The organism is Microcoleus sp. bin48.metabat.b7b8b9.023, from assembly GCF_013299185.1.
Taxonomy (GTDB): domain Bacteria; phylum Cyanobacteriota; class Cyanobacteriia; order Cyanobacteriales; family Microcoleaceae; genus Microcoleus.
Genome location: NZ_JAAFKG010000023.1, coordinates 1 through 57,671, shown reverse-complemented (window position 1 = coordinate 57,671; position 57,671 = coordinate 1). Strand labels below are relative to the sequence as shown.

Sequence of the window (57,671 nt, the reverse complement as noted above, 5' to 3'; positions counted from 1 at the left end):
ACACAACTGACAACACACAACTGACTGAATTAATGATTAAGCATAAACAACTGTTGTTGCTATTACTGTGGACGGCGATCGCCCTAATGCTACGTTTTGCAAATTTGGACTCGAAACCGCTGTGGACGGACGAGTTTTCGACTCTGGTGTTTAGTTTGGGCAACAGTTTTCGCGGGGTGCCGATCGATCGGGCGATCGCACTTTCCACTCTACTACAACCGCTACAATTGGGCCCGGATGCTGGCATTGCAGATGTTCTCAAGCATTTGCTGGTGGAAAGCAACCATCCGCCAGTGTATTTTATGGTAGCCCACTGGTGGATGCGACTGTTTGCGCCGACTGAGGATAGTTTAGTGTGGATTGGGCGATCGCTTCCGGCATTATTAGGAGTGATTTCAGTTCCAGCTATCTACCTTTTAGGCAAATTTGCGTTCAATTCTCGTTTAGTCGGTCAATGTGCGGCTGCGATGATGGCAGTTTCTCCCTACGGCATTTATCTCGCCCAAGAAGCCCGCCATTATACCTTAGGAATCTTATTAGTTATTGCGTCTCTTTTTTGCTTGACATTAGCTGCAAAAAAGCTGCAACAGCGCGCTCCACTGCCTATCTGGACGGTGCTATTTTGGATAATTGTTAATTGTTTGGGAATTGCGGTTCACTACTTTTTTGCCTTGACTTTGTGTGCAGAAGCCATAGCATTAATTGCTGTAATCTGGCAGCAGTTTCATGGAAAATTGGCGCTTTCAGAGAGTCAGCAGCCGAATATTTGGCAATTTCAAATCCTCTGGCGGCTTTTTGCAGTAGCGCTGGGGACTGTAGCGGGCGGTTTAGTTTGGCTGCCGATATTTTTGTCGAATAAATACGGTAGCGAGCTCACGAATTGGATTGTCAGTGGCGATCGCACATTTGTAGATTGGATCGCACCGATTTTCCAAGCTTTGGCGGGATGGATCGCTGTGATATCGCTGCTTCCGGTGGAATCTTCAAATCTGGCAGTGGTGGTTGGATCTGCGATCGGCATGATAATATATTTCATCTGGGTGCTTCCCCTGCTGCAAAACGGTCTCAAAACTTCCTTAAAAACCACCGATACTCGTTTAGGTACTGTTATTTTTGGCGGGTTTGTGCTTGGGTCAATTTTCTTGTTTTTCAGCTTTGCATACATTTTAGGAATTGACCTAACTCGCGGCCCTCGATACAATTTCGTCTACTTTCCGGGAGTGATATTAATATTAGGAGTAACTTTAGCATTTATTTATGAGACACCTACAATAAAAACTCGATGGTTTAATTTACCTGCTGTAGAATTTACTGGCAAAAAAGCAGTGCTGCTAATTTTAGTAATGGGTTTTGTCAGCAGTGTAACAGTAAATTCCAATCTCGGCTATCGCAAATATTACAAACCAGATTTGTTAATTCCGATTATCCGCGAAGTCTCGAAAGTTCCAGTGTTAATTGCTACTACTCAAAAGACTCATGTAGAAATAGGAGAGTTGATGGGGATAGGATTGGAATGGAAAAAGAGTTCGGCAACGGATTTTGTAGCGGATGTAACGGATGTAACGGATGTAAAGGATAGAAGGAAGAAGGGTTCGGCAACGGATTCTGTAACGGATGTTAGGAATAGGAATAAGGAAGAAGTTAAAGCCTTTGATTCTCCACAGTTTCTTTTAGTTAAGCAGAGAAGGGAGGCGCCAGAAATTGTGGCGGGGATACTTGACAAGACACTCAGTCAATTGGAACGCCCGCTAGATTTGTGGTTGGTGAACTTTCGCGCGCCAGTAAATTTAGCAGCACAAAAGTGTCAGATTGAATCTCGCAATTTGTCACCTGTTGATGGTTATGAATATCAAGTTTATCACTGTTCTTAAATTACCATTTATTAGTTGAATATCCCCTCAATTCCTCTTAACAAGCAGGACGATTTTATTATTGTCAGACAAATAAGGTACGTAGTTGCGCTTCAGCGCTCTTAATAATCTCAGAAAAAAGTGCCCAACCCCAACCAGACAGCGCAGTTTTAAAATAAGGTACGTAGTTGCGCTTCAGCGCTCTTAATAATATCAGGAAAGAGCGCTGAAGCGCAACTACATACCTTAGATATTGCAGTACAATCAGGAATGTTCGATCGCACCCTAAGAGTCAGTGGCAAAATATTTAATTAAGACGCTCATCACTTCACCTCGATTTTGAGTTGGAACAAACGGACTCCAGTCAGTAGCGCAGGCAAAATTATCCCGGTGAAAAGAATGAATGACGCGGGAAACCACAGGGCGAGAACTGATAATGAACAGTTTCAGGAGTTCTCGGTTAACTGAAGTTGGCAAGTTTGGCTCAGCAGCAGGGGAGTCAATGAGTTCGGTGGTACGACTTTCGGCGCCAATCTCGAAAGCAAGTATTAAGTCGGTATTGGGTAGCAGTTGTCGGATGACTTTTAAGGAAGATTCTGCTTCGCTGCGGCTGCGAAATTGTCCGATGGGTAAGCGCTGAAAGTTGGGCAGCAGTCGGTAAATAATCCAGGAATTCGTAGTTTCTGGGGTGTTCATGGCTGTATTGTAAATTGGGTATGTTTGCCCATAGGAAAGTGACAGACTTGCACCTTTTATTTTTAGTGCAGTCTGTTTTGGCTATGGCTGTGCTTACTCCAATCAATCTAACCGCTCAAATTAGGCGCTTAAATCAAGCTTTTATAATGAAATGGTAAAAAAAAGGCAACGTCAACGGCAACCAGAAAATGAGTCGCCTTTTCGGAGACTGCGAGAGGACGCTAACTTGAGCCAAGAAGAGTTGGCTGTGCGGATGGGGGTATCGGCTTCGTCGGTGCGGCGGTGGGAAAAGGGAGACGAACCTACGATGACTGTTCGGCAAATGAGGGATTTTTGCCGTTTGGTACGGGTATCTTTTGATGACTTGCCGGATTATCTCAGTCGGCGAGTAGACGAGGAAAAGTTATCGGTGGATAGATTAGTCGATGGTAGCTTCGATGAAAATAATTAAAATAAGTGCAAGTGACAAATCGGTCACTATGCTCAACTTTCTGATTGAATTAAATCGTCGGCTGGAGGATGTCGTTTGATAGCTTTGTCAGCGGCGCGAATATTAATGACTCTCTCTCTATTTAAGAATAAGGCTGTAACTGTAGCTCGTCCAATAGGAGTCAAACCAACTATTGATAATCCATCAGCCGACCAAATAAAATGTTCGTTCCAACTATCTTGTCTGGGGTTAAACAAGGGTACTTCTACGTCTGACTGAACATCTATCGTTGTAGTTTTATCAGATTTCTTGCGGTTGCAGTGAAAGCAAGCTAGTGCCAAATTGTCAATATCGTTAGTCCCATTTTTAGTTAAGGGAATGATGTGTTCGATCGTAAATTCTACATACTGCCATTCTTCGGAAGCATGACAATATTCGCACAGACAGTTTGCTCTCTGACGAACTCGATCTTGGATATTGTCAGGGATTGGACGGCGAGCGGACATTTCTATACAGTAGACTGAATCTGGCTCAAGAAAAGATTGCGGACTGTCCGATTGACAAAACTAAGGTAATCGTCGATTTCTTCGTAAATATTTAGTTCTTGTTCTTCATCAGGATCGAGGGGTAAAGTTTGTTGTTTGTCCAGCAGTTCTGCTATGCGGTTTTTGACTGTGGTGGAGGCTCTAAACATGGGTATGCCTTCCACTAATTCAATGCGAACAGCTCCTTCTATGGGTAGAGTATCTCGCAGGTTTTCCAGTTTTGGCAGGATTAGCATAGTTGTGGATTTGATGGGTTTCCCTCTTGATTATATCAATAATTCTCAAGGGTAAATCAAGCGATCGCACTTTCGATCAAAATCAGTGCATTAGTGAAGCTGATTTAAGATGATGAAAGTGCAATTTTTGTCTGTTAAACGTGCGACATAAGCAATTAATCTATAAACTCGTCAAAGGGCGATCGCAATTGTGGAGAAATTACCAGCAGCTATGCTGGATGAAGCAGTTAAGTTTCTGGAATCTTTGTCTATCAAGGCTAATTTGCTTGAATAGCGATGTTTTTTTCAATCCTGTCTGACACTATCGGGCACACCAACCGCCGAAATACCGGATATTGCCCTTAAATTCTGACACCGAATCAATTCGTTAAAATCTAAATTGCGCTGTTCTATCTGCGCCACAGATTCGATCGCCCCCAGTAGATGTCCCGCCGCCTCAGATTCACTGTAACCGCGCCTTCCCGCCACTCTAATCGCCGTTTCGTCGGCATCTAACTCTACTTGCGAACTGCGGTTGTCGCGCCAAATTCGAGTCATCGCCAGCCCAGTCAACCCACCGGCGATCGCAATTCCGATCGCATCTCCCTGCAATAACTCTACAACAGTGCCGAGAATACCCGCCACAGCCGCACCTTGATAAATATCCGGCTTAAACCACTTGAAATTGCCCAGAAAGCTTACAGTACGCAATAGCAGTAAATCCCGCTGCGGCTTAGATAGCAGGCGCCACAAGTCAAAATTAATGTAAATCGGGCGAGATTGATGCCAAGGTAAAGGAAAATCGCAATCAATTACCGTAGATTGTTGAGGCTTATTAATAATTTTACAAGTCATGCGGCCGGAGGCGGGCATCACATCTAACAGGCGGCGGATTTCTGGTTCGGGATTCATAATTTAAGGAAGAAGGAAGAAGGAATTGGTGTGATAAATTGGGTGCATCTGGCGCAAGGCAAATATGTTTGTAGGGGCGAAGCATGACCGCAGTGAATATAAAATTATAACTAATAACTTATAGCCTTTCTCAAAAAGATGAGGTATGGCTGACAGCTTATAAACCACCCAGGCGTATAGGGCTGAAGCCCAACAACGTACCTTATCTTTCTGAGAACTGCTATATATGCGGTCATGCTTCTTCAGGCTTCAAAAACCAGATGCACCGGATAAATTTCGCTTATTACTTAGTCTAGATCTCCCTAAATCCCCGTTAAGAAGGGGGACTTTGAGAAGAATCTTGTCCCCCCCTTCTTAAGGGGGGCTAGGGGGGATCTAGCCTCGGCGGTAAACAGCAGTCTCTGACTACTTTTGACCTTGATTTGATTCTAATAGACATTGCCATGTCCTTAATTCATAGCTGATTTAAGGGCTTTTCTTGGACTCAGGAGAGGGAGATTTCTCATTAGCTTTCGGAACCACTTTTTCACCCTTCGGCGAAGGCTTCGGGCTGGCAATTGTTGGGGCAACTGACGGCTTCGGACTTGCGGCGGGGGATGCTTCCGACTTCGGCGAAGCAGGAGCGCTAATCGGGGCAGTCGGCGGTGTCTTAGTGCCTAAAATGCTGGAGTCTCCGGTGTCAAACAATCCGGCGATGCAGGCAATCATCATTGTAGCTAAAGTGCCGACAAATAAGGCTTTCCAACCGAGTTCGGAAATGTCTTTGCGCCGAGAAGGAATTAGGGCGATTGTACCGCCGACAAATATGCCGACGGAGGCTAAGTGGGCGAAACCGGAAAGGGCGTAACTGACAATTAATACTGTGCGATCGCTAATCAGTCCTTTGCCCGCCGCTTCTGCTAAAGTTTGGTAAGGTGGAATCGCCGTTTCCAACAGCCGCCGTCCGATGATGACTGAGGCTGTCCAAGAATCTTCAAAGGGAACTCCGGTTAACAAGGTTAGCGGATAAAATAATACTCCTTGAATGTTTTGCAGGGTGATAAAACTAAAGATTGTACCAATTGGAGCAGGTGCAACGGCCAGCCAGCCAAAGAATTGATTGATTAAGGAAACTAAACCCAAGATTAAAATCAAAACAGCGGCGATGGCGACTGCCATTTTTACACCGTCCAAAGCGCCAATAATTGCTGCATCCAAAGGGCTGACTCGTTCGATGGGTTCTCCGCCAACTGTCTCTTGTTTGCGGATCTCACCGTCATTTTCGCCAATTTCGTCGCCGATGAACTCGTGGCCTTGAGGTTTCGGTTGTTCCTTCGGAATGCCGCCCATTGTCACTGGTACGCCTGTTTCGGGTACTAAGATTTTGGAGAGGACAAAGCAAGCGGGAATGGCGATAATTGAGGCTGAAACTAAGTGTCCTAAAATATTTGGAAAAACAGGTTTGAGAAAACTGACGTAAATTGCTAATGTTGATGAAGCGGCAGTTCCAAAACAGCAGGAGAGGATTGCACAAAGTTCCGAGCGAGTCATTTGTGGCAAATAAGGCTTGACGACAATTGCTGCTTCGATTCCTACGAAAATATTAGCCGCGCCGCTGAGTGCTTCCGCGCCGCTCAACCGCATTGTCATGTAAAATATTTTGGCAAAAACTTCGGTGATAATTTGAATGACGCCGATGTTGTAAAGCAAGGCCATGAGGCCGGAAAAAAATACGACTGTTGGTAAAGCCCGAAAGGCGAAAATATATCCTAAATTAACTGGCGGGTCTTGACCGGGTATTGGTACAATGTTTCTACCGAATACAAATCTGGCACCGGCATCAGCAGCGGTGAATACTCCATCCAGCAAGCTGGTAAACCACTCTAGGGCGATGCGAGTTGGAGGGAACAGGAATACTAAAAATCCTAAGACTAATTGTAAGCCAATGCCCCAGATGATGACGCGCCAAGGTATATAGCGAACTTGGCGGTTTTCTGAGAAAATCCAGGCGATCGCACATAAGCCAAAGATGCCCAGAAATGAGATAAAGTTGTAGATAGACATGAGCCTAGTCCTTGAAATAGCTGAGAATGCCGATCGACGGCTGACACCACATCAGTTATACTATTCATCGGACGGCAAATGCCAAAAAAATAACTCGCAGATAAATTACGCACTCAACAGCGTACTTATGCCATTGCGAAATCTGCGGATGTTGAGGAATCCTTGATTTGCCGTATTAACAGCAGTTTAGATAGAAACACGCAACACATGGAAGCTTTTGCGACCCATCCTCCCGAATGGACTGCGGCGGCGGTTCACGCTACTGAGTTTTGCTGTCCCAAGTGCGCTGCTAGCTGCACGGATGCCCATGAGGTCTGGATTAATCGTCGATCGCCAGTATACACCGAGTCCAACCGCCGCAAGTGGCAAGAATTTTACCGCTGCCAGTGCGGCACCGTGTGGTGGGCTTGGAGTAATGACAGGCCTCCTTCGGAACTTGTACGCAGCGATGAGAGCTCCGATGAGGGCTCCGATGAGGGCTCCGATGATGATTTTTAGAAGCTTGAGTCGATTTTAGGTTCTGAGAAGGGATATACAGCGGTTCCCAGAAAGATTCGCGGACGTTGTTGGGCTTCAGCCCCCTTAGTTTCAGAGGTTATACAAGCTGTAAGGTATACCTCATATTTTTGAGAAAGGCTATATGTCTAGAAAAATTGGATTTGCTTTGCTTTGGATTGCATTCAGCACCTACGCCTTTGTATTTGCCCCACCCGACAACCCCGACACCATCACACTAATTACCAACCTTTCCACAGGCAAAATAGCAGGCATCAACCCTTTAATTGTAGCTTTGTTTAATATCATGGGAGTCTGGCCGCTGATTTACAGTTGTGTCTTATTTACCGATGGCAGAGGGCAGAAAATACGAGCATGGATTTTTGCAACTTTATCATTTGGCGTCGGTGCATTTGCCTTGCTCCCTTATTTAGCCCTGCGCGAACCGAATCCAGAATTTTCTGGCACTAAAAATATCTTCTTAAAAATATTAGACTCCCGTTTTACTGGGATTGTCCTAACCTTAGGTGCTGCTGCGTTGGTTGCTTTTGGCTTGACAAAAGGCGATTGGTCAGATTTTGTTGGGCAGTGGCAAACCAGCCGTTTTATCCACGTGATGAGTTTAGATTTTTGTCTGCTTAGCCTGCTATTTCCTGCTTTATTAACCGACGATATGGCGCGCCGAGGAATGCAAAATTCAATAGCATTTTGGGCAGTAACATTAGTGCCACTGTTCGGGCCATTGGCTTATCTGTGTACCCGCCCACCGCTGCCTGAAAATAATCCTAAAATTGTTACAAATTAGACAGCAGTGCAGGAAATGCTCAGTTTAATCTAAGAGTCAATCACAATTAATCATACAAGAAACAGGCAAGATGCCTGTTTCACAATCGCTGAATTTTCTGGTTGGAGTTTGCTCCCAGCACCGTCCCAGAAAAACTTATTGATAATACTAGGATATCCGACAAGAAATCTCAACCATTATCTCCACTTTCTAGGAAATGAAAAAACATCCCATCGTTGGCATCACAACTTACTGTCGCAGTCAAGCAGGCGAATATTGCCTCAACGGAGCATATATTGATGCAGTGCAGGCAGCAGGTGGTATTCCGATTTTACTGCCTCCCAATCAATTAGATCCGGCTAGTATTTTTGATGCCGTAGATGGTTTGATTTTTTCAGGCGGTGGAGATATCAATCCAGAACTTTATGGCGGTTTTGTCGATCGCACGGTTTACTCGGTTAACGCAGAACGCGACAACTTTGAGTTAAGCTTAGCTAAGCTAGCTTTAAGGGCTGACATACCCGTGTTGGGGATTTGTCGCGGAATGCAAGTCCTGAATGTAGCCAGCGGGGGCAATTTAGTGGTGCACGTACCGGATGCTTACGGAGATGAGGTGAATCACCGACAAGAAAACCCGATTTGTGCGATCGAGCATATCATTAAAATAGACCCCGACAGCCGATTAGCAAAAATCATGGGAACCACCTCAACAAACGTTGTTTCCTGGCACCATCAAGCCGTACAAACAATGATTCCCGGCTGGCAAATTGTAGCACGAGCACCCGACGGATTAATAGAAGCGATCGAATACAAATATCACCCTTGGATGCTAGCAGTTCAGTGGCATCCAGAAATGTCGCCAAAAAGTCTCCCAAACTGCGGAATTTTTCGGGCTTTCGTCGAAGCAGCAGCTTCCAAGTTCGTGAACTATACTATATCTGCATGAAAATTTTCAGCCATTGTTTGCATTTTTTTCGCACTCTCGCTTAGTGACTTCGTGGCGGTAGCGAAACATATCAGTTAACCGCATTTCTACCCACCAACCCAACAGCAAATCGACAATCGGGCCGCCCGGTATCGAAAATGCGATCGCATCCGTCAATCGGGTACAGTTATTTTCTGTAGTAAACTCGTGTCGGTGAGTCCAACCTGCCATCGGCCCCTCAGTTTGTTCGTCAACAAACAAGCGATATTGTTCGCATTCAGTGTGAGTCGCCACCCATTTTACTGGAATCGGCCCCAATAATAGCCGAAATTCTGACACAGCACCCACATCGAGTCCTCCTTCGCGGCGGATGATTTTCACCGGTTGCCAAGGCGGAGTCAGCATTTGTAGAATATCCGGCCTTTCGTAAAAGTTCCAGACTGTTTCAACGGTAGCGTTTATCAGGGACGAATATCTAAAATTTGGCATTATAAGAAGAAAGAAGAAGGTAACTAAATTATCACGAATAACTCACTACTAACTATTATAGCGGATCTAGCTCTCATATGAGGTACGTTGTTGGGAAGAGAGCCCTCTTTGTCTGGGAGGTTATGTAAGCTGTCGTCATACCTCATCTTTTTGAGAAAGGCTATATAGAACCCATTTGGCGTTGCTGAACCTTGGTATGATAAAATAGTCGTCGGAGCATCACAAATCACACACATTTAAGAGGAATATTATGCAATGCCCGGAATGTCAGTCAACTCATATCAATAAAAATGGTCACAAAAAAGGCAAGCAGAATTATATTTGCGTCAGATGTAAAAGACAATTTATAAACGATTATCAACTACAAAGAGGATATTCGGAAGAAGTGAAACACGAATGTCTAAAAATGTATGTTAACGGCATGGGTTTTCGAGCCATTGAAAGAGTCAAAAATGTACATCATACTACAATTATTAATTGGGTAAAACAAGCTGGAGAACTCTTGCCAAATTGTTACGATCCAGAAACGAATCCTTCGGTTGGAGAATTAGATAAATTACAAACATTTGTCGGTTCAAAAAAAATAAAACCTGGCTGTGGACGGCGGTAGACCATTTTAAGCCAGGTATTTTAGGATGGGCTTTGGGCGACCATAGCGCCAAAACTTTTGAGCCGTTATGGGAAATTGTTAGTAAATGGAACTGCTATTTTTATGTGACAGATGGCTGGAAAGTTTACCCAATGTTTATTCCGGAAGGGGATCAAATTATCAGCAAAACCTATTTGACTTGCGGTTGAAGGTGAAAATACAAGGCTCAGACATTACTTGGCACGGCTAAAAAGAAAAACTCTTTGTTATTCTAAGTCATCACAAATGCTAGGATATTCAATTAAATTACTAATTCATTATCTGAAATTTGGAGATGTTCCAATTCCCAATCAAAATAAGAGAAATCATTTTCGACCCCAATCTCATATTTTTTATTCTCTCATACCCTGATTCAGCAACGCCACACCCGCAGCAGAACCCCTCCCCGTTCAATCCACGGAAAGCAGCCTGACTCACTGACTTCAAGCACCCGATAAAGAAGCGACGGTCGGGTTTACCGTTGATTTGTCCGTCAAAGAGCTTTCGCGGGACGCGAACTTTCCGTTTGCGACGATCGCAGTCTGCTACTTACCGAGCCAACAAGTATAAATTAATACCTAAATTTTTTAAGAAAGATATGTGTAACAGGAAATAAAAATTAATAAAATTTTAAAGATCGAAAGTTTTTTTCAGCGCAAATTCAAGTAATCTATCTGTTGAGGCCGAAAACCAGCCAGACCTAACTATTTTTAGATTAAATGGCCGATTTAACCCAAATCCCAGGAATTCAAAGCCTTTGGGAAAAAACCTCTGGTGATTCTCAAATTTGTGTAGCGGTACTTGACGGCTTAGTAGACCGGACTCACCCTTGTTTTGCCGGATCTGACCTGAAACGGCTGCCGACATTAGTCCAGGAAGAAGTCTGCGTTACCGGTGCGATGTCTTTGCACGGTACTCACGTTGCCAGCACAATCTTCGGGCAGCACGGCTCGGAGATACCGGGAATTGCCCCTAGGTGTCAATGCTGGCGCTCACATTATTAACATCAGCGGCGGTCAACTGACGGAAATAGGCGAAGCCGAAGGCTGGCTGGAAAGTGCCGTGCAACTGTGCAGCGACAACAATGTGTTAATTGTTGCTGCGGCAGGGAACGACGGCTGCAATTGCTTGCACGTCCCCGCTTCGCTACCTGCCGTCTTGGCAGTGGGAGCAACGGACGATCTCGGTCGGCCTCTAAACTTCAGCAACTGGGGAGAAACCTACAGCAATCAGGGTATTCTCGCCCCAGGAGGAACTTAGATGTATTTTACGCTCTCTCTCTAATTTTTTGCGCTAAAATAATTTATTTGACTATTAATAAAATTAATAGTTGACTTTTTCGCGCCCGAGCTATATAATTTAATATTTTCATTCACACTTTTAGAATAGCTAAAATTCGATGATGAAACAGCCCCGCCCTCTGAAATATGATTTTTATAAATTTTACTTGACAGATTTCAAATGTTACTGTACTGTTGTAGAGGTATAGAAACACCAGTCAAACGGTAATATACATCTCAAAAACTTGATAGTCGGATCAAATAAACTTGTGACTAAGATTCTCAGAGTCCATATATTTGGTCGTAAAATCAGTGATACCGGGTACAAATAAATCTAAAATCCTTATCCTGCTTAGGCTTATCTATTTTAGACTTATCTGTTATTTAGGGAGATGTCTATTAAGTTTTACTCTTGGTAATCCTCAAATATCAGGGTTTTGATAATGATGGGTTAACCATTTTCTTCCCCAATTATCCGATGCCTTGCACAACTACCTGATTCTTTTAAGACAATAGTCCGGGCTGTTTTTAAATAGCAGAATGGCTTTTTTCCTAGAACTTTGAGCCATTATGAATAATTAAACTTATTTAATTTTTGTCCCTGACTTGTAATTGATTCAAAAATTTTATGCTCCTTGCCTTGTCAAACTTGCACGCTCGTTCCCCTAACTGTTCCGAGTCTTGTTAAATGCTAGATAGATTAAGCACCATATCCCAGGGAAATAATAGTATTTGTATTGCCGTTTTGGATGGTCCTGTCGATCGGAATCATCCTTGTTTCCAAGGTGCAGATTTAACTTATTTGCCCACCTTAGTTAAAGGGGAAGCTCAAACTAATGGCAATATGTCCATTCACGGAACTCACGTTGCCAGCATTATTTTTGGGCAACCGGGTAGTTCGGTGGAGGGAATAGCTCCCCGATGCAAGGGAATAATAGTGCCGATCTTTGCCGACGATCGCCTCAAAACTTCCCAGCTAGATTTAGCTCGGGGAATCGAGCAAGCGGTCAATGCAGGAGCACACGTTATTAACCTCAGTGGGGGTCAACTGACCGACTTTGGCGAAGCCGATGGGTGGCTGAAAAATGCCGTTCGTCTGTGCCGAGAGAACAACGTCTTGCTCGTGGCTGCGGCTGGCAACAATAGTTGCGATTGCTTGCACGTACCCGCTGCCTTGCCCTCTGTGCTAGCGGTCGGGGCGATGGATGCCCATGGCAAACCCCTGGGATTTAGCAATTGGGGCGAAGCCTACAAAGACCAAGGCATCCTTGCCCCAGGTGAGGATATTTTGGGGGCCAAACCCGGTGGTGGTACCGACCGTCTCAGCGGTACGAGCTTCGCTAGTCCGATTGTCTCAGGTGTAGCAGCCGTGCTGCTGAGTCTTCAGCGGGAGCGGGGAGAAACCCCCGATCCACACAAAGTTCGTCAAATACTGTTGCAGAGTGCTTTACCCTGTGACCCTGACTTGCCAGAAGAAACCCGTCGGTGTCTGGCGGGCAGACTGAACATCCCTGGAGCAATAACGTTACTAAAAGGAGGAAACATGGCTGAGGAATTTACATCAGTGAATGCATCAGAAATAGAAGCTGCCGGCTGCGGTTGTGATGGCAGCCTAAGCAATACGGGTGAAGCGATCGCCACCGCGCAAGGGCAATCGCCTCAAACCTCGGTTGCAACAGCAGCCACTGCGACCGCTGGGGCTGTCCCCAGCAACACCCCAAACTTGCAAGATTTGATTCAATCGTTTCCCACTGCTACAACCCAACAACCAATGATGCCAAACTTAACTGCTAATTCCGTCACCGCCAGCCAAGCTCCCAGCGAAGTCGCTGACATGGGTCAGCTTGTCTATGCCCTAGGAACCCTCGGCTACGACTTTGGAAGCGAAGCTCGTCGGGATTCGTTCAAACAACTGATGCCCCCTTTTAACTTTGGGACAACAATGGTTCCGGCGAATCCCTACGATGCCCGTCAGATGGTGGACTACCTGGACGCCAATATTTCTGAGTCGCGCTCGCTTATTTGGACGATTAATATTGAACTGACCCCGGTCTATGCGATCGATCCTATGGGTCCCTTCGCCGCCGAATCCTACCGCGCTCTCCACGAACTCCTCGCGGGTCAAATCCAACCCGAAAGCGATGCCGAATACGTCGAGCGCGTCAGCATACCGGGCATCTTGACCGGGCGTAAAGTCAAACTATTCTCCGGTCAAGTTATTCCGGTAATTGAACCCCAAAGCACTCGCGGTATCTACGGATGGAAAGTTAACAACTTAGTCGCTGCCGCGATGAACGCGGTACAAGCTGAAGACGGCACTGCTGACGAAGAAAGCATCCGCAAAACCTTAGATGGCTTCCTCAACCGCATCTACTACGACCTCCGCAACTTGGGAACAACCTCCCAAGACCGCGCCCTCAATTTCTCCGTTACCAACGCCTTCCAAGCCGCCCAAACCTTCAGCGAAGCGGTTGCCGTCGGCATGGAACTCGACAGTATTACTGTTGAAAAAAGTCCCTTCTGTCGCATGGATAGCGACTGCTGGGATGTGAAATTGAAATTCTTCGACCCTGAAAACAGCCGTCGTGCCAAGAAGATTTTCCGCTTCACCATTGATGTAAGCGATTTGATTCCTGTTACTTTGGGCGAAGTTCGTTCTTGGTCTTCACCGTACTAAAGGGCAATACAATTTGGGTGAGAGTGCAACAACAAAATGCACTCTCGCCACGACATCTAGATTTATTCACCCTATCCATACGGAGAATCTTAAACCATGCGACTTCCTCTATTGTCTCCCCCCGTCAAACGTCCCCATTTCATCCAGCCTGCACTGTGCGTAGATGTGGAAAATGGTAATCCCGATGATTTGGTGCATATTCGGATGGATCTGATGCATGGCGCCAACTATAACGATCCTTCGGCCTATGCCAACCGCAGTTTCAACCAAGTGATGCACTCTAGTGCCAGCCAGAGTTCAGCCAGCCAGGGCTGGGGTGGCTTTGGGGGCATGGGACGATACTATTAACGACCCACTAGCCGCTAATCACCATGCCTCAGCAAACTGAAATCCTATGGCAAATCGGTCAACCTGGTAAAGGAAGTCAGGAGTTTTCGCAGGTAGGTGGGTGGCACGCTGAATTTACCTATGTTGTTGGGTCAGATAAAGACCCCATTAACCAGCCCCAGATGCCATCGCTGCTAGTGGTTCCAGCTCGCAAAACCAAACCGCAGAGGAAGGGAAAGCACCTTTTTTCCACCGACAAACTGAATATCCAATTCACCCTTGGCAAAAACTACAGCACAGGCGAACTTACACTTTTTTACAACTTTTTTGGCTCTCAAGTTGACACCCTTTTGGTTGATGGTGAGCCAGTGACCGAACTCGTCGGGATCGGGTCAGGCAAGCCAACCAAAACCCAGATTCCCTTGCCAGCCCTCAGCGCCGGGAAACATACCCTGACCCTGACCACCGCTGTTGGTTTGGGAGATGGGGCACACCGGATCGACTACCTCAAGCTAGAGGGGATGGTGGCTTCCCAGCCACCGCAAACCCTCCAAACACCCCAAACATCTAAAGAAACTAAGGAAACTAAAGAAACTATGGCTAATGAGAAAAAGGAAACGGCTAAGGAGAAAACAGAAGTAACACCCTCTGAAGTCTCCTCCACGCCAGAACAGAAAAAGTCTTACGTGCCGACTTCCCACACTGGGCTGCAAGATTATGCCTACTGGTGCGACTACGCCAAGAAGCAAGCCAAGAAGTCAGAAAAACACCCTAAACCCTTCCGCCGGGGCCGCATCTGGACTTAATCCCTAGCCTGTCTTGTTATCACCGTCCACTTAATGACTGACTGTTCGCTCTATGCAATCCACCACACTGCTCCAAATTCAGCCCCACTTTCATGTCGAGGCGATCGAGCCAAAGCAAGTCTACCTCCTTGGCGAACAGAGCAACTACGCCCTCACCGGGCAACTCTACTGCCAAATCGTGCCTCTTTTGGACGGGCAACACACCCTAGCGCAGATTGTGGAAAAATTTGATGGAGAAGTCCCCCCGGAACACATCGAATACGTACTCGATCGCCTCGCAGAGAAGGGCTATCTCACCGAGGTAGCCCCGGAACTATCCTCGGAAGTGGCGGCATTTTGGAGCGAGTTAGGGATTGCACCCTCCGTGGCGCTACAAGCGCTACAGCAGCCAGTGAATTTGACAAAGGTGGGCGAGAACATCAGTGAAGCTACTGTTGCTGCCCTCGCCACAGCCCTGCAGGACATGGGCATTTCGGTGCAAGCCCCCACGGATGCGGATTCTCCAGCAGCGCTCAACATCGTTTTGACTGATGACTATTTGCAGCCAGAACTATCTGCCATCAACAAGCAGGCTTTGGAGAGCCAACAAAATTGGCTACTTGTCAAGCCGGTGGGCAGTGTCCTGTGGTTGGGGCCGGTGTTTGTTCCTGGAAAGACAGGGTGTTGGGCCTGTCTGGCTCATCGGCTGGGGGGCAACCGCGAAGTTGAGTCGTCGGTCTTGCGGCAAAAACAAGCCCAACAGCAGCGCAACGGTCAAAACGGGAGTCTATTAGGCTGTTTGCCCACAGCACGGGCGACGCTGCCTTCGACCCTGCAAACGGGGTTACAGTTTGCAGCCACTGAGATTGCCAAGTGGATTGTTAAGTACCACGCCAATGTCACTGCACCGGGAACGGCTCGCTTCCCGACATTGGATGGCAAGATTATCACCTTCAACCACATGATATTGGACGTGAAAAGTCATGTCTTTATCAAGCGGCCGCAATGTCCGACCTGTGGCGACACAGGTATCCTAAAACGCCGGGGGTTTGAACCGCTGAAGCTGGAATCGCGCCGCAAGCACTTTACCCGTGATGGCGGTCATCGCGCGGTAACACCAGAACAGACGGTGCAAAAATATCAGCACTTGATCGGTCCACTGACGGGGGTGGTGACTGAGCTAGTGCGGATTACAGATCCGGCTAATCCGTTGGTACATACCTACCGGGCGGGGCATAGCTTCGGCAGTGCCACCTCCTTACGGGGTCTACGCAATACCCTGAAACACAAGAGTTCGGGCAAGGGCAAGACCGATAGCCAATCGCGGGCGAGTGGCTTATGTGAAGCAGTGGAGCGCTATTCTGGCATCTTTCAAGGGGACGAACCTCGCAAACGAACAACCCTGGTAGCACTAAAAGACTTGGCGATTCATCCACAGCAAAGTTTGTGCTTTAGCGAGGCGCAGTATGCCAACCGGGAGAGCTTGAACGCGCAAGCAACGGCGGCTCACGATTGGATTCCCCAGCAGTTTGATGCGAGTCAAGCCATTGATTGGACTCCAGTGTGGTCGCTAACAGAGCAGACCCATAAGTATTTGCCTACGGCGATGTGCTACTACCACTATCCCTTGCCCCAAGCTCATCGCTTCTGCCGGGGAGATTCCAACGGTAATGCTGCCGGGAACACCCTGGAAGAAGCCATTCTGCAAGGGTTTATGGAACTGGTGGAGCGCGACGGTGTGGCGCTGTGGTGGTACAACCGCTTGAGGCGTCCGGCGGTGGACTTGACGAGCTTTGATGAGCCGTATTTTGTCCAGTTGCAGCAGTTTTACCAGGAAAATAACCGCGATTTGTGGGTGCTGGATTTAACGGCCGACTTGGGGATTCCAGCTTTTGTCGGGGTGTCGAATCGGAAAACGGGAAGCTCGGAACGACTGATTCTCGGCTTTGGGGCGCACCTCGACCCCACTATTGCCATCATCCGCACCCTCACAGAAGTTAACCAAATTGGCTTGGAACTGGACAGAGTGCCAGACGAGAACCTGAAAAACGACGCAACGGATTGGTTACTCACTGCGAAGCTGGCGGATCATCCCTATCTGGTTCCTGATGCCACGCAACCCCTCAAGACAGCCCGGGATTACCCCAAGCGTTGGAGTGATGACATTTACACCGATGTCCTCACCTGCGTAGACATTGCCCAAAAAGCCGGTCTGGAGACCTTGGTGGTGGATCAAACTCGACCGGACATTGGGCTGAATGTGGTTAAGGTGACAGTGCCAGGAATGCGCCATTTTTGGTCGCGGTTTGGGTCGGGGCGGCTCTATGATGTGCCGGTGAAGCTGGGGTGGCTAGACGAACCCCTTGCGGAGGCGCAAATGAACCCCACACCGATGCCATTTTAAGTTTTTTAAAGTTTGCGGGCGATAGGTAGTCGCTACGTACCGGATGTCGCCCGACTAAGCTTCTTCTCACGAAGAAGGGGACTGACCCACCCCAACGGGTCAATACGCCAAATAACATAATGAGGATTATTCTCATGAACAAGAAGAACATTCTGCCCCACCAAGGCAAACCCGTGCTCCGTGGTATCAGTGGCAAACTCCCCAGCCGTTTGGCTGAACTCTCCGAGGAAGCTCTCGGTGGTACTGGTGTGGATGCCTCTATCTCGTTTCCTTGCGTTCCTTCCTACGATGGTGTGGATGCCTCTGTCACGGTTCCTTTCATTCCTTCCTACGATGGTGTGGATGCGTCTTTCACGTTTCCTTGCGTTCCTTCCTACGATGGTGTGGATGCGTCTTTCACGTTTCCTTGCGTTCCTTCCTACGATGGTGTGGATGCGTCTTTCTCGGTTCCTTGCGTTCCTTCCTACGATGATGCGGAAGCATAGAGGCAGAGAGGCATCTGTAGCGCTCGTAGCTTGAGTCTAGCGATCTTTGCCTAGCAGTTAACTGTTTAAGCATTTAGGCTAGGAGCAGAGGCGGGGTGAAGGATGAGCGATCAACAATCAAGCTTTTTCTAAGTTCTATTGAGGTTCCCTCATTCACCTCGTCTTTTTTGGAAAATCACATTAGCGCGATCTAGCTCTTTGCCCGCCATTACAACTTATCTTTACCCGTTTAGGAGTAACTCTTTTTTGACTAAAAATACGCTGCCTTTGAATATTTGAATGGATTATTTGAGATGCAAGTATACCTTTGTGAGGAAATGAGATTGTGACTTTAATGCCTATGCTTCAAAATAGTGGTCTGCGAGAACAGCGTATCCAGTATATGCGTGCTCATCAAGATGCTTTCGATGTAGAAAATATCTTTCCTCTTCCTCTTCTGGAAAAGCTAACCCTTGAAATAGAAAGTCTTTGCTTTATTGAGCCTTCTTGTAAGGTGGAAGGAAACCAGTTGTTTGGAGGACGTTTCACTGTGGGTTGTGACCGATCTACCTCATGGCCTGGATTTTTGACACCAGCCTTAAAGTTCCTAGATGATGTAGAGAGTCAAGTTGGTGTTAAAATCGATCGGCATTTATTTCAGAGGTTTCTGGGATTGCATATTAATTCCCCTAAGATTATTGATAATGGTGTAGGAATTGACCTGCGTCCACAATTGGAGAAGTCTAGCTTAAAAATCCATTTTAACGTTGGTGAAAATCCTGAAGAGCTAGTGAGGACAGCACTCGCTCTTGATGGTAGCCAATATTCAGCCGAGTTGATACAGGCTCTGATGAAAGATGTCTCTTTGATTGGGTTTGACTTTTTCTTGGATGGTCGGAGTGAAGTTGAACTCTATGCCGCTGCTCCGGGAGGGAAAGCTCAATCCCAAGGCGATCGTGGACTATTGATTAAAGCTTACATACAGAAAAATTTTTCATCAAGAGTAAATTTTCTCATGGATGTCTCCGATATTTTGATGGTGGGCTTTTCTCAAGCAAATTCAGAGCCAGTCATATATTTTGGATTCACAGATATTCAGGATATTCCGAAGTATTTTTTGTTCGACAACTTGGGAAACAGAGTTTATGACTTTTGCAAAAGTCGAGAGCATCTCAAACTTATTTGTGTAGGTGTCACCGAGCAAGATCTAGAAAGCAACAGACTGGAGAACTTTCGCCTTTACTACAACAGAGAAGGGTTCGCTTGAATCTGAAGATTCAAATCCCTACCACTGGATGCACTCATTTCTTTGTGTCGTCAGCAAGTTAAAATTTAAAACTATTCTTCTTCCAATGCTTGCTGCTGAGCTGAAAATATATTAGACATCTCGAGAAAACATTGTATTAATCTGTAGTATTTTGTAGGGGCGAAGCATTTGGGCGACAATTTCACGGAAAAATCAGAAATCTGGATATCCCAAATGCTTCGCCCTTCCCCGATAGGTAAGCCATAATTTATTTTTAGGAGATGTCTATTGAATATTGCGACCCTCCACATAGTTGAGTAGAGCTACCCCGCCAACCAACTTTGCCAACCAATACATAATGAATCTCTCGTTGGGTCAATATATCGAATAGTGCTTCAATAGTCCGAACAAAATCATCACCTTCTGAGATTACCCCTCCCAGTTTTTAACATCGAATAAGATCCTATTGCTGGTAATTTCACCGATCGCTGCTGTCATTGACTCACAGGCCCAATCATCGTTTCCTATTATCCATCACCATGAGCCACCACCCCTTCGCTGTTTCCCTCAACCCCGATATCCAAGTCAAAAGCACTAAAGACCACTACACCCTGCACTCAGCAGAATCAGATGCGACTGCTTTGCTAACCCTGGCTACCACGCCCGGAATCGGTATTGCTCTCGATCGCCTCAAGGCAGGCAACACCACCACGGAGGCGCTGGTGCAAGGGTTAGCCGAACTCGACGGTCAGGCAGCCGGGGAACAGTTTGCACTGACGCTACAAAAACTTGATGAACAGGGCTGCCTCTATTACGCTGTGTTGCCGTTGGCAGTAGCAATTTCGCTGGTGGAAACCGCAGAGCTCAACCCCAGTGAATCCGACTGGGTACACAGCAGCGTGGGTCTTGTCCGTTCTGCTTCCCTGCGTCCCCTCGCAGGCGTGATGGTACTAGAGTCACCTGATTCGCAGTTCCAAGTAAAACTTCTGGACTGGCGAGCGAACGCCCTTCTGGCTCAACTCGCAGAACCCAAGCCCCTAGCCAAACTCACGCCACCACCCAATATGGGGCCGGAAACCGCCTATCAATTTCTCAACCTGCTGCAGGCAACTGGGTTTCTCACCACCGGACATGAGCCGTCCTCATTGGTAGCCTCTGGCTCAGATGAATCAATGGGAACGTTTGCTACAGATGCGTCTGGGGAAGCTGAGGAAGTAGGGACTCAGTTGAATAAAGTAGATGAAGCTCTGACTGCAACTCACTTAGTTGATACAGAAATACCCGGGAATGAAGCTGAAACTACATCTGTTGATGTAGACGCTTCAACACCAACCACTGAGACCTTAGCATTCCCTAGTAATACACCAGTACAAGCCGAGGAGGCGACGACTGAAAATCCTGAGTTAGAGGCTTCAGAAGATCGGCCGATAGAAGTTACGGAGACAGATGGTTCAGATGGTCAAAGGGAACTCGATGCTGAAACTGAACAGGTTGTACTTGCGGCCTCCACTCAACTCACCAATGACGTTGAGGTTGAGAGTTCAGCAGCAAAAATAGGGGTAGCACTCCATCCCCATGACCTAGACGATAGCCTCCCCGGACTGGCTGACCTCCGCAACCAAACCCTCGGCGACCCCTGCATCACGATCGTAATTCTAGACGGCAACCCTGACCATACATTGTCGTGCTTTGAGGGAGCAAAAGTTTCTAAAGTCTTTCCCTACTGGCAAGAGACTTTAGAGCCAATTCCACAAGAAGACTATGCGACCTATCGAGAGATTGATGCGCGCGACATTGACGGGCATGAAAAGGCTAAAGCTATGGAAGCCGCTATCCCTGAATCAAACCTGATTCGTATTCATGGCGATAACCATGCTTGCCATATTACAAGCATGATTGTCGGTCAAGAACATACCCCCGCTCCCGGTCTTGCTCCTGACTGTCGTGTGATTAATATACCGATTAATTCCGTCAACAGTATGGAGGAGCTTATCTCGCCACTTAACCTAGCCCGCGCCTTTGACTTGGCACTGGATTTGGGAGCAAACATTATTCACTGCGCTTTGTGTCGTCCTACTCAAACCGGTGAAGGCGAAGAACTGCTTACCCAGGCTGTAAAGAAGTGTCAGGACAATAACATCTTGATTGTTGCACCCGCAGGCAATGAGCAGGGGAAGTGCCTGTGTCTACCTGCTGCATTACCTGGAGCATTGGCTGTAGGAGCGATGAAAGCAGATAGTACACCTTACCACTTCAGTAATTGGGGAGGCAACTACACAAAAGAAGGGATAATGGCTCCCGGTGGTGATATCTTAGGGGCGCAACCTGGTACAGACGAACCCATACGTAAAAAAGGTACGAGCGTAGCCGCTCCGGTGATGACCGGAATCGCCGCCCTGCTGATGAGTTTGCAACTGCAAGAGGGCAAACCCATTGATGCCGAAGCCGTCCGAATAGCACTGCTCAATACCGCGATTCCCTGCGATCCAAACGTTGTCGCAGACCCGGAACGCTGTTTGCGCGGCTTTGTCAATATCCCCGGTGCAATGAGGGCGCTGTTTGGGCAACCCTCCGTCACCATTTCCTTTGCAGGCGACCAAGTGACCCGCACGGAACGGGCAGGCTATGCCATTTCTACCGCTACGGTAGCCCCAGCAAGCATCATCGGCGCTATGGCTACGGATACCAGCCCAGCCGTGCAACCCGCCACTCCTGCTACACCCACGGAAGCATCCGTCACTGCTGCTGACTCCGCCACAGTGGAAGCTAGCACCGCCTATTCTGGCAATGTTTATGCCCTAGGGACTCTTGGCTACGACTTCGGGGATGAAAGCCGCCGCGACACTTTCAAGCAACTGATGGCTCCCTCCGAAATCAACGGTATCATGGTGCCCGCAGACCCCTACGATGCTCGCCAGATGGTCGAGTACCTCGATCGCAATCCTAACGAAGCCCACTCCTTGATCTGGACATTGAGCCTCGATGGAGACACAATCTATGTCCTAGAGCCAACGGGAGCCTTTTCAGCCGAGATATACGAGATGTTCCTGCTGATGCTGGCGGGGCAACTGGAGGCAGAAACCAGCGATGAATTTGTGGAGCGGATTAGCGTCCCCGCCCGACGTACCAACCGCACCGTAGAACTCTTCTCCGGTGAGGTTGTGCCCGTGGTGAAAGTACATGACGTGCGGGGGATGTACGGCTGGAAAGTGAATGCTCTGGTGAACGCGGCGATGGTGCGAATCTCTCGTCAATTAGACGAAGCCCAAGAACCCCTCGTCCGACAAGCTCTGACCTCCTTCCTCAACCGAGTCTACAACGATCTCCGGAATTTGGGGCAGACTTCGCGCGATCGAGCCCTCAACTTCGCCGCCACCAACATCTTCCAAGCCGCTGTGACCTTTGCTCGGGCGATCGTCCAAAGTCGTCAACTCGACACCATTACAGTCGAAAAAAGCCCCTTCTGTCGCCTCAACAGTGACTGTTGGGATGTCAAGCTTGAGTTTTTCGACCCAGAAAGCAGTAGTCGATCGCGCAAGGTTTTCCGCTTTACCCTTGATGTGGTGCAGCCGATGCCGGTCACTTTGGGTGAGGTGAGGAGCTGGTCAATCCCTGGTAAAGGGAGTGGAACGCAGCGGTGAGGGACTCACGCCACAAGAGTCCTTATGGCGTGAGGTTCTGGGCAATTCCAGAACTTCCTTCGAGGTACTCGTAATTTTAGGAATCATTGGTGTCAACTTAACGTCTAACCCAGTTAGAGACTGCTGTTTGACTATTAAGGCGAGATCCTCCCTAGCCCCCCTTCAGAAGGGGGGGACAAGAGTCCGATCGAAGTCAACCCCTACTCCCCTTCTTAAGGGGGATTTACGGGGATCTAGACTCGGCTGTGAACTAGATTTATCAAGGGTTTCAGTCTTAAGTTGACACCTATGTTCACAAATAATCCTAATACCTTTGCGCGACTTAAGCTAAAGAGTTTTTATGAACAGGCATCTTGTCTGTTCCACAGTTTGTATTGCTAAGGCTCAAGAAGTAAAAACATGGGAATAGAATTTAACCATTTATATATTACTCTCGACACAGAAACGCTAGAGTCAATAGCCAAATCAGAGTTCATCAGCCAAGAATTCTGCACAATATCCAGAGATACTGTAGAAACTGATACAGAGAGTTGGGCGGGAACCTATCTCAGAGGGAAACATAGCTATCTTGAGCTTTTTGCTCCGGGGGGTGCTGAAGGGTTTAGGGAAGGTTTTTCGGGTATTGGTTTCAATAGTAAACAAGCCGGACAGATTGATATTGTAGATGAAAAGCTAAAATCCTTAGTAGCTCAAGAAACGTTTTCTGATTTGCAAATTCGTCAAACCGAAGATGGAAAAGTACCCTGGTTTCATTATTTGGCGCTCAAATCAGAAAGAGAAGCCTTCAGTGCGTGGTTGATGGAATTCCATCAGGATTATTTAGATTATAAAAACATCCAACTTACCAGTGCTGGTTGCTTTGACCGTGCTGCTTATCTAAAAAACCTTGCTACCTCCGAAACTTCTTTATTTGACGACATTTCAGAAGTTCATCTTGAATTGACTTTAGCGGAACACGAGGAACTAGCATTACTACTTCGAGTCTTTGGCTATCACTCATCTTGCTCAGGAGATATTACTACCTATCGTTCTCATGGTTTTACTTTACAAGTATCTCAGACAGTTGCTCCAAGTTATCGAATTCGCAAGGTTGTTTGCACGATGAAGGCGATAGCTCATCAGGAAAGAAAGTTCACTTTCGGTGATAATGCACAGTTAAATGTGGGTGGAGAGTTGGCAATTTGGCAGTTTGGATAACTGAAGCAATAAGTTAAAAAATAGCGATACCCCTTTGTTTGGTAGCGCAACTGATAAATTTGGCAACCGCTTGCTACCCTATTTATCAGTTGCACCGCATCAAATAGCATCACTCCTCAAGCTGTGTATGAGTTAAATATTGATGCTGAGAGGAATTTTTGAAGGCTGCAAAAATCGATAAGACACCAGCCTTTGGGCATCGGCTTCGAGAATTTTTGCTTCGATGTCATTCAGGTTTACCTTGAATTTCTCGAAAGCTCTTTTCAATTGTGGCTCGACAAAAGATGAACCGGGGTAATCGAGCAGGTTCGTATAGTAAACTGAACCCAGCAGAAAAAGCACTTCTATTTGGAGTAATGCTCGCTCTAGTGGCGGTAGCGAACCCATGAAATTTTGCTGCTGTGCGGGGTTGGTAGGTGCTGGAGAATAGCAACCCAAAGGAAATGCTGGTGCGTAAGTCATCAAACCGCTTTGCGGAAAGTTAACAGCAGCGTGTTGGGCGCTAGCTGCAAAGATAACCGTAGAGATGGCCTCTACTAAATAATCTAAGCTTGCAATCCGACCGTCAGCATTTTCGCCAATATAGCAGTGTCCTTTAGCAAACAATTCACCAGCCCAATTTTGCAGTTGTCGATCGACAACTACGGACTCATCGCTAGAATAGTGCAGGCGCAGGTATTCGCCCACCCACTGATGAATGGCATCCCAAATTAGTTGTCCGTCATCTCGATAAGGATAAATCGGTAATTGCTGAGAATTATTGACACCGCGTTTTTCTAAAGTTCGGGGGAAGGCAACTTCATTAAAGTTAGCTAAGTGGCTCATCGCTTCTTTGATGGCTAGCTGGCCGTTACTGCCTATAGTGGCACTCAATAACAAGTCTATAGGCCCTTCTGGTGCTAATAAATTCTTATGCGCCCCGTAATTAATCAAGATAGTACCTTGCAAGTGAGGTTTCAACAAAACCATTACAGGATGACTATTATCGGTAAAGCAGCGATTAGTTGCCAGAACAAAAGGCTCAATAAATAAGTGAGTCTGAGCTAGGTGAGATATCAGCTCGTGGTAATTGCTATCTGCCATTTGCACGACGGTTTTAGCTGTCATCCAGTTGTCGCCATCTAGGGGCGTAAATATAGGATTGTTATCCCCCGGAACTGGCTGGCAGCGAATTGCTATTGGTCGTAAATTTCGATCTTGATATTGTTCGGGCGGTACTGCAAATAATGCGATTGGAGCATACATATACTTGGGAAGCCCACCAATATCGCTATTGACTAAACTATCGAGCTTGGAATAATCTGCCAGATAAAGTCGCCCGGATTGCAGTGCTGCTTCTAGATTATCTTCATGCAGAATCTCTCCGTACTGTTCGCTGGTAATTAACAGGCGCTCGTCTAGTTCTTGGATTTGATTGAGCATGACAGGGTTTGGCCCTGCTACTTGCATATAAGCAAAAACTGCATCTTGTTGGAAATTTCCTACAGTTGCCGGTCTGATTGTTAACGGATTGAGTAATTTTTCGTAATCTTCGAGAGTTGGATTGACAGTACCGCGTAGGAGGAACTCTGAAAATTCAACGGGCCGATCGATCAATTCTTCTCCCAAACATCTAGCAATTCCTTGAAGGTGCTTGTATAATTCTCTGTCAACTTCCTCAACTTCCTCAATTTGTAAAGAAGTTGCAGATTCTTCCTGTATGCTTAGGTTGAGCTGAGTCTGTATTTCTATATCGATTCGATCGAATACATTTTCAGCTTCACTGAAATCCCCCGTCAAGGGAGTGCTACTTTTAAGCTTGGGGGATACTTTTCGCTCCAAGACTGATTCTAGTTTTAAAACAGCATTAGTTAACTCTGCTTGTCCCTGGGCTGCCCTTATTTCTCGATCTATCGACTCTAAAGAATCAATTTCACTTTTGCTCGACTCTAACGAATCAATTTCACCTTCGTTTGACAGCGAGCTTTTGAGAAGATTAGCCGACTTTTCAGCCTCGTTCAAAATACTTAGCGTACTCAACACTAAACTCACCCATTTCAGGCTGGGAAGTTCATCGGCGTTAGGCAGTCTAGGCAGGTTGCCGATCGGACTAAGCGGCACCTCAGTCATAGCTAGAGGAGCTAAAACTGTATAGTCATATTCGTATTTATTAGATACAATCAACCTGCGAGCCAAAGGAACCGTCGCTAAAAAAGTGACTAAACGGTATAGCGTTTCAATGATTTGTTGCCTGGAAAAAGACATATTTTGCTCCAAAGACAAATATTACTAGATTGGGTGAATCGAGAAGTTACTAGATTGGGTGAATCGAGATTAGATTCTTCAGTATTGGTTGGTAACAGTTTGACTCTTAATTTTGTATTAGTTGCATCAGTTGATATAGCAATCCTAAATCATTTGTGAATTTCTTACTCCCTCCTTTTGCTAAGGAGAGGGTTGGGTGCCGGAAAAAATTTACGACTCCTGCAAGGATTGCTACAGATTTTTAGCTGCTTGCGACTGCTACCAATCAAGAACTGGCAAGTTGTCGGATCGGGATTAAAGTTGAAAGCCCAACCCAAAAATCCACTGTTTAACGAACTCAGCTAATATAGCATACCTGCTGAGCGACATCAGAATTCTCCTCACAGACCACCATCAGGAAGCCCGCAGGTGAAAGAAGGTCGATCGCGAGCGTTGTGGGTTGATGCTTGCTTGCAAGACGGCAGGCGCCAGAGAGCAATAGCGCCAGCAAAGGCTGGAAGCTAGTTCTCATCATAGTTCTGTGCTTGAAGCCGTATAAATTAATACACCAAATAAACAAGAAAAAAGATGACTGCAAGCCGGAAACAAAAGTTAACAAAACTTTTTAGCTAAAAAGTTTTTTTAGGCGCAAATTCAAGTAATCTATCTTTTGAAGCGAACAACCAGTCAAATCTAACTATTTTTCCAGAAAACGGCTGATTTAACCCCAATCCTGGGTAATTAAAGCGAGTCGGAAAAAACCGATGGCGATTTTCTTCCTTGTGTAGCGCCACCCGATCGACAAGTGGGTGGACTCAAAGCTTGAGATGGCCAAATATTTCTGATATTTTCCCTCTATAACTTATAGCTGGCTTCAGTTCTTACCACTTCTGCACGGCACCCCCAAACCTATTTACTTCTTTACTTCATAGCAAAAAATGGCAATCGAGGATCTTTTCGCAAAGTACAAAAAGCCCAACATCGTTATCATCATCACCGACCAACAGCGCGCCTTGCAGCACTATCCGCGGGACTTTGCCTACAGGCTCCCCGCGCTGAAGCAGTTGATGAGCAATGGTTTGAGTTTCGAGCGGGCATTCACCGCCGCTTCCGCCTGCGCCCCCAGCCGCGCGACTTTCTTGACCAGCCAGTATCCGGCCAAGCACAAAACAACGGATACAGGTCAGCTACAGCCGAAGGAGCCTCTGAACACGAATCTGCCCAACCTTGCCCATGTCCTAGAGAAGGCTGGCTACAAAACGCGCGCTTGGCTGGGCAAATGGCACCTTGGAGAAATTGATACTAGCCCCATAGAAGCTGGATTCACAGAGTGGGACGACCCGGACGCAGGCATCACCATCAGCGACTACAATACCCTAGGCGGCGGCGATGCAGATAACGACAGCCGTTACCTCGCCGATATGCTCAAGTTCATTGAACGACAGGACGAGAACGCTCTCGATCCGTTTTGCCTGGTTGCGTCCTTTGTAAATCCTCACGACGGGTTCGCAGCGTTCAGAGGGCTGGGCGGCTCGGGATACGAAAGTACAACTCTCACTAAAGTGCCTGTAGGTTTGCCGCCTAACTACAATGAGGATCTGGATAAAGAGAACAAACCCCGCGCCCAAGCCTCAGCGAGCTGGTGGACTTTCGCCAAGCCTGGCTCTAAGATGCCTCCCAAACACAGACCGCAGGATTACGTCAACTTCTACGCCTACCTCCAGATTTTGGTAGACAAACAGATCGAGCAACTCCTTGACGGTCTGGCGAAACAGAATCTGATCGACAATACCCTGATTATCCGCTTCGCCGACCACGGTGAAATGGCCATGAGCCACGGTCTCGTTGAGAAATTCTTTAACGCCTACGAAGAGAGCATTCGCATACCGTTCGTGTTCTCCAACCCCGTAGCCTGGCCTACAGCGCAGACTACCCAATCCCTTGCCAGCAGCGTTGATTTGACACCGACCATCGCCTCGTTGCTTGGTGTGGAGTGGCACAAACCGGAGGGACCGATTCCTGCGATTACCAACCCGACGATTTTTTACGGGCAAGATTTGTCGCCGATCCTCAAAAATCCAGCCTCCTTTGTCCAGGAATCCGTCCACTTCACATACGACGACAATCCAGCGGTTATACCCCCTCCAGAAGATAAACCGAAACAGAGGATTCTGTACCCCAGCATAGTTCGGACGATTCGCACGGACAAGTGGAAATACTCGGTCTACTTCAACGAAAAAGACGAGGCGAAGGCTGAGGGTGCCGAGGGGGACTGGGAACTCTATAACCTAGAAGCAGATCCTTACGAGGACAACAACCTAGCTGGTAATCCCGATCCCGAAATTAACAAGCAGCAGTGGGATTTGGAGCAGCAATTGCAAAAAGCCATGAATCGCCTGGGAACTATGCCCACTGCCTTCAAATGGCCTCCCCAGAAGACAGAGTTAAGCCGAGGCGCACCCGCCACCAAACCCACCGATATCTAGACTAAAACGCGAGTGGCAAAGTAAGGAGTTCCACCCAACCAGGAAGAGGATGGTGTTTTTCCCTCCTCTCTCTGATTTTCAAAATATTTCATCAGTCAACTAAAAAAACTTAATTACCCGTTGATTAACCTATGGAAGCAGTTTGGGATACGTTAAAAAATATCAATTACTCCGGCATACCGATTGCTAGAATCGCTATTGTGCTCATTGTCCTAACCTTGACACAGACACTAAGGCGATTTTTTGTGGCAGTAATTGTTAAAACTATTGAGAGTTTTACTAGCAAAACTAAAACAACACTTGATGATGAGTTGATTACAATTATCAAGCCTGCTTTAAGTTGGCTGATTCTCATAGGTGGATTTTGGCTGAGTAAAGAAATTCTGGCAGATAACTTAGGTTCTCAACTAAATCAAACAATCGGTAGCCTGCTCAACTATACAGTTATTTTCATAGTTGCCTATGTTATTTACCGATGCTCTTCTATTTTCGGTCAGATTATAGCCAACTTAGTGCTGCACACCGAAACAGAACTCGATGAATTGCTCAGACCTTTAATGCCCAAGATTTTTCAATCAGCAGCAATTATTGTCTTTATCATCAAGATCAGCGAGGCATTTTTAGGACAATCTGCTGCTGCATTGGTGGGGCTATTGGGCGGTGCCGGTATCACTTTTGGTTTGCTGCTGAAAGATATTGTTTACGATTGGTTCTGCACCTTGATTATTTACTCCGACAACCTCTACCGAGAAGGTGACTGGGTGGGGATATCCGGGGTCGAGGGTTTCGTGCAAATATTGAATATCGGATTCAGAACTACAACCCTGCACGTAACCAAATGGGGTTCCATCATCAAAATGCCCAATTCTAAAATGATTTCTGGAATTGTCGAAAACTGGTCGCAAAATCCGGGTAAAGAATTAAAATGGGGCTTAGTCTTAACTCTCAAAATAGACGGCATTTCGGCGGGGCAAACGGCTCGGATTTGTGAAAAGCTTGAAGAATTGCCGAAGTACATTCAAGGTTTGTCTCCATCCTGTACGGTGCGGTTCAAACAAATCGACCAAAATGCCCGGGTTATTGAAATTATGGCATTCGTCAATGACGATAATTTCTACTTTAATGCTGAGAAAAACTTAAATCTCGCTATATTAGAACTGCTCGAAAAAGAAGGAATAGATTTCCTGCACGTGGAACTGCAAACGGAGCCGGACAAGTACAAACGAAGCTTCCAAGCAACGAACAATTGAACGTTTCTGTTAACTCAAACAGTATCCGCTCAATAAATCGGGGTAAATCGCTCAATGATGAGCGTCAAACATCGCAAAATCGTTCCAAAAGCAGTAGTCTACCCCGAGTTATTGAGCGGATACCTCAAACATATCAATATGTAAAGATTTGGAGAAAAAGACATCCCGCCCATCCAACTAACTGCCGCGGGGATATCCTGTTAAATTAATTGCACGCAAGTCGAGGAAAGCCAAATGTCAGCCGCTTCTTTAACAACTCTAACAACTCTTCTAGATTGCCACTCCGCTCTTAAAAATGATGGTGAAGATGTCATTCAAGGATTGAGCAAAAACCAAAAAACTTTACCTGCTAAATATTTTTACGACAGTCGCGGTTCTCAGCTATTCGAGCAAATTTGTGAATTGCCCGAATATTATCCGACTCGCACTGAAGCTTCGATTCTGCGCCAATATGCCGGTGAAATCGCGCGGATAACAGGTGCTTGCGAACTAATAGAATTGGGCAGTGGCAGTTCTACGAAAACTCGCCTTTTGCTAGATGCTTACCAAGCTCTAAAATATGCCTGTAAGTACGTGCCTGTTGATGTGAGCGCCAGCATTCTCAAAGAGAGCGCCCTTCAATTGCAAGTGGAATATCCGACCCTGCACGTTCAAGGATTGATAGGAACTTACGAACAAGCCCTCGCTCAATTAATGCCTACATCGAGGTCATCGCGGATGGTTTTCTTCTTGGGCAGTTCGATGGGGAATTTCACCCCGGCCGAATGTGATATTTTTTTGAACCAAATCACCGATGTACTCACACCCGGAGATTACTTTTTAATCGGCATTGACTTGCAAAAACCCCAACATATCTTAGAAGCAGCTTATAACGACTCTCAAGGCGTTACGGCTGCTTTTAACTTAAATATGCTCGACCATTTAAACTGGCGCTTTCAAGGCAATTTTGATACGGGTTTGTTCGCCCATCAAGCTATCTACAATCAACAAGATAATCAAATTGAAATGTACTTACACTGCCAAACAAGTCATGTCGTTAATTTAGAGAGTCTCGGCTTGAATGTTACCTGGAAAACTGGCGAAAGTATCCTTACGGAAATTTCTCGTAAATTTGATTTAGACACTGTGGAAAAAGAACTAGACTCCAAAGGACTGAAAACCATAAAAAGCTTTACAGACCCCCAAAAATGGTTTGGTTTGATTCTGTGTCAAGCCACCAAATGAATCACCTCCGAGCCTTCGGTTTGGTTGGGCTCTCAACAAAGAGAAAAAACACAAATTAATCCATAAAACAGGTGAACGCGTGAAATCCACAGTTCATCATTTCCAGACAGCCAAAACTTTCTATCAATCAGAAAAATGGCATTTAGATTCCTGGTTTGAGGTAACTCACACGCGACAGCACCTACAAACAATTCCCAGTTGTCGGTGGCGGCAGAAGATTCCCAGGCAATACTACAATCATGAGGAGCGAGCTATCAAATTATGCCAATCCGTTGATTCAATCGCGCTATCAATTGCGGACGGCGTTGCGTATTAAAAGTATATTTGAACGCGTGCGTTATCGAGCGTGAGGTAGAGCGTGTATTATTCTTGTTTCAAGACTTGCTGTCAAAGTATTTGGTGGAGCGAGAAAGCAACCAATACAAGTTTCCCCAAAAGGTGAATTTGCTGGTAGCTGATAGCCATCTTTAAGGCACCGAGTTCTTTTAGCTTGAACAACCCCATTTTTGGATTGGTTTCGGGTCTAGTACGAGCCGCACTTTCGCTTGTCTAAAGCGCGTCACTCTTGTCTGGTTCGAGCTAATTAATTCCTCGCCTCTATTGCTCTAAAAGTTGTTTTTCGTGTATACTAATTTAGGCAGTTACAGCAATTGAGCTGCGAACAATACTGCGAAATACCCAATACTTCCAAAGGAGATATCTGAATCATGTGTACGAGAATTCTATACGTAGATGGACAATTAAATCCATTAATATATGACCCGAACGCGCCTAGTCCCAACGTCGTGACCGGTCGCAACATGGACTGGGCAAACTCGCTTAAAAGCGAGATTTGGGCATTTCCAGCAAATATGGAGCGCCAGGGGGGAACATACGAGCATTCCTTTACGTGGACATCCAAGTACGGCAGCGTAATTACCTCCGCCTTAGACGCTTGCACTACCGACGGTATCAACACTGAGGGTTTGGTTGCCAATTTGCTGTTCCTGGTAGAATCGGACTACGAACGAAAGCCAGAGCAACCAAAATTGACAAAAAAAATGTCAACTGCGGCATGGGCGCAATACTTCCTCGATAGTTTCGCCACGGTCAAAGAGGCGGTTGAAGCTATGAAACATGACGATTTGTTCGAGGTGGACGCGCCCGTCATACCGGACGGCAGCAATAAGAAAAGTACAGTTCACCTGTCAATTTCCGACGCAACTGGCGATTCCGCAATTTTCGAGTACGTAGGCGGCAAGCTACAAATCCACTACGGTAAAGATTATATCGTGATGACCAATTCTCCGACCTACGACAAACAACTGGCAATCAACGAATACTGGAAAAATAAGGATGGCATGATCGTGCTGCCCGGTACTAACAACGCCTCGGATCGATTTGCCCGTTGCTCGTTTTACCTATCGGCAGTCCCGCGCGGTCATATCAACGATGCACGCACAGCTATTGCAACCACCTTTAGCATAATTCGCAATGCCAGCGTGCCGATCGGGATCGCAGACCCCGAAAAGCCCAATCTTGCCTCCACACTTTGGCACACCGTTTCCGACCACAAGAACCTCGTTTATTACTATGCAAACACCCGCAGTGCGAGTGTCTGTTGGATCGACCTCAAGGAATTAAATCTTGCCGATGGTTCGGGAGTGCGGAAAATCGATATGCTCGAAGAGGTCAACGGTTCCTCAGAACCGGAACTAATCGAAAAGTGGGAGCTGGGCGGCGACCTCACCGAAAAGTTTGTACCGACCGAGCCGTTTGAATTCTTGCCTCACCCTTCTTCAGCGTCAACGCTTCCGGGTCAGGTATAGCCTTTCTCAAAAAAGTAAGGTATGCCAGATTTTAGGTACATCAAGGTTTTAAACCTTTGATACCTCATCTTCGAGAGCGATCGCCGAGCCAAAGCTTCTGGATCGGGTTTGGCTTTGGTACGGCGATCGCCATACCAACAGGGGTCGAGGTTTAATTCCCGCCATCAATGTTCTTACAGGACGGCTTGAGAAAGTTCTTTTCCAGAGAAGCCGCAGGAAACATAATGCCGGGCTTTTTTGTGGGATAGTTCAGCGTATTGAATACCCGATCCCAAAATCCTTGAATGCCGTAGTTTCCCTTAAAGCGAGAGTGGTGGAGATCGTGAAAATCCGAGTCAATGAAAAATATTGACAGAGAACTGTGACCTTCCAAATTGTAAGCATTGCCGATAACAGTCCAGGCGCACAATTGAGTAATATCGTATCCGAATACAAAAACAGGCAAAACGTCTGTAATGGTGACGATAGCATATTCAAGCAGGCTTTTATGACCGGCTACAAAACTGGATTAATCCTGGAATTCGTGATGTTTGAGGTGTATTTCCTGCAAGAACTTTTTGTGAAAGAGCCAATGAATAACGTAAAAGCAGAAATCCGCAGCAATTATTCTCATCAAGAACCATTCAAAATTTAAGAGCCAGCTATTTCCTCAATGAACTTCAGGATCTAGGGAGAGGATAATCGCTGCTGCTGCTAAACTTTTAATTTCTCCGACCAGGATTCCTTTAGCAGTAAATGCAGGGAAAGGTTGTTCTTTCACTTTCTTGATTCTGACATTGAATCTTTGCCGCCAAGTCTCGTTAGTTTTAATAATTTTTTCTATAAAAACACCAATGCTGTAGAATGAAACCGACCCAACAAGCCAGTACAGCAAAACCTCGGCGGTAAAGTTGAGATGGAATTTGTTCGAGAGCCAATAAATTAACTGCTGGACTATGGTACAAGCAACAGCTACTTTGATGAAAAACTCTATTTCAAAAAACAAATTAAAGATTTTTACTGTTAATTTATCCTTTGAAGACCCAGTTTTTTCAGGACAATTATTGAGTGGGTTCGGGAACTGAGAATTGGGTTCAAGCATTAGAATAACTTAGTATTTTTCGAGGTAAGCGAGCTAGATAATGTTTGTATTCAGTATTTCATTCTCCTATTCGCTTCATTCTATTTTATTTGCTGTACGACCAGCACCATCAATAAACGGAACCAAGCCGCACAGCCATCCCCTGCACAAAAAAACACTGCATCCTTTCAAGAACCTGCTGGAAGGGTTAAAATGCACCACTTCGGAAACAGATTTCAATCGAGTTCGTCCTTGATATTTCTTTACTTATAACTAATACAAAGAGTTGGTATCGCTTGCGCCTGTAACTGAGTCCCCAAAAATGCTGGTTGCATTTCCTTTTGTTTTTAGCGCATTTGGTCTCAGCAGAAATTTAACTTTAGCCGATACATTTTTTGGCGTGTCAATAAAAGCCCAAAAAACAAAAAACTGGTCGTTTGTTCGCTGCAACTGTTTTTGTCAATTTGTGCGGTATTAAAATACTCATACAGCAGTATAAATAATAAATTTTACGTTTGTCAAGTTAAAATTGTGCTGAGGGTATCATCTGCAAGCCCTACATATGATTTCTGCAAGTTTCCCATACCTTTCATTTGCGGGAATGCCAGCATCGGTTAGGTAAAGGCTTTTAACACTCCCGCACTACCCACAGGATTCAATTTTACCTGCAACTGATATATTGCTTTTCGCGCGTGCAACATCTCGAAAGCGGCTGAGGGGATTAGCGCTTCTGGGCGGTTTTGCAGTCTTCAATGCTACACGCGCACTGCACTCTCAAAATCTTGATAGTTTGACATACTCCCCAGCGTTAACGCACGGGGATTCTTGACACCTCACGCCCGATGTGCCACAAGTGGTCTTATCTTCTCTGTGTCCGTTTATAGTCGTGGAAATGCCCTATCCCGATTTTGTTTATATTCTTTGCTGCATTCTCATTTCGTAAGGATTCAGGTAAACAAGAGTGAGCGTGAGAGCCGAAAAATATGGTAATATAGTCAGATGAGCGAAAAGTCAGAGGTAAGGATTCAGGTCTAAAAACTTGCAGATCCAACGCTTGTCTGGTAAGGGCGAAGGGGTCTATGCTATCATAATCGCAGGAATTAGGAGTTAACTCGAATAAAGTTCCCTGCTGCGGTTGCTCGGTGCTAGCAAATTGCTGGCACTCGAAAATTCGATGTTTCCAAGAATGCAGGGCATCAACGCTCATCGCCAATTGAGATGCCGGAGGAGGATAGTTGGAGTTGAATTTGGGAAAAAGTTCGAGTTGTTTCACAAGTTTGGAAAGATTCGGACTACATTAATTTTTCCATTTCCACCGCAGCCAAACGAGCTTGAAGTACCAACAAGTTTATCGGATCTACGGCGATACGAAAGGTCATTACTTTCAAGTTTTTGGGGACGTATTTACTCAACAGACTCTCTACTTGACTCGAACACACTATCAAATCAAATTGATCCAGGTCGCATTTATTATTTTGAACGGTTTCGAGGGTAACTGCTTCTGAGTCTACGTGATGCACGTTGTACTCGATTATCTCCTTCATCGCTTCGCTGCTAATTTGTTCTTTACATACGAATAACAGCTTGGCATTGCGGGGCAGCGGTGAAATACAGCTTAACAATTGCATATCCGGTTGCACGTCAATTCCGATTACTTCTTTGTTGGGTTCTGCCAGCTTCGCTACATCCCACAAGTTTTTAATAGTTGTTACCACCAAATCTGCCGCCAACAACTGTTGAACCGATTGTGCTTCCTTATTTTTTAACGTGTTCCAATCAATTGATTCTAAAGCTAACCCGGTTGCAGATTGAATGCTGCTGCCAATATCGATACTATCTGGAAAAAAGTTCACAAATGCTACGTTGATTTGATGGCGATCGACAAGGACTGCTTGAGCGTAAGCCGCTGCTGAAAACTCCGACACGCTCAGCCCACTTTGAGATGCAGAGCGAAAAGCTTGACTGAGCAAGTCGTAGAAACTTTTCCGGGCTATTATTTGTTTCACAGACTGGGAATCGGCGATAAAAGTTCCTTTGCCCCGTTGACCTATCAAATATCCAGAATTAATCAGTTCGTTATACACCAAGGCTACAGTATTGTGGTTGACTCCTAAATGCTTTGCTAAATGAACGCCCGGTGGTAGTGGCTGGTTCGGCTTGAGATTGCCCCGCACGATCAATAGCTTAATCTGCTCGGTAATTTGAGCCGCAATTGTTAGTGGCGCTCCAGTATCCACAACAATAGGGAGTAAAACCGGGTCTTTCATGTAAGCTGGCATATTTGTGACTATTTTAGTAATTAATCTTTTTGACATTCAAGCAATTTCTAAAATTCAGTACGAAAAGGGCTCTGTCTCTTAAAATTTATGTTTACACTCCGCTTTATGTAGTTACTTTTCTATCCATTAATTAAGTTTACATATCCACAGACGCCCGGCGTATTCCCCATCAGTCCACAACGGTTTAGAATAGCGTTCGATTGTGCGGCCGTCCCTCAGTTGAACTTTATCGTGAAATTCTAGCTGAGTCTGCTTGTAAATTTCTGTTATGTTCTTGAGAAAAACTTGGGGATTGTCGAATTGTTCGGCAACAAACTGCAACGCTAGGCGATCGGATAGTGACCTGATAATAAATTCAGGTACATTCCAGATTTTTAACACACTGGGAGTCAGCCCTGAAATTTGTCTCTGGCTGTTTACTAACAAAATTCCAGAGTTTGCATCTTGATTTTTTAACTGGTCTGAAATTGGCAACATCAAAAAGTGATTGGGGTTCGGGGTTACTTTTTATTAAGAAAAATAAATATTTAGTTTGTTTCTCCAATATTTAATTTTCTTATCACACTTTTAAAACTGTAGAAGGACAGTTTTACCTACTTACAATACATCCTACCACAACTGAAACACGAAAGTTCCCAGATAACACTGGTTGACTGGTACTACGGGGCGCTCCTGGCTATCCGGTGATTGATATAGCTTATGTGTCTCAGGGTAAGGATTTCAGCGATTTCATCGCCAAATCTTTGTGCTTTTCGATACAGTAGACCTCTCCCATAATTCCAATCCCTTCCCCCGCTTGGTTTTGGGAACCCGGCCCCCTAAAGGGCCCAGGGCTGTTTCATTCTCTTGTAGGGGCGGTGCCAAGAGTGCCCGCCCGATCTCTGAAACACCTACAAAATCGTGGAGGGGGAGGGTAGGCACGGGGCACTACCCCTACAAAACGATGATTCGTCTGAGAATGAAACAGCCCTGCTCAAGGGCCTGGCTGCCAAAACCAACGCTTCAATAAGGGTTTCAACGGTCGAGCGATAAAAACTGCCCGGTTTCATGACCTAAATTTTACTATTTTTTTTCAGCTTGTAGGGACTTTTATTGACACATAACGATCGCACCTATTCGCCATCTTACTAATTTACATACCACTAAAATTATTCGATCGTAATTTTTCGAGTTTCAGCGAAATCTTTCTGATGCTACTCTCCAGATTTTTAGTAATCTAATTAGATGTTCGACAAAGATTCTTTTTTGAGCCTTTGATTTATTGGCTCTTTTTGACGAGCATACATATTTTCGGCATTTGGAATTAGTTGTATTAATTGGTCGTAGTCTATGCCCAACATTCTTTGAGTCTCGGATGGATGCTTTTCAAGATATTCTCGAAGCTGGCTCATGTTGAGAGGGGGTAAAATTTCATTATACTTTAAGAGCGATCGATCAACTATTTCTTTTTGGGAGAGGTCTAAAAAAATCAGGGCAAATATAAACTATTGATTTTGGCTCATCAAATATGAATTTGTCAGGTTCGCGACTTTTCCAGACTCTCCCTACATATTGTTCTTCAATCCATTGCGACTGAGAAGATATCTCTAACAGCCGACCGCACTTAAATTTAATAATTGCATAAATATCCAATTCCGGCTTTTGGTATACTTCTGTTATTTGTTTGACAAATTTTTGAGGTTCTTCTAAATAGTGAGAAGCTAACTCTAAAGCTTGGAACTCGTTTTGTGAGTCTATAACGTATTTTGGGAGACTCCACAACTCTATAAAATTTCGATTTATACTCACTATTCTTCTGTTATTATCGACTACAAGAATTCCCGTATTAGATTGACTTTGCCCTTGATACAATTTGCTCATACTTGTGATGTTTGGGTATTTTTCATGAAGCATACCTAAAGCAAGTCTAACAGAGTTGGGAAGCAACTTGCTCTGGTTGCACGATCAGCCCATAAAATAGGTAGGTCGGTACGAATAAATTTCACTATGTCAGGACAGACGCAGAACTGACACTTTCACAAAGGCCTGGGATCGGTTTTCCGATCGCAACGCTTACGTGTCTGGCAATGAGAGAAAAAAGAATAGAACACGGTAGGGCCACTCAAGGGGCATTAGTCTACTTGACTGGTTTTAGTATACTGCTTTATTATAATATACTGGCGCTTAACAAATTTCGCCCCCTAAAGGCACCAAATCTAGTCAAAGTAAAATTATACGGCAGGAGTGGATCTATGCAGTGGCTGTTAAGTTTGGCAGAAGAATATCGGAGTCACCTCCGAAATGGACATTTTTACGAAACCTTGGCAGTGACTTCAAAGCCAGAGGAGATTAGAGGCTGGATTCGCCAGTTATATCACCTATCCCGCGATTTTACCTCTGCGCTATCTCTGCGCCATGCCATGTGCCACGACCCTCATTACCAAGGGTGCTTTGCCCGACATGCGATGGAGGAAGTCGATCACTGCGAACGGCTAATTGAGTGGATGCACACATATGATTTTCTGGAACCAGATGAGAATCCAACTAACGTGCCGGCAACCCTTGAAACCATATCAGTAAACGCATATTGCTTTCGTTCAGTCCTGCGCGAATCAAACGCACACCAAATCATTACACTGAATTTAATCTCAGAAGGGGTGTCCTATGACTTCTTCTGTGCAGCAAGTCCGAAGCTTGCAAAGCTGGGGCTGCAAGCGGGTCGCTACTGGCAAATCCATAATCAGATTGACCAACAGCACCTAGCAATGGGACTTGACCTGATTCCTCAATGCGAGAAAGACTCATCTTTGGGTAAGGTCTACGCTCGGATTGCTTGGGAAATGACTTGTTTGTACGGTCAGATGCTGGACTCTTGGAGCCTTCTCGGTAACAAAACTACCGGGGACAAACACGAGCTTTCAAAAGTTGCAGCTTTGACAAAGTAGTTGCGATCGCCCGCATTGATAGCAGCAAAATAAGCGGTGGCGCCCAGTGGTGGTTGTGTTTTCGATTAGCTTTTTGCTGCTATTCCACGCCTTGAGGTGAATGTTGCCATACCCGAGCCTTTCAGCCTTCAACCAACTTTGCGCTGCGATTCTCTCAAATGGCCTGCTACCAACAGCATTACTTGATTTTCCTCAGTCTCGTCCTTGAGCTCAGATAAGGCTCGTTCGATCCTCAAGAGCGGATGTTCTTCTCTCATCCTTCTTGTTTCAAAGTCATTCTCTTGGGAAACGATGCGAACCACGCTAGCGCACTCGCTACGCGGACGCAACCCGGCAATCACTTCCATGCACCGCCATTGATTGGGTAGAAGCTTTGCGGGAAGCAGCTTCGAGGGTGGGAGCAGCGCTGCCCGAACGCGAACACAGCCCTAGGGAAATAGAAATAGCAGCGAAGTGGGAGATGCGCCGGGGGATACTGGCTGCGGTGTACGCCCAGTGCCGGGATTGGCTGTGGGGCGAAGTAGGAAGTGGCGCCCTCAACCACTTGATTGCCGAGAGGAGCATGAGTCGAGAGGCGATCGCTCAGTTGGGGTTGGGCTACTACCGCAGCAAGGATGAAGTTGCAGCAGCGCTCAAGGAGCAGAATTACGACTTAGAGGTTGCCGAAGAAGTGGGAGTATTGACCCGCAAGTGGGAAGCATACGTTACTTTTCCCTGGCACACGGCATTGGGTCAACCGCTGACGGTTTACGGTCACTGCCCGACAAAACCCCTACCCCTCAAGAAAAACCACCGGGGGTGGAAGGGGGAGAGGGATGCGGCTTACCGAGTTTGGGGAAAGTTCTCGGAAGCTCAGAAGTTCGAGGAACCTTGGGTAGAACCGACAATCCCCAATAAATACGGCGTTGCTTAATCAAGGTATGAAAATCGATAACTTGAAAACTCAGCTATATTGATTGACTCGCTTGTTTCATTTTTTCATATTCAGTCGTTCATACCATAAATCAGCAACGCCGAAAATAGCAGTTCCATTTACTAACAATTTCCCATAACGGCTCAAAAGTTTTGGCGCTATGGTCGCCCAAAACCCATCCTAAAATACCTGGCTTAAAATGGTCTACCGCCGTCCACAGCCAGGTTTTATTTTTTTTTGAACCGACAAATGTTTGTAATTCATCTAATTCTCCAACCGAAGGAGTCGTTTCTCTCCTCGTAACAATTTGGCAAGAGTTCTCCAGCTTGTTTTACCCAATTAATAATTGTAGTATGATGTACATTGTTGACTCTTTCAATGGCTCGAAAACCCATGCCATTAACATACATTTTTAGACATTCGCGTTTCACTTCTTCCGAGTATCCTTTTTGAAACTGATAATCATTTATAAATTGTCTTTTACATCTAACGCAAATATAATTCTGCTTGCCTTTTTTGTGACCATTTTTATTGATATGGGTTGACTGACATTCCGGGCATTGCATAATATTTTTTTTAAATGTGTGTGATTTTTGACGCTCCGACGATCATTTTATCATACTCTAGTTCAGCAACGCCAAGATTCTATCATCAATCATAAAGCTCGATCGCCCTTCCAACCCGTTCCCGTCGGGTAAAGTCTCGTGTCGGCCCGATTTCAATCGCCCCCTACTCTGTCTAAACGCGATTTCAATCACCCGCTACTGCGCCGCTACCCCAATACTACTGCGATACTAATGGTAAAGATACGATCGAGCCTCCCCGCAAGACCCCCGCAAACCATGTCCAAGCCAAAAAAGACCCCAGCCAAAACCTACACCGAAATCAACCTCAGCGACCCTCAATACTACTTCAACCGAGAACAAAGCTGGTTAGAATTCAACAACCGCGTGCTCCACGAAGCCCTAGACCCCCGCACGCCCCTCCTCGAAAGACTTAAATTTCTCGCTATTTTTAGCTCAAACCTAGACGAATACTTCATGGTGCGCGTAGCAGCCCTCAGACAGCAAGTAGAAGCCAAAGTCAGCAAATTGACCTCCGACGGCAGCACGCCCCAACAACAGCTAGATGCCATCAACAAGCGGCTTTTGCCGATGGTGACTCAGCAACACGCCTATTTTGACCAAACTCTGCGACCCAAATTAGCAGCAAGCGGCATCCACATTCTTGACTACATTGACCTCAATCAAGAACAACGAAATTACTTGCACCGTTACTTCAAAGAACAAGTATTTCCCGTACTCACTCCCCTAGCAGTTGACCCCAGTCACCCATTCCCATTCCTCTCCAATCTCAGCCTCAATTTAGCAGTAGTTGTTAGAGATCCCGACACCCGCGAGGAATTGTTTGCACGGGTTAAAGTACCCCAGGTTTTGCCGAGATTTTTGCCCTTACCGGCAGATTTGCAGTGGCAGCAAAGGGGCAAAACTCCTGTGTGGACGGGGGTACCTTTAGAACAGGTAATCGCCCACAATTTAGAGGCTTTGTTTCCGGGGATGGATATTCAGGAATATCACCCGTTTCGGATTACTCGCAATTCCGATTTGACTGTCGAGGAAGATGAAGCAGATGATTTGCTGCTGGCGATTGAACAGGAACTCCGCAAGCGCCGGTTTACAGGTTCTGCGGTACGGATGGAAATTCCAGCGATTATGCCGCTTGCGCTGCGAGATATGCTGATGGATGAGTTGGAACTCGGCGAGCAGGATGTTTACGCCGTGGAGGGGCTGCTAGGCCTCAAGGATTTGATGTCTTTTGTGGGGCTGCCTGTGCCGGAACTCAAAGACCCGCCTTGGACTCCGGTGGTGCCGCCACGCTTGCGGAATTCGGAATCGCCAATGATTTTAGGCAAATCGATGTTGGATGTTGAGGATGGTGAGGATATTTTTACGGCCATCCGTCGAGGGGATATCATGCTACACCATCCCTATCACTCGTTTGCAGCGACTGTGCAGCGGTTTATTACTGAGGCGGCGAACGATCGCTCGGTGTTAGCGATTAAGATGACTTTATACCGCACTTCTGGTGATTCGCCGATCGTCAGCGCCTTAATTCAAGCAGCGGAAAACGGCAAGCAAGTAGCTGTTTTAGTAGAGCTCAAAGCCCGGTTTGATGAAGAAAATAACATTAATTGGGCGCGCAAGTTAGAACAAGCGGGAGTCCACGTCGTTTACGGTTTGGTGGGACTCAAAACCCACACCAAAGTTGTGATGGTAGTCCGCCGCGAGGACGGTTGCATTCGCCGCTACGTCCACATCGGCACGGGAAATTACAATCCCAAAACAGCAGGATTGTATACGGATGTCGGTTTGTTGAGTTGTCGCGAGGATTTGGGTGCGGATTTGACAGACTTGTTTAATTATTTAACCGGTTATTCGCGGCAGTTATCTTATCGTAAATTGTTGGTGGCGCCTGTCAATATGCGCGATCGTTTTTTAGCATTAATCCGCCGCGAGGCCGACGAATGCCGCTTGAATGCGGAAAGCGGCACTGGTAGCTGCGGCCGGATTGTCGCTAAAATGAATGCTTTAGTTGACCCTCAAATTATTGTTGCTTTGTACGAAGCTTCGCAAGCGGGAGTTAAAATTGATTTGATTATTCGCGGGATTTGCTGTTTGCGTCCGGGCGTTGAGGGTGTTAGCGACAATATCAGAGTTATCAGTATTATCGGCCGCTTTTTAGAGCATTCGCGGATGTTTTATTTTTTCAACCGTGGCAGCGAAGAGGTGTATATTGGTTCTGCTGACTGGATGCAGCGCAATCTTAGCAGGCGGGTTGAGGCGATCGTCCAAGTGGAAGATCCGACTATAGTAATGGAATTGCAAGAAATTTTAGGTGTGATGCTGGCGGACAACCGTCAAGCTTGGGATTTGCAGCCTGGGGGACACTATTCTCAGCGACGCCCGCCTGCTAATAACCCGGAAGTGAGCTCTCAACAGATTTTGATGGATATGGCGATGAATTAGTCTGTTGACTGTTGACTGTTGACTGTTGACTGTTGGCAGTTGACTGTTGACTGTTGACAAGTATGGTAGGATGCGCGCGCCGAGTTCAGAAACCGGGTTTCTTCCGAGATTTATCGTTACTCAACCCAAAACTCGTAGAAACCCGGTTTCTTACCTACCCGCACCGAGTTCAGAAACCGGGTTTCTTCCGAGATTTATCGTTACTCAACCAAAACTGGTAGAAACCCGGTTTTTTACCGTATTTAGTCAATAATTGACACGTCCGTTACTAATCACTACTAACAACTGTCAACTGTCAACTGTCAACTGTCAACTGTCAACTGTCAACTGTCAACTAACAACTGTCAACTAACAACTGTCAACTGTCAAAAGTGCGTTTGAATTCTTCTAACAAATCATCAATTTCCTCGATCGCCTGACTGACATCTATTCTCAGGGCTCCCAAGTCCGATCGATCTAACAGCCGCACGAGGGATTCCCGCTTGACTTCGATTTCTGCTACGCGCTCTTTGATTGTCTGTACATCCATTGTTTTTTGCCTTGGCTAGTATTAACAAAAATATTTGACTTTCCCCCCTGCGAACAGACGAGAATTCTTAATTCACCGACGTGCCTTTCGGCGCCAATCCTTTACTATTTTTATATAGAAGTGATGAGCGCGATCTGGTTTTTTTAGTCTGTGTTATAGTTTGATTGTACATCAAAACTTCAGCGCAGAAAAGGCGGACGTTTGCTATCTGCGGCTTTGTTTTTCATCATTTCAGCTAAAAATCGCTTCAGGGCCTTTTCGCGGTTTTTCATGAAAGCAGCCCAAAATCCAGGTTGATATTCATCCATTGTCTTGGCTAGAGCCCAGACATCGATCGCTAAAATATTATAAAGCCTTTCATCTTCGCGTTTGAGCGAGTTAATCTGGTCGAGAACAGACTTGTTGGCGACCGCAGTCTGTTTGTCTTCGTCTTTAATCATAAAAAAAACTCGGTAAGTGGGAAACGAGAGTGGCTTTAGCCTTGAGAGAAAAACGACACGGCGGTTGCAACCGCCTTGAATCTGTCCATTACCACCGGGCGAGTTGTAAGGGTTTAGTTAGTCCTCTTGTACTGTACTTTCGAGCTTGACAATTACCATCTCAAAATCTTACAACTCGCAATCGCATCATGTTCGTTCCGGCAGGAGCCTCCCTTAGGGGGGTAATGTTCGCTTCAACCTGGTTATCAAGGCTTTTTAGACCTGCAACACTGTTTAATTGCAGATGACAGAGCCCAAAACTAGCGTCGCATTCGCCCGTCTCCTGACCTAAATAACGTCTCCTTTTACAAGGTGTCCGATGGGAACAGCTTGCAATTTCTTACAAGCGAGCGTGGCTTGAGCCTCGGAGTTCCTGGCGTCCTAAAATTAGTTGAAAGGGCAAGAGCGTCGATCGCGATCGCCGCTCTCTATACTTTGATGATACTGCCGATCTCGATTACCTTCTGGAACCAACGGCACCCAATTAACCGGATCTTTATCGGTGGCGCCGCGGCGAGGGAAAGCGGGATATTTTTTTGAAGCTAGAGACAAGATTGTGGATGCACAGAGAACCCGCTCTCATAGATGCTAGCAGTTTTGACCGGTATTTTGGCAAAAAAACTAAATTTATTCAAGACTTCTTGCCCGATAATAATTAAAGTATATTGTTGATTCCAGCTACTTACCTCACTAATATGTTACGTAAAATTTCTTTAGCAAGCCTAGCCTTAGTGGTGGGCGGTATTTTAGCAGTAGTCGGGTTCTATGCCTACTTCACCGACCAAGCTACCCTCAACCTAGCCGGTTTTTTTTATGGAATTCCCCTGTTGCTGGGAGGTTTGGCCCTGAAAGCAGCCGAACTCGAACCAGTGGAGTTTACCGAACCGACTTCTCCTGAAGTTCTCCTGTTGAGAGAAAGTCAGGCTACGGATACTCAAAACCAAGTCCGCAAAGATATCACCCGATTTCGTTACGGCCAACCCGCCCACTTAGATGACGCTCTGGAACGCTTGGGAATGGCCCCGACAGACGAGGAACGCCCCCTCCTCCAAAGCTTGCGGGAAGTTGATATTGACGGTGCTTATGCGTTAATTCTAGAGTTTTATTCGCCGCTGCTGTCGATCGAACTTTGGGAAGAAAAGCAAGAAAAAATAGGTAAATTTTTTGGCCCAGGTTTGGACGCAAAAGTTACTCAAAAGCCTGATGACAAAATTGAATTGGCTTTAATTACCACTCCTAAAGCTTAAACCAGCCTTAAGTTGTGAGTGCGATAATTTTCAACTCACCCATTATATTATGTCCGGTCGATTGACAGCAATCTGTAACGGTTCGATCGTTCGGACTTTAGTCCTTCTTTCCCTAGGACTAAAGTCCTCACTACAAAACAATATGGTCGTTATATCTGACACGATCTTAATTATTAATCCTGGCAACGGTTCGATCGTTCGGACTTTAGTCCTTCTTTCCCTAGGACTAAAGTCCTCACTACAAACCAATATGGTCGTTAGAGCTGACACAATCTTAATTATGAATCCTGGCTCACTTCTAATACTGATTTTAGTGGCTGCTTGAAACCTGTGGCGATCGCCAAAAGCTCGTTAGCGAAGACCTCGAAGAGGATCGCCGATCCAGACCTAGCCCAAATCTTATTTTATGTAATTATAATATTACTTGAGGGCGATCGCAATCTTTAAATCAGGAGAAGCACAAATGGTTCCGTCCCAAACCAGGATAGGTATTATCGGCGCAGGAACATCAGGAGCTTATCTGGCAATTTTGCTGATTCAACAAGGGTTTAAAGTTGACTTGTTTGAAAAAGCATCCTATCCGCGTACCGATGGCTGTGGTATTCTGATCGTGCAAGCAGGCATGGAAGCACTGCATCAAGGCAACGCTCAAATTACCCAAAAAATTATCAACTCGGGCGATCGAGTTAAATTATTCGAGTTTCGCAACCTGCGCGGCGGTGTCATCAATTCCGAGCACGTCACCTACGAAGAAAGCGAAGTCCCAGCAATGCTGGTACACCGCAAAGCTATATTAGAAGCAATCCTTGACGACTTACCCCCCGAGTGCATTCATTTTAATGCAGAATTGGCATCGATCGCCCAAACCGACCACAGTGCGATCGCCCACTTTAAAGATGGCACAAAATGGGAAGGCGATCTATTAATTGGTGCCGATGGCATTGTCTCAAAAGTCCGTCAATTTATAGTTCCTAACGTAGAACTATTTTATTTAGGCGATGTCGTCTGGCGGGGAATAGTCGAAGATAACAGCTTCTGTCCCGAAGGAAACTTTTTTGTTTATGTACGGGGTAGGGGAATTTATGCCAACTTCTTTCACATCGGTGGAGGTCGCACTCATTGGGGTTTCTTTATTGAAAAAGAGCGCACTGAATCTGAAATCGGGAAACTGCAACCTACCAATATTACCATTCCTCCCGAAGAACTAGCAAAACTCCCAGAAGATGCCCGAAAAATTATAGAATCAACGCCTTTAGAAAATATTGTCTGTCGTTTTTCTTATGACATTGACCCCCTGCCGAAAATCTACGATGGTCGTGTTATCTTAATTGGAGATGCAGCCCACGCCAAAAGTTCCACACGCGCCAGAGGAATGACTTCCGGTTGGGAAGATGGTTTGTATTTAGCAAAACATCTCGCAAATAGTGCGAATATTCCCGAAGCCCTGGAAAACTTCCAAACTGAAAGACTCCCAATTGTCCACGAATATCAACGCAGCAGCCGAGAAATTAGTCAGAAAGTTGGCCGTCGTTAAGAAAGAGAGAGGGGGAGAGGGGGAGAGAGGGAGATGGGGAGAGGGAGAGATGGAATTGAAATCTACAATTTAATTAAATGCTGTACAGCTCAACAAACTCTAGGTGGTTTAATGATGAAATCAACTAGATTTCTGCGTCATATCATGTCCGGTCGATTGACCGCAATAAAATGGGTTCGTAGTGCGGACTTCAGTCCGCAAAAAGCTGCGGACTAAAGTCCGCACTACGAACTTTTATTATTGTAATTCACCCGAGATGATATCAGTTTTAAGTAAATCAGGTGTCGCAAAAAACTGGAGATCGAGTAATGAGTAACAATCCTGTAATTCGTGACAATTTAGTTACCCCTGTGAGTTTTCCCGATTTGGAGAAAGTACCGGAAATTTTTACCCGTCATATTGGCACTTGGCAAGGTGAGTTTATTAAGACCGATACTCGCGGACATTTCGATCGCAGTTTCTTCGCTAATTTTACCATCTGGATTCAAGGCAATCAGTACCATCAAGTTAACAATTATGAATACTCAGACGGTTCTCGCCTCCAGCTTAAGTTTCAAGGAGAGTTTGAAGAACGGATTCTGAAACTGTCTTCCGGTAGTTATTCTGATTTTTCGGCGATCGCCTGGGATGCGGGCCAGGATACCATGTGCTATCGGTCAAATAAAACTCAAGATAATACCCTGATTACCTTTGTGGAAATAATTACTTTAGTAGACGAAAATTATCGAGTTCGCAGCACTCAAGTTTTTAAGAATGGTTTTTTTGATGGGCTTTCCTTTATTGAGGAAACGCGCTTGCCCTAAACAAAGTACATCTAGCAAAAAACGCCGAGATTGTCAACATCAATAAGATATCTCTCTGTTCTCTTTCTCTGCGTTCTCTGGCGCTGGTGTGGTTCATTTAAAATAAAATTTCTTTAGTCCAAACAAGAGGCTAAACAGAGTTACCCAACATTGACAAACAAGCGAGAACGAGTAATAAAACGCTCTCCCTCGGGCCCTTCCAGGGAAAAATCGCTGCCTCCGGGCCCCTGTACTACGTCTAGGATTAACTGCGTGTGCTGCCAATGTTCGTATTGCTGTGCTGCAATATAAAAGGGACAACCGTCTAGTTTTCCCAGCAATACATCGCCATCGCCGACGATTAATTCCCCGTTGGGATAGCACATGGGAGAACTACCATCGCAGCAGCCGCCCGATTGGTGAAACATCAATTCTCCGTGCTGGGTTTTGAGGTATTCTATTAGTTTTAAGGCGGCTTCTGTGGCTGTGACTTTGGGGATTGTTTCCATGGGAGAAGTTATTGTATGGTAATTAAGTACGTAGTTGCGCTTTAGCGCTCTTGTTTGTATATCTAAGAGCGCTGAAGCGCAACTACGTACCTTTTTAGAAGAAGTTCTTGGTTTGGTTTTTTCGATCGAGCACTCTTTTTTTTAGATAATCTAAGAGCGCTGAAGCGCAACTACGTACCTTTTTAGAAGAAGTTATTGGTTTGGTTTTTTCGATTTGGCGCTCTTGTTTAGATAATCTAAGAGCGCTGAAGCGCAACTACGTACCTTTTTAGAAGAAGCCTAATGCTTTCGGGCTGTAGCTGACTAATAAGTTCTTGGTTTGTTGGTAGTGATCCAACATCATTTTGTGGTTTTCGCGGCCGATACCTGATGATTTGTAGCCGCCGAAGGCTGCGTGGGCGGGATACAAATGATAGCAGTTTGTCCACACGCGGCCTGCTTGAATGGCGCGGCCCATGCGGTAGGCGGTGTTGATGTCGCGCGTCCAAACTCCGGCGCCTAAACCGTAGAGGGTATCGTTGGCAATTTCTAAGGCTTCGGCTTCGTCTTTGAAGGTGGTGACTGCTAATACTGGGCCGAAGATTTCTTCTTGGAAAATTCGCATTTTGTTGTTTCCTTTGAAGACTGTCGGCTGGAAATAATAACCGTCTTTTAAGTCGCCGGATAAGATTTTTCTTTCGCCACCAATCAAGCATTCTGCGCCTTCTTCACGCCCGATTTTGACGTATTCGGCGATTTTTTCCATCTGGCTGACTGAGACTTGGGCGCCGAGGGCGGTTGTTGGATCTAGTGGGTTGTCTTGTTTGATTTGGCGGATGCGATCGATCGCCCTTTCTATAAATCGATCGTAAATCGACTCTTGAATTAACGCCCGCGAAGGACAGGTGCAAACTTCGCCTTGGTTGAAAGCAAACATCACCAATCCTTCGACGGCTTTGTCGAGGAATTCGTCATCTTGGGCGCAGACATCCTCAAAGAAAATGTTGGGCGATTTTCCGCCTAATTCTAGGGTGACGGGGATGACGTTTTGGGAGGCGTACTGCATGATCAGCCGGCCCGTGGTTGTTTCACCGGTGAAGGCTACTTTGGCAATTCGGGGGCTGGTGGCGAGGGTTTTGCCGATTTCGGCACCGGGGCCGTTGACGACGTTGATGACGCCATCCGGTACTAAGTCGGCGATGATTTCCATCAATACTAGGATGGATGCGGGGGTTGGCCCTGCTGGTTTGAGGACAACGCAGTTGCCGGCGGCGAGGGCTGGGGCGAGTTTCCACGCAGCCATGAGGATTGGGAAGTTCCAGGGGATGATTTGTCCGATGACGCCTAGGGGTTCGTGGAAGTGGTAGGCGACGGTGTTTTCGTCGAGTTCGCCGATCGACCCTTCTTGGGCCCGAATGCAGCTTGCGAAGTAGCGGAAATGGTCGATCGCCAGCGGGATGTCTGCTAGTCTGGTTTCGCGAATTGGTTTGCCGTTGTCCCAGGTTTCGGCGATGGCGAGGCGATCGAGGTTTTCTTCGATGCGATCGGCAATCTTGTGCAACACCCGCGCCCTGTCTGCGGGGGAAGTCTTACCCCACTTGTCTTTCGCAGCGTGGGCGGCATCCAGTGCCAATTCTACATCCTCCGCGCTCGATCGGGGAATTTGACAAATTGATTTTCCGGTAATTGGAGAAAGGTTTTCCGAGTATTTCCCCTTCACCGGTGCTACCCACTTGCCGCCAATAAAGTTGTCGTAACGAGCTTGAAAAATTGACTGACTGCCGGATTGAACAGGTGCTGCTACTACCATTTTATTACCTGATTTAAATTTGTTTTTGCGGGCGATTGAAGTCTCTTGAATACCCAGCATGATCTATTTTTAGGCAGTTGTGCTGTTTGCTATACAAAATTTTACATTTTGACATTGTTTGAAATTAATATTGTTTCTAGGTTTCTGGGTATGACTGGTGGTTGATAATATTTTTTTTATTAACCGCAGAGAGCGCAGAGTACGCAGAGAAAGAGAAAGAAAAAGAGTTTTTTACAAATCCTTTAAATCTGCTATTATATAAATATAAACTTGGCAATTTATCCAAATTACAAATCAAATGCCTGCATTAAATGCCGCTGTTTTTGATTCTGATGTCGGATCTGGGTCAAAGCATTTGAACGCTGCGAAAGTCCGGTGGTTCCGCCGCCGGCTGAAAGCTTGGGCCCAGGAGAATTTCCGCGATTTTCCTTGGCGCCGCACCTGCGACCCCTACGCGATTTTAGTAGCTGAGTTGCTGTTGCAAAAAACTACTGCTGCTACCGTTGCTCCGGTTTATCAAGAATTTGTCCGTCGATATCCAACTGTGGAGGATCTGGCGATCGCGCCTGTGGAAGAAGTTGCTAGTTTGTTGCAGCCTTTGGGTCTGTTTTTTCGGGCGCAAAAGCTGCGGGAGTCGGTGCTGGTGATCCTGGAAAATTATCAGGGAAATGTACCGCGTACTGAAGCTCAGTTGCTGGAACTTCCCGGAGTTGGGAAGTACATTGCGCGATCGGTTTGCGCTAATGCTTTCGGACAGCCAAAAGCCGTGCTCGATACGAATGTTGCTCGGATTTTGGAGCGTTTTTTTGGGCTTGATGGCGGCAAGGTAAAATCGCGCTCGCCCGAACTTTGGGAAGCCGCAGAAAGAGTCGCTCCCAAACGGGAAGTCGGGCCTTGGAATCTAGGATTGCTGGACTTTGGGGCGGCGGTTTGCACTGCCAAAAACCCCCGCTGCGACGAGTGTCCGCTGCAACAGCAGTGCGATTACAAATAAGGTACGTTGTTGCGCTTGGGCGCTCTTTATAAGATTAGGAAAAAGCGCTGAAATAACCTAATTTCTCAACTCAATTAACAAATAAGGTACAAGGTACGTTGTTGCGCTTCAGCGCTCTTTGCTTATCTAAAAAAAACAGCGCTGAAATCAGCTAATTGCTCAACTCAATTAACAAATAAGGTACGTTCTTGCGCTTTAGCGCTCTTTCATATATATCTCAAAGAGGGCTGAAGCCCAACAACGTACCTTAAGATTAACTGTGTCGCAGCGGAATTTCTAAAGGTATGTAGTTCGCTTCAGCGCTCTTTATAAAATTAGGAAAGAGGGCTGAAGCCCAACAACGTACCTTAAGATTAACTGTGCCTGAGCGGGATTTCTATCCGAAACTTAGTACCTTTCCCCGGCTCAGAAAAACACTTTAACTCTCCTTTGTGCTGCTCTACAATTATCCGATAGCTGATAGCCAGTCCGAAAAGGCTGCTACTTTCCGCAGCCGTCTCCCTCAAAAATTGATCGGAAAATTGGGCTGCGATATCTTCGCTAGTTGCCAGATCGTTATCAGCAATCTCAATCGCAATCCGCTGACCGTCGATTACATGAGTGCTAATCAAAATCACAGGCTTAAATTTAACTGATTCCGACTCTTCCAACTCTTGACTCGACTTTTCCAAAGCATCGATCGCGCGATCGATCACATTCAGAAAAGCTTGATTGAGCTGACCCGCGTAACACTCAACTTGCGGCAAATTTCCGTATTCCTTCATCACCTTGATATCCCGCCTTCCCTCCCGTGCCGGTAAGCGGTGCTGCAACAACAACAGAGTGTTTTCTAAACCGTCGGAAATATCGAATAACTGCCAGCCAGAGCGATCGCTGCGGGAAAAATCCTGTACCGATAAGATTATTTGGCGGATGCGATCGCTCCCGGTACGCATGGAACTCACAATTTTCAACAAGTCGTCGAGCAGGAATTCCACATCCATATCTTGCTGTTTTTGCATAATTTCCGCGTCAGGATTGACGAGCTGTTTTTGATACAATCGCAGTAGTTCAATTAAATCGGTAGCGTAACTTTGGACGTGGGTGAGATTGCTGTAAATAAAAGTAATTGGATTGTTAATTTCGTGGGCAATACCAGACACTAATTCCCCCAAGTTGGACATCTTTTCACTTTCCAGCGATCGATCGCGCGACAGTTGCAATTCTTGCTGAGTTCGTGCCAACTCTAGCCTCAACTCGCGCTCGCGCAATCCCGCCCGCAGCCTCCCCAAAAATTCTTGCTTCACTATCGGTTTCAACACAAAATCGTCAACCCGCGCGTCCAATTCTTGAACTTCTGCAAATTGCTCGGGTGTTATCAGCAGCAAAAAATAGCCTGTACTCAATTCTCGTGAAGCGAAGCTATCCCGTAGGGAATCGGCTTTCACCAGCCGACACACCTCCAACCAGTGAATTTGAGGCAAAGTCCCATCGCAAACGATCGCATCCGGGGAGAATTCCCTCGCCATATCAAAACCATCTTTGCCGTCGGAAGCGACTTTTAGCTGATGTCCCTCCTTTTCCAGTAACTCTTGGACGACTTCCCAAGTCACACTATCTGCGATCGTCAGAATTTTTGCCATAACACCAGCTCCACAACTTTCTCTTTAGGATACAACCGCCACAATTACCCGGACATATTTAAAACAAAATAGTTTAATCCCAGCAAAAAACAGTAGATGCTAGCTCCCTCAACAGCAAAAATGCTCATACCATTTGAGATTTTAGATTGGAGATTTGAGATTTGGCAGGACTTACTGGATAATGATTTGGATTGCGGGCCTACAGTTGCATCGTTTTGCCAAACAGGTATCAGTAGAATGTATAATTTGAGACGGCGAACCCAAAAATACAAATTCTCGCCTTGCTAATTTGTCACCCGCCCGCAAACAGATACCAGCCCCCGACAGGAGTCGTGGAGATCCCACAAATTTAGACCCCGTTAAAGTTCGCAGATTCACCTGTGCAATAAATCTCAAATCTCAAATCCAAAAATGGAAAATATACTGACGGTTATCCCAGATACTTTCTCAAGTTGCGCCCGGAAACCATAAAAAACTTTAAAATTAATTAATAGTATCGTCAAATCAACCTTCTCGGTCAGCGCCTGGGAATGCCAATCACCAACACCACCTCAACTTTGATTCAATCCGAAACACTAGAACTATTAGAATGGCCGCGCCTGTGTCAGCACTTGGCTACCTTCGCTGCTACTAAACTCGGCGTCGCGGCCGCCCTCGACCTCCAAATCCCAGCAACTCAAGCTCAAACAGCCGAACTCAAGGCCCAAACTCAGGAAGCTTACCAGTTAGAAAGCCGCCCTGGCGGTGCTTTGAGTTTTGAAGGAATCCAAGACATCGGCTCTGCCCTGCAACGAGCCGAACTTCAAGGTTTGCTCGGGGGCGAAGAATTGCTCGCAATTGCTACAACCCTGGCCGGAGCAAGGCAATTGCGCCGGATTGTTGACTCTGCGCCCGATGTGCCGACGCTCAAAGAACTGGCATCGCAACTGCGGACTTATCCCGAAATCGAGCAAGAAATCCATCGCTGTATAGACGATCGCGCTCAAGTAGCCGATCGCGCCACTCCTAAATTAGCAGGAATTCGAGTGCAAATGCGACAGTTGCGCGATCGCATTTATCAAATATTGCAAGGAATTTTACAGCGCCAATCCAACGCCGTTCAAGAACAGGTAATTACTCAAAGAAGCTCGCGCTTTGTGATTCCGGTAAAAGCTCCCCAAAAAGATGCTATACCGGGCATCGTTCACGACTCCTCCGCCAGCGGCGCGACACTGTACGTAGAACCCCACAACACAGTCAATCTTAACAACCAAATGCGGCAGTTGCTCCGGCAAGAACAAGCCGAAGAAGAAGCAGTCCTCCGCGCCCTCACCGAGCAAGTCGCAGCAGTCAAACCAGATTTAGACAGATTGGTGGTGGTAGTAACAACTATAGATTTAGCTGCGGCTAAAGCGCGCTACGGTTATTGGCTCCAAGCAAACCCGCCGAAATTTATCGATTTGGGAGAGCCAGAATTAGCACCAAAAAATACAGAAAAATTAGATGATGAAAATTCGGGTGATGAAAATTTAGATGAGGAACAAGCAGAAAAAAGCCAAGTATTAATTCGCAATCTGCGATCGCCAATTACCCTCCGTCAATTGCGCCATCCCCTATTAGTTTGGCAGCAACAACACGAACAAGGCTTTGCAGTCGTACCCGTCGATTTAACCATCAGCCCCCAGATCCGCGTAGTCGCCATCACCGGCCCGAACACCGGCGGCAAAACTGTCACCCTCAAAACCTTGGGATTGGCAGCTTTAATGGCCAAAGCCGGAATGTTTGTCGCCGCCCGCGAACCCGTAGAATTGCCTTGGTTCGACAATATTCTTGCCGATATTGGTGACGAACAATCTTTGCAGCAAAGTTTGTCTACTTTCAGCGGTCACATCCGCCGCATCAGCCGCATTTTAGAAGTATTGAAAACAGGAGAAAAAGAAGGAGAAAGGCAAGCAGAAAGAGCAGAAGAAGGGGAAGAAAACTCCGAATCCCCAATTCCCAATGCCCAATTCCCCATGCCCGATGCCCAATTCCCAATTCCCAAATCTTTAGTTTTGTTAGACGAAGTAGGAGCGGGGACAGACCCATCTGAAGGTAGCGCATTGGCGATCGCCCTATTGCAATATCTCGCCCAACATTCCCTATTAACAATCGCAACTACCCACTTTGGCGAACTCAAAGCCCTCAAATATCAAGACTCCCGCTTTGAAAATGCCTCAGTAGAATTTGACGACAGTTCGATGCAGCCAACCTATCGCTTGCTGTGGGGAATTCCCGGACGTTCCAACGCCCTAACTATTGCTAAAAGACTCGGTTTGCTAGCATCCATAGTCGATGAAGCTCAAACCTATGTCGGCGGAGCATCTCAAGATGTCAATCAAGTGATTGCAGGACTAGAAGCCCAGCGCCGGAGACAGGAAACCAAGGCCAGAGAAGCAACTCAACTGCTGCACCAAACCGAAAAACTGCACAAGGAAGTTTCTCAAAAAGCAGCGGCTTTGCAAGAGCGGGAGCGAGAACTAAAAATAGCTCAGGAAGTGGCAGTAAATGAGGCAATAGGATCGGCAAAATCAGAAATTGCTCAAATTATTCGTCGCTTGCAGGCGGGCGACCAAACGGCTCAAAATGCCCAAATGGCAACAGAAACCTTAAATCAAATTTCCCAAAAACACCTGCCCTCTCGGAAGCAACCGGCGAAACCAAAACCGGGTTTTATGCCAAAAACGGGCGATCGCATCCGCATTCCCAGCCTGGGCCAAACCGCCGAAGTCCTCAGCGGCCCCGATGCTAACGAAGAGTTGAGCGTGCGGTTTGGGATTATGAAAATGACGGTCAAACTGGCAGAAATTGAATCCCTCGACGGTCAAAAACCGGAAACCAAAGCTCAATTAGCCAAGGCGGCAGCTCAAGCAGCCGCTACCGCCAAAGCTAAACAAGCAGCGTCGGAACCAGCAAAACCCAATCCCGAAATTGCCATTCGGACTGCTAATAATTCGATCGACCTCCGGGGCGCCAGAGTCTCCGATGCCGAAATCGAAATCGACAGAGCTCTCTCCAAAGCAGTCGAATACGGCGCGCTGTGGATAATTCACGGCAAAGGTACGGGACAGTTGCGGCGCGGAGTTCACGAATTTCTGGACACTCACCCGCAGGTTTCTCGCTACGAGCTCGCCAGTCAAAAAGAAGGAGGTGGAGGCGTGACGTTGGTTTATTTGAAATAGTCAGGATTTAGGTATAGCGGTTATCAGAAAGATGAGGTATGTTGTTGGGCTTCAGCCCTCTTAGTTTAGGCGGTTATACAAGCTCTCAGTAATACCTCATCTTTTTGAGAAAGGCTATATTTCCGGTTGACTCATAATTATATGTTTGTATGCAGCAAAACAAGCTGCAATGAACCTATGATTTGGACTGCCTATAGGGAGTGTAAATGAGTTGTGGAAAAACAGTTTTAAACGAACCGCGAAGACGCAAAGAACGCGAAGTTCGGAAAGAGAAGAGAGTTTCACGACTCATTTAGATTCACTATATACTGCAAATGTGGCATAATTGAAGATTGATTTCCCACTTGAGTAACTGCCCGACTCATGAAAAAAGCTCCCTCAAATGAAGTTTTGGTTGGTGACTGTCGCGAAGTGATGAAAGCATTGCCAGAAAATTATATTTCTGCGTGTATCACTGACCCACCTTATAATTATGAATTTATTGGTCATAAATGGGATGACTCAGAAATTCAAAGGCGTATTGAAAAAGTCAATGGCAAGGGAAATAAAACTCTTGTTAAAAACATTCCCTATGGCAGTGGTTTAGCAGGTGGAGTCAGAAACGAAAAATGGTATCAAAGGAATCGTAACAACACTCTGGATTATGAGAAGTGGTGTTTTGAGTGGGGCGAGCAGCTTTTTCGGATTTGCAAACCGGGTGCGACAGTTTTAGTTTTCAACAGCACGCGAACTGTTGCTCACGTACAAGTAGCACTTGAAAATGCTGGATTCTATGCGAGAGATATGCTTGTTTATAAAAGATCCAGTGGTATCCCTAAAGGTGTCAATATCAAACAACAGTTCGAGAAGAAAGGATATGAAAATCCTGAAAAATGGGATGGTTGGCACAGTTGTCTGAGGAACGAATGGGAAGCAATCTGCGTTCTTCAAAAACCACTGGTCAATAATTACTTAGAAACTCTACAAGAGTATGGTACTGGTCTATTTTATACTAAAGATCGGTTCGGTGGTTTTCAGTCTAATATTTTAGAAGGTATACAGCGCGAGAAAACCGAGGAGTTTAACGTCCATTGCACAGTAAAACCGATCGCTCTCATGAGAAAGCTAGTTGAAATATTTGTACCGCGTTTGGAAAATTCTATTCTAATCGATCCTTTCGCAGGATCGGGAACTACATTACTGGCTGCACAAGAATTTGGGATTAAATATGTTGGTATTGAAATAGTACCTGACTACATAGAGATTATCAACAAGCGCCTTGATAGTTTTAGCGGTGTACAGGGAATTCTCCCACTCTTTCAGTAAGAAATGACTTTAAATCAAAGCCGCTTATTGTTTGTATAAACTCAAAGGAAGCATCGCCAGTGTAAATTCTCCAAGTCCCTACTTGGCAGCCTGTAATAGCTGCGGGCAAATTATCTTGTCTAAGTATTAAAAATACTGGTTCGTAATTAGAAGTCAATACGGTTTACTTAATGCTTTTGATTAATTTCATCTGACGATTTTTGGATGATAAAGAGGTGAAGTAGATATTAAGAAGATTTTACCGCAGAGAACACAGAGAACACAGAGAGGGGAGGGATAAAAGGTTTTTTACGACATCCAAAACCCTCGCAATACTCTTCCCTCTGCGCCAGGGCGAACGCATCTAAACTTTAGATTAGCAGAATATGGTATATTGGAGAATAATTGTTGAGTAACTACAAATTATTTAATTAGGGTTTACCTGTATGAAACTCAAACCTAAAATTACCATTGCC

The 57,671-nt window shown here is 46.0% G+C and carries 47 protein-coding genes and 3 pseudogenes; 30 read left to right on the top strand and 20 right to left on the bottom strand.

Features of this window, described 5'->3' with window-relative positions:
* Positions 1-32 precede the first annotated feature (32 nt).
* On the top strand, positions 33-1,871 hold the full coding sequence (locus tag QZW82_RS15095; RefSeq protein ID WP_293149444.1) for a glycosyltransferase family 39 protein: 1,839 nt from the start codon (positions 33-35) through the stop codon (positions 1,869-1,871).
* A 264-nt stretch (positions 1,872-2,135) separates the two neighbouring features.
* Here the strand turns inward: QZW82_RS15095 and QZW82_RS15090 are convergent, their stop codons facing one another.
* Positions 2,136-2,546 carry a hypothetical protein gene (locus QZW82_RS15090; protein WP_293149442.1) on the bottom strand — a complete coding sequence of 137 codons (411 nt, stop codon included), beginning with the start codon at positions 2,544-2,546 and terminating at the stop codon, positions 2,136-2,138.
* Positions 2,547-2,697: 151 nt separating this feature from the next.
* Between QZW82_RS15090 and QZW82_RS15085 the strand changes: the two genes are divergently transcribed.
* Entirely contained in the window at positions 2,698-2,997 is a 300-nt protein-coding gene (locus QZW82_RS15085) for a helix-turn-helix transcriptional regulator (protein ID WP_293149440.1), read from the top strand.
* Positions 2,998-3,029: 32 nt separating this feature from the next.
* Here the strand turns inward: QZW82_RS15085 and QZW82_RS15080 are convergent, their stop codons facing one another.
* The 4 genes from QZW82_RS15080 to QZW82_RS15065 form a co-directional block, all read right to left on the bottom strand.
* Positions 3,030-3,482: an HNH endonuclease gene (locus QZW82_RS15080; protein ID WP_293149438.1), complete on the bottom strand. Its 453-nt coding sequence runs from the start codon at positions 3,480-3,482 to the stop codon at positions 3,030-3,032.
* A gap of 2 nt (positions 3,483-3,484) precedes the next feature.
* Entirely contained in the window at positions 3,485-3,757 is a 273-nt protein-coding gene (locus QZW82_RS15075; protein WP_293149436.1) for a hypothetical protein, read from the bottom strand.
* Positions 3,758-4,042: 285 nt separating this feature from the next.
* Positions 4,043-4,648, bottom strand: a complete 606-nt coding sequence (locus tag QZW82_RS15070) for a DUF3318 domain-containing protein (protein ID WP_293149434.1) — start codon at positions 4,646-4,648, stop codon at positions 4,043-4,045.
* A gap of 465 nt (positions 4,649-5,113) precedes the next feature.
* Positions 5,114-6,691 (bottom strand): nucleoside transporter C-terminal domain-containing protein, encoded by a 1,578-nt coding sequence (locus tag QZW82_RS15065; protein WP_293149432.1) that lies wholly within the window; start codon positions 6,689-6,691, stop codon positions 5,114-5,116.
* Positions 6,692-6,898: 207 nt separating this feature from the next.
* On the opposite strand from QZW82_RS15065, the gene QZW82_RS15060 reads away from it, so the two are divergent.
* From QZW82_RS15060 to QZW82_RS15050, 3 genes are all read left to right on the top strand, one after another.
* The gene (locus tag QZW82_RS15060) at positions 6,899-7,189 is read left to right on the top strand and encodes a hypothetical protein (RefSeq protein WP_293149430.1); all 291 of its coding nucleotides are present in this window, start codon (positions 6,899-6,901) and stop codon (positions 7,187-7,189) included.
* A gap of 142 nt (positions 7,190-7,331) precedes the next feature.
* The gene (locus tag QZW82_RS15055; protein WP_293149428.1) at positions 7,332-7,991 is read left to right on the top strand and encodes a DUF2834 domain-containing protein; all 660 of its coding nucleotides are present in this window, start codon (positions 7,332-7,334) and stop codon (positions 7,989-7,991) included.
* Positions 7,992-8,187: 196 nt separating this feature from the next.
* A complete protein-coding gene (locus tag QZW82_RS15050) occupies positions 8,188-8,916 on the top strand; it encodes a gamma-glutamyl-gamma-aminobutyrate hydrolase family protein (RefSeq protein ID WP_293149426.1) in 729 nt (242 codons plus the stop codon).
* Positions 8,917-8,922: 6 nt separating this feature from the next.
* On the opposite strand, the gene QZW82_RS15045 is transcribed toward QZW82_RS15050, so the two are convergent.
* Positions 8,923-9,384 carry an SRPBCC family protein gene (locus tag QZW82_RS15045; RefSeq protein WP_293149424.1) on the bottom strand — a complete coding sequence of 154 codons (462 nt, stop codon included), beginning with the start codon at positions 9,382-9,384 and terminating at the stop codon, positions 8,923-8,925.
* 250 nt (positions 9,385-9,634) lie between these two features.
* Between QZW82_RS15045 and QZW82_RS15040 the strand changes: the two are divergent.
* The 10 genes and pseudogenes from QZW82_RS15040 (at position 9,635) to QZW82_RS14995 (ending at position 24,033) form a co-directional block, all read left to right on the top strand.
* Positions 9,635-10,384, top strand: a pseudogene (locus QZW82_RS15040) (IS1 family transposase).
* 347 nt (positions 10,385-10,731) lie between these two features.
* Positions 10,732-11,260, top strand: a pseudogene (locus QZW82_RS15035) (S8 family serine peptidase); the annotation flags it as partial.
* A gap of 720 nt (positions 11,261-11,980) precedes the next feature.
* Positions 11,981-13,969 (top strand): PatA/PatG family cyanobactin maturation protease, encoded by a 1,989-nt coding sequence (locus tag QZW82_RS15030; RefSeq protein ID WP_293149422.1) that lies wholly within the window; start codon positions 11,981-11,983, stop codon positions 13,967-13,969.
* A 96-nt stretch (positions 13,970-14,065) separates the two neighbouring features.
* Positions 14,066-14,317 carry a cyanobactin biosynthesis system PatB/AcyB/McaB family protein gene (locus QZW82_RS15025; RefSeq protein WP_293149420.1) on the top strand — a complete coding sequence of 84 codons (252 nt, stop codon included), beginning with the start codon at positions 14,066-14,068 and terminating at the stop codon, positions 14,315-14,317.
* A 23-nt stretch (positions 14,318-14,340) separates the two neighbouring features.
* Complete coding sequence (locus QZW82_RS15020; protein ID WP_293149418.1) at positions 14,341-15,102, top strand: cyanobactin biosynthesis PatC/TenC/TruC family protein; 762 nt, start codon at positions 14,341-14,343, stop codon at positions 15,100-15,102.
* Between the two features lie 52 nt (positions 15,103-15,154).
* Positions 15,155-17,485: a TOMM precursor leader peptide-binding protein gene (locus QZW82_RS15015; protein WP_293149416.1), complete on the top strand. Its 2,331-nt coding sequence runs from the start codon at positions 15,155-15,157 to the stop codon at positions 17,483-17,485.
* A gap of 134 nt (positions 17,486-17,619) precedes the next feature.
* A complete protein-coding gene (locus QZW82_RS15010) occupies positions 17,620-17,970 on the top strand; it encodes a DUF5837 family cyanobactin class RiPP (protein ID WP_293149414.1) in 351 nt (116 codons plus the stop codon).
* A 334-nt stretch (positions 17,971-18,304) separates the two neighbouring features.
* On the top strand, positions 18,305-19,216 hold the full coding sequence (locus QZW82_RS15005; RefSeq protein WP_293149499.1) for a LynF/TruF/PatF family peptide O-prenyltransferase: 912 nt from the start codon (positions 18,305-18,307) through the stop codon (positions 19,214-19,216).
* 518 nt (positions 19,217-19,734) lie between these two features.
* On the top strand, positions 19,735-22,836 hold the full coding sequence (locus tag QZW82_RS15000) for a PatA/PatG family cyanobactin maturation protease (protein WP_293149412.1): 3,102 nt from the start codon (positions 19,735-19,737) through the stop codon (positions 22,834-22,836).
* A 399-nt stretch (positions 22,837-23,235) separates the two neighbouring features.
* A complete protein-coding gene (locus QZW82_RS14995) occupies positions 23,236-24,033 on the top strand; it encodes a DUF5829 family protein (protein ID WP_293149410.1) in 798 nt (265 codons plus the stop codon).
* A gap of 132 nt (positions 24,034-24,165) precedes the next feature.
* Here the strand turns inward: QZW82_RS14995 and QZW82_RS14990 are convergent, their stop codons facing one another.
* The gene (locus QZW82_RS14990; RefSeq protein WP_293149408.1) at positions 24,166-26,277 is read right to left on the bottom strand and encodes a lipoxygenase family protein; all 2,112 of its coding nucleotides are present in this window, start codon (positions 26,275-26,277) and stop codon (positions 24,166-24,168) included.
* 917 nt (positions 26,278-27,194) lie between these two features.
* Between QZW82_RS14990 and QZW82_RS14985 the strand changes: the two genes are divergently transcribed.
* The 5 genes from QZW82_RS14985 (at position 27,195) to QZW82_RS14965 (ending at position 33,024) form a co-directional block, all read left to right on the top strand.
* Entirely contained in the window at positions 27,195-28,742 is a 1,548-nt protein-coding gene (locus QZW82_RS14985; RefSeq protein WP_293149406.1) for a sulfatase-like hydrolase/transferase, read from the top strand.
* A 245-nt stretch (positions 28,743-28,987) separates the two neighbouring features.
* Positions 28,988-29,992: a mechanosensitive ion channel domain-containing protein gene (locus QZW82_RS14980; protein ID WP_293149404.1), complete on the top strand. Its 1,005-nt coding sequence runs from the start codon at positions 28,988-28,990 to the stop codon at positions 29,990-29,992.
* Positions 29,993-30,226: 234 nt separating this feature from the next.
* Entirely contained in the window at positions 30,227-31,216 is a 990-nt protein-coding gene (gene egtD / locus QZW82_RS14975) for an L-histidine N(alpha)-methyltransferase (RefSeq protein ID WP_293149402.1), read from the top strand.
* 324 nt (positions 31,217-31,540) lie between these two features.
* Positions 31,541-31,687 (top strand): hypothetical protein, encoded by a 147-nt coding sequence (locus QZW82_RS14970; protein WP_293149400.1) that lies wholly within the window; start codon positions 31,541-31,543, stop codon positions 31,685-31,687.
* Positions 31,688-31,923: 236 nt separating this feature from the next.
* Positions 31,924-33,024: a linear amide C-N hydrolase gene (locus QZW82_RS14965; protein WP_293149398.1), complete on the top strand. Its 1,101-nt coding sequence runs from the start codon at positions 31,924-31,926 to the stop codon at positions 33,022-33,024.
* A 151-nt stretch (positions 33,025-33,175) separates the two neighbouring features.
* On the opposite strand, the gene QZW82_RS14960 is transcribed toward QZW82_RS14965, so the two are convergent.
* Complete coding sequence (locus QZW82_RS14960) at positions 33,176-33,469, bottom strand: sterol desaturase family protein (protein WP_293149396.1); 294 nt, start codon at positions 33,467-33,469, stop codon at positions 33,176-33,178.
* Positions 33,470-33,511: 42 nt separating this feature from the next.
* On the opposite strand from QZW82_RS14960, the gene QZW82_RS14955 reads away from it, so the two are divergent.
* Positions 33,512-33,658 (top strand): hypothetical protein, encoded by a 147-nt coding sequence (locus tag QZW82_RS14955; RefSeq protein ID WP_293149394.1) that lies wholly within the window; start codon positions 33,512-33,514, stop codon positions 33,656-33,658.
* Positions 33,659-33,673: 15 nt separating this feature from the next.
* On the opposite strand, the gene QZW82_RS14950 is transcribed toward QZW82_RS14955, so the two are convergent.
* The 5 genes from QZW82_RS14950 to QZW82_RS14930 form a co-directional block, all read right to left on the bottom strand.
* On the bottom strand, positions 33,674-34,105 hold the full coding sequence (locus QZW82_RS14950; protein WP_293149392.1) for a hypothetical protein: 432 nt from the start codon (positions 34,103-34,105) through the stop codon (positions 33,674-33,676).
* An 838-nt stretch (positions 34,106-34,943) separates the two neighbouring features.
* Entirely contained in the window at positions 34,944-35,357 is a 414-nt protein-coding gene (locus QZW82_RS14945; RefSeq protein ID WP_293149390.1) for a hypothetical protein, read from the bottom strand.
* A gap of 19 nt (positions 35,358-35,376) precedes the next feature.
* Positions 35,377-36,399 (bottom strand): GntR family transcriptional regulator, encoded by a 1,023-nt coding sequence (locus tag QZW82_RS14940; RefSeq protein WP_293149388.1) that lies wholly within the window; start codon positions 36,397-36,399, stop codon positions 35,377-35,379.
* 90 nt (positions 36,400-36,489) lie between these two features.
* Positions 36,490-36,840, bottom strand: a complete 351-nt coding sequence (locus QZW82_RS14935) for a hypothetical protein (protein WP_293149386.1) — start codon at positions 36,838-36,840, stop codon at positions 36,490-36,492.
* Positions 36,841-37,797: 957 nt separating this feature from the next.
* Positions 37,798-38,289, bottom strand: coding sequence for a PAS-domain containing protein (locus tag QZW82_RS14930; RefSeq protein ID WP_293149384.1), 492 nt, complete (start codon positions 38,287-38,289; stop codon positions 37,798-37,800).
* A gap of 305 nt (positions 38,290-38,594) precedes the next feature.
* Between QZW82_RS14930 and QZW82_RS14925 the strand changes: the two genes are divergently transcribed.
* Positions 38,595-39,287: an iron-containing redox enzyme family protein gene (locus tag QZW82_RS14925; protein ID WP_293149382.1), complete on the top strand. Its 693-nt coding sequence runs from the start codon at positions 38,595-38,597 to the stop codon at positions 39,285-39,287.
* A gap of 128 nt (positions 39,288-39,415) precedes the next feature.
* On the opposite strand, the gene QZW82_RS14920 is transcribed toward QZW82_RS14925, so the two are convergent.
* Positions 39,416-39,634: a hypothetical protein gene (locus tag QZW82_RS14920; protein WP_293149380.1), complete on the bottom strand. Its 219-nt coding sequence runs from the start codon at positions 39,632-39,634 to the stop codon at positions 39,416-39,418.
* Between the two features lie 26 nt (positions 39,635-39,660).
* Between QZW82_RS14920 and QZW82_RS14915 the strand changes: the two genes are divergently transcribed.
* A complete protein-coding gene (locus QZW82_RS14915; RefSeq protein WP_293149378.1) occupies positions 39,661-40,200 on the top strand; it encodes a hypothetical protein in 540 nt (179 codons plus the stop codon).
* Positions 40,201-40,303: 103 nt separating this feature from the next.
* Here QZW82_RS14915 and QZW82_RS14910 read toward each other — a convergent pair.
* Positions 40,304-40,766 (bottom strand): annotated as a pseudogene (locus QZW82_RS14910) (IS1 family transposase); the annotation flags it as partial.
* A 276-nt stretch (positions 40,767-41,042) separates the two neighbouring features.
* Between QZW82_RS14910 and ppk1 the strand changes: the two are divergent.
* Positions 41,043-43,226, top strand: coding sequence for a polyphosphate kinase 1 (gene ppk1, locus QZW82_RS14905; RefSeq protein ID WP_293149376.1), 2,184 nt, complete (start codon positions 41,043-41,045; stop codon positions 43,224-43,226).
* Positions 43,227-43,584: 358 nt separating this feature from the next.
* Here the strand turns inward: ppk1 and QZW82_RS14900 are convergent, their stop codons facing one another.
* Positions 43,585-43,755: a hypothetical protein gene (locus QZW82_RS14900; protein WP_293149374.1), complete on the bottom strand. Its 171-nt coding sequence runs from the start codon at positions 43,753-43,755 to the stop codon at positions 43,585-43,587.
* A gap of 179 nt (positions 43,756-43,934) precedes the next feature.
* Positions 43,935-44,195: a hypothetical protein gene (locus tag QZW82_RS14895; protein ID WP_293149372.1), complete on the bottom strand. Its 261-nt coding sequence runs from the start codon at positions 44,193-44,195 to the stop codon at positions 43,935-43,937.
* Between the two features lie 734 nt (positions 44,196-44,929).
* Between QZW82_RS14895 and QZW82_RS14890 the strand changes: the two genes are divergently transcribed.
* The 3 genes from QZW82_RS14890 (at position 44,930) to QZW82_RS14880 (ending at position 47,818) form a co-directional block, all read left to right on the top strand.
* Complete coding sequence (locus tag QZW82_RS14890; protein ID WP_293149370.1) at positions 44,930-45,481, top strand: DUF2854 domain-containing protein; 552 nt, start codon at positions 44,930-44,932, stop codon at positions 45,479-45,481.
* Between the two features lie 463 nt (positions 45,482-45,944).
* On the top strand, positions 45,945-47,015 hold the full coding sequence (locus QZW82_RS14885; RefSeq protein ID WP_293149368.1) for an FAD-dependent monooxygenase: 1,071 nt from the start codon (positions 45,945-45,947) through the stop codon (positions 47,013-47,015).
* Between the two features lie 308 nt (positions 47,016-47,323).
* On the top strand, positions 47,324-47,818 hold the full coding sequence (locus QZW82_RS14880) for a hypothetical protein (RefSeq protein WP_293149366.1): 495 nt from the start codon (positions 47,324-47,326) through the stop codon (positions 47,816-47,818).
* Between the two features lie 140 nt (positions 47,819-47,958).
* Here QZW82_RS14880 and QZW82_RS14875 read toward each other — a convergent pair whose 3' ends face one another.
* Together QZW82_RS14875 and QZW82_RS14870 are read right to left on the bottom strand one after the other, a co-directional pair.
* Positions 47,959-48,306 (bottom strand): DUF779 domain-containing protein, encoded by a 348-nt coding sequence (locus QZW82_RS14875; protein ID WP_293149364.1) that lies wholly within the window; start codon positions 48,304-48,306, stop codon positions 47,959-47,961.
* 268 nt (positions 48,307-48,574) lie between these two features.
* Entirely contained in the window at positions 48,575-50,155 is a 1,581-nt protein-coding gene (locus tag QZW82_RS14870) for an aldehyde dehydrogenase family protein (protein WP_293149363.1), read from the bottom strand.
* Between the two features lie 238 nt (positions 50,156-50,393).
* On the opposite strand from QZW82_RS14870, the gene QZW82_RS14865 reads away from it, so the two are divergent.
* Positions 50,394-51,089, top strand: a complete 696-nt coding sequence (locus QZW82_RS14865) for an A/G-specific adenine glycosylase (protein WP_293149361.1) — start codon at positions 50,394-50,396, stop codon at positions 51,087-51,089.
* A 353-nt stretch (positions 51,090-51,442) separates the two neighbouring features.
* On the opposite strand, the gene QZW82_RS14860 is transcribed toward QZW82_RS14865, so the two are convergent.
* Positions 51,443-52,711 carry an ATP-binding protein gene (locus tag QZW82_RS14860; RefSeq protein WP_293149359.1) on the bottom strand — a complete coding sequence of 423 codons (1,269 nt, stop codon included), beginning with the start codon at positions 52,709-52,711 and terminating at the stop codon, positions 51,443-51,445.
* Between the two features lie 557 nt (positions 52,712-53,268).
* Here QZW82_RS14860 and QZW82_RS14855 point away from each other — a divergent pair.
* Complete coding sequence (locus QZW82_RS14855) at positions 53,269-55,911, top strand: endonuclease MutS2 (RefSeq protein WP_366665027.1); 2,643 nt, start codon at positions 53,269-53,271, stop codon at positions 55,909-55,911.
* A 363-nt stretch (positions 55,912-56,274) separates the two neighbouring features.
* Positions 56,275-57,216 carry a DNA methyltransferase gene (locus QZW82_RS14850; RefSeq protein ID WP_293149355.1) on the top strand — a complete coding sequence of 314 codons (942 nt, stop codon included), beginning with the start codon at positions 56,275-56,277 and terminating at the stop codon, positions 57,214-57,216.
* The last annotated feature ends 455 nt before the right edge of the window (positions 57,217-57,671 follow it).

Coding starts and splice junctions, on each gene's coding strand:
- QZW82_RS14850 (WP_293149355.1), top strand. CDS start 56,275: ATGAAAAAAGCTCCCTCAAATGAAGTTTTGGTTGGTGACTGTCGCGAA.
- QZW82_RS14935 (WP_293149386.1), bottom strand. CDS start 36,840: ATGTTGCCAATTTCAGACCAGTTAAAAAATCAAGATGCAAACTCTGGA.
- QZW82_RS14965 (WP_293149398.1), top strand. CDS start 31,924: ATGTGTACGAGAATTCTATACGTAGATGGACAATTAAATCCATTAATA.
- QZW82_RS15045 (WP_293149424.1), bottom strand. CDS start 9,384: ATGCCAAATTTTAGATATTCGTCCCTGATAAACGCTACCGTTGAAACA.
- QZW82_RS15010 (WP_293149414.1), top strand. CDS start 17,620: ATGAACAAGAAGAACATTCTGCCCCACCAAGGCAAACCCGTGCTCCGT.
- QZW82_RS15090 (WP_293149442.1), bottom strand. CDS start 2,546: ATGAACACCCCAGAAACTACGAATTCCTGGATTATTTACCGACTGCTG.
- egtD (WP_293149402.1), top strand. CDS start 30,227: ATGTCAGCCGCTTCTTTAACAACTCTAACAACTCTTCTAGATTGCCAC.
- QZW82_RS15000 (WP_293149412.1), top strand. CDS start 19,735: ATGAGCCACCACCCCTTCGCTGTTTCCCTCAACCCCGATATCCAAGTC.
- QZW82_RS14995 (WP_293149410.1), top strand. CDS start 23,236: ATGGGAATAGAATTTAACCATTTATATATTACTCTCGACACAGAAACG.
- QZW82_RS14955 (WP_293149394.1), top strand. CDS start 33,512: ATGACCGGCTACAAAACTGGATTAATCCTGGAATTCGTGATGTTTGAG.
- QZW82_RS15080 (WP_293149438.1), bottom strand. CDS start 3,482: ATGTCCGCTCGCCGTCCAATCCCTGACAATATCCAAGATCGAGTTCGT.
- QZW82_RS15060 (WP_293149430.1), top strand. CDS start 6,899: ATGGAAGCTTTTGCGACCCATCCTCCCGAATGGACTGCGGCGGCGGTT.
- ppk1 (WP_293149376.1), top strand. CDS start 41,043: ATGTCCAAGCCAAAAAAGACCCCAGCCAAAACCTACACCGAAATCAAC.
- QZW82_RS15075 (WP_293149436.1), bottom strand. CDS start 3,757: ATGCTAATCCTGCCAAAACTGGAAAACCTGCGAGATACTCTACCCATA.
- QZW82_RS15070 (WP_293149434.1), bottom strand. CDS start 4,648: ATGAATCCCGAACCAGAAATCCGCCGCCTGTTAGATGTGATGCCCGCC.
- QZW82_RS15005 (WP_293149499.1), top strand. CDS start 18,305: ATGCCTATGCTTCAAAATAGTGGTCTGCGAGAACAGCGTATCCAGTAT.
- QZW82_RS14880 (WP_293149366.1), top strand. CDS start 47,324: ATGAGTAACAATCCTGTAATTCGTGACAATTTAGTTACCCCTGTGAGT.
- QZW82_RS14925 (WP_293149382.1), top strand. CDS start 38,595: ATGCAGTGGCTGTTAAGTTTGGCAGAAGAATATCGGAGTCACCTCCGA.
- QZW82_RS14900 (WP_293149374.1), bottom strand. CDS start 43,755: ATGGATGTACAGACAATCAAAGAGCGCGTAGCAGAAATCGAAGTCAAG.
- QZW82_RS14895 (WP_293149372.1), bottom strand. CDS start 44,195: ATGATTAAAGACGAAGACAAACAGACTGCGGTCGCCAACAAGTCTGTT.
- QZW82_RS15020 (WP_293149418.1), top strand. CDS start 14,341: ATGCCTCAGCAAACTGAAATCCTATGGCAAATCGGTCAACCTGGTAAA.
- QZW82_RS14860 (WP_293149359.1), bottom strand. CDS start 52,711: ATGGCAAAAATTCTGACGATCGCAGATAGTGTGACTTGGGAAGTCGTC.
- QZW82_RS15065 (WP_293149432.1), bottom strand. CDS start 6,691: ATGTCTATCTACAACTTTATCTCATTTCTGGGCATCTTTGGCTTATGT.
- QZW82_RS14885 (WP_293149368.1), top strand. CDS start 45,945: ATGGTTCCGTCCCAAACCAGGATAGGTATTATCGGCGCAGGAACATCA.
- QZW82_RS14920 (WP_293149380.1), bottom strand. CDS start 39,634: ATGGAAGTGATTGCCGGGTTGCGTCCGCGTAGCGAGTGCGCTAGCGTG.
- QZW82_RS14940 (WP_293149388.1), bottom strand. CDS start 36,399: ATGTCAAAAAGATTAATTACTAAAATAGTCACAAATATGCCAGCTTAC.
- QZW82_RS14870 (WP_293149363.1), bottom strand. CDS start 50,155: ATGCTGGGTATTCAAGAGACTTCAATCGCCCGCAAAAACAAATTTAAA.
- QZW82_RS14950 (WP_293149392.1), bottom strand. CDS start 34,105: ATGCTTGAACCCAATTCTCAGTTCCCGAACCCACTCAATAATTGTCCT.
- QZW82_RS14875 (WP_293149364.1), bottom strand. CDS start 48,306: ATGGAAACAATCCCCAAAGTCACAGCCACAGAAGCCGCCTTAAAACTA.
- QZW82_RS14990 (WP_293149408.1), bottom strand. CDS start 26,277: ATGTCTTTTTCCAGGCAACAAATCATTGAAACGCTATACCGTTTAGTC.
- QZW82_RS15055 (WP_293149428.1), top strand. CDS start 7,332: ATGTCTAGAAAAATTGGATTTGCTTTGCTTTGGATTGCATTCAGCACC.
- QZW82_RS15050 (WP_293149426.1), top strand. CDS start 8,188: ATGAAAAAACATCCCATCGTTGGCATCACAACTTACTGTCGCAGTCAA.
- QZW82_RS15095 (WP_293149444.1), top strand. CDS start 33: ATGATTAAGCATAAACAACTGTTGTTGCTATTACTGTGGACGGCGATC.
- QZW82_RS15015 (WP_293149416.1), top strand. CDS start 15,155: ATGCAATCCACCACACTGCTCCAAATTCAGCCCCACTTTCATGTCGAG.
- QZW82_RS15030 (WP_293149422.1), top strand. CDS start 11,981: ATGCTAGATAGATTAAGCACCATATCCCAGGGAAATAATAGTATTTGT.
- QZW82_RS15085 (WP_293149440.1), top strand. CDS start 2,698: ATGGTAAAAAAAAGGCAACGTCAACGGCAACCAGAAAATGAGTCGCCT.
- QZW82_RS14865 (WP_293149361.1), top strand. CDS start 50,394: ATGCCTGCATTAAATGCCGCTGTTTTTGATTCTGATGTCGGATCTGGG.
- QZW82_RS15025 (WP_293149420.1), top strand. CDS start 14,066: ATGCGACTTCCTCTATTGTCTCCCCCCGTCAAACGTCCCCATTTCATC.
- QZW82_RS14985 (WP_293149406.1), top strand. CDS start 27,195: ATGGCAATCGAGGATCTTTTCGCAAAGTACAAAAAGCCCAACATCGTT.
- QZW82_RS14890 (WP_293149370.1), top strand. CDS start 44,930: ATGTTACGTAAAATTTCTTTAGCAAGCCTAGCCTTAGTGGTGGGCGGT.